37 protein-coding genes and 1 pseudogene are annotated in these 46,832 nt (G+C 63.6%); 9 read left to right on the forward strand and 29 right to left on the reverse strand.

What is annotated here, in order from left to right; translation table 11 throughout:
- The 3 genes from ACTHL0_RS17165 to ACTHL0_RS17175 all read left to right on the forward strand — a co-directional run.
- A partial coding sequence (locus ACTHL0_RS17165) for an efflux RND transporter periplasmic adaptor subunit (RefSeq protein WP_440568015.1) occupies positions 1-413 on the forward strand: 413 nt, incomplete at its 5' end.
- Complete coding sequence (locus tag ACTHL0_RS17170) at positions 410-3,610, forward strand: efflux RND transporter permease subunit (protein ID WP_440568016.1); 3,201 nt, start codon at positions 410-412, stop codon at positions 3,608-3,610. The genes ACTHL0_RS17165 and ACTHL0_RS17170, both read left to right, overlap by 4 nt.
- 2 nt (positions 3,611-3,612) lie before the next feature.
- Positions 3,613-5,088 (forward strand): efflux transporter outer membrane subunit, encoded by a 1,476-nt coding sequence (locus tag ACTHL0_RS17175; protein WP_440568017.1) that lies wholly within the window; start codon positions 3,613-3,615, stop codon positions 5,086-5,088.
- 183 nt (positions 5,089-5,271) lie between these two features.
- Here ACTHL0_RS17175 and ACTHL0_RS17180 read toward each other — a convergent pair whose 3' ends face one another.
- From ACTHL0_RS17180 to ACTHL0_RS17195, 4 genes are all read right to left on the reverse strand, one after another.
- Complete coding sequence (locus ACTHL0_RS17180) at positions 5,272-6,090, reverse strand: ABC transporter permease subunit (protein ID WP_440568051.1); 819 nt, start codon at positions 6,088-6,090, stop codon at positions 5,272-5,274.
- On the reverse strand, positions 6,090-7,016 hold the full coding sequence (locus ACTHL0_RS17185) for an ABC transporter permease subunit (RefSeq protein WP_440568018.1): 927 nt from the start codon (positions 7,014-7,016) through the stop codon (positions 6,090-6,092). The genes ACTHL0_RS17180 and ACTHL0_RS17185 overlap by 1 nt, the downstream gene beginning before the upstream one ends.
- Positions 7,013-8,176 carry an ABC transporter ATP-binding protein gene (locus tag ACTHL0_RS17190; RefSeq protein WP_440568019.1) on the reverse strand — a complete coding sequence of 388 codons (1,164 nt, stop codon included), beginning with the start codon at positions 8,174-8,176 and terminating at the stop codon, positions 7,013-7,015. The genes ACTHL0_RS17185 and ACTHL0_RS17190 overlap by 4 nt, the downstream gene beginning before the upstream one ends.
- A 104-nt stretch (positions 8,177-8,280) precedes the next feature.
- Positions 8,281-9,378, reverse strand: coding sequence for a polyamine ABC transporter substrate-binding protein (locus ACTHL0_RS17195; protein ID WP_440568020.1), 1,098 nt, complete (start codon positions 9,376-9,378; stop codon positions 8,281-8,283).
- A gap of 420 nt (positions 9,379-9,798) precedes the next feature.
- Here ACTHL0_RS17195 and ACTHL0_RS17200 point away from each other — a divergent pair, with 420 nt between their 5' ends.
- Positions 9,799-10,002 carry a DUF1289 domain-containing protein gene (locus tag ACTHL0_RS17200; protein WP_440568021.1) on the forward strand — a complete coding sequence of 68 codons (204 nt, stop codon included), beginning with the start codon at positions 9,799-9,801 and terminating at the stop codon, positions 10,000-10,002.
- Between the two features lie 67 nt (positions 10,003-10,069).
- On the opposite strand, the gene ACTHL0_RS17205 is transcribed toward ACTHL0_RS17200, so the two are convergent.
- From ACTHL0_RS17205 to ACTHL0_RS17215, 3 genes are all read right to left on the reverse strand, one after another.
- Positions 10,070-11,506, reverse strand: coding sequence for an aldehyde dehydrogenase family protein (locus tag ACTHL0_RS17205; RefSeq protein WP_440568022.1), 1,437 nt, complete (start codon positions 11,504-11,506; stop codon positions 10,070-10,072).
- 157 nt (positions 11,507-11,663) lie between these two features.
- A complete protein-coding gene (locus ACTHL0_RS17210; RefSeq protein WP_440568023.1) occupies positions 11,664-13,256 on the reverse strand; it encodes an ABC-F family ATPase in 1,593 nt (530 codons plus the stop codon).
- Positions 13,257-13,403: 147 nt separating this feature from the next.
- Entirely contained in the window at positions 13,404-15,731 is a 2,328-nt protein-coding gene (locus ACTHL0_RS17215; protein WP_440568024.1) for an AsmA family protein, read from the reverse strand.
- A 244-nt stretch (positions 15,732-15,975) separates the two neighbouring features.
- On the opposite strand from ACTHL0_RS17215, the gene ACTHL0_RS17220 reads away from it, so the two are divergent.
- Complete coding sequence (locus tag ACTHL0_RS17220) at positions 15,976-16,668, forward strand: ABC transporter ATP-binding protein (RefSeq protein WP_440568025.1); 693 nt, start codon at positions 15,976-15,978, stop codon at positions 16,666-16,668.
- Positions 16,665-17,474: an ABC transporter permease gene (locus ACTHL0_RS17225; RefSeq protein ID WP_440568026.1), complete on the forward strand. Its 810-nt coding sequence runs from the start codon at positions 16,665-16,667 to the stop codon at positions 17,472-17,474. The genes ACTHL0_RS17220 and ACTHL0_RS17225 overlap by 4 nt, the downstream gene beginning before the upstream one ends.
- A gap of 65 nt (positions 17,475-17,539) precedes the next feature.
- Here the strand turns inward: ACTHL0_RS17225 and ACTHL0_RS17230 are convergent, their stop codons facing one another.
- Complete coding sequence (locus tag ACTHL0_RS17230) at positions 17,540-18,100, reverse strand: DUF6013 family protein (protein ID WP_440568027.1); 561 nt, start codon at positions 18,098-18,100, stop codon at positions 17,540-17,542.
- A 346-nt stretch (positions 18,101-18,446) separates the two neighbouring features.
- Between ACTHL0_RS17230 and serB the strand changes: the two genes are divergently transcribed.
- Positions 18,447-19,286 carry a phosphoserine phosphatase SerB gene (gene serB, locus ACTHL0_RS17235; protein WP_440568028.1) on the forward strand — a complete coding sequence of 280 codons (840 nt, stop codon included), beginning with the start codon at positions 18,447-18,449 and terminating at the stop codon, positions 19,284-19,286.
- 4 nt (positions 19,287-19,290) lie between these two features.
- Here serB and ACTHL0_RS17240 read toward each other — a convergent pair whose 3' ends face one another.
- The 9 genes and pseudogenes from ACTHL0_RS17240 to ACTHL0_RS17280 all read right to left on the reverse strand — a co-directional run bounded on the left by ACTHL0_RS17240 (position 19,291) and on the right by ACTHL0_RS17280 (position 29,921).
- On the reverse strand, positions 19,291-20,478 hold the full coding sequence (locus tag ACTHL0_RS17240; RefSeq protein ID WP_440568029.1) for a cystathionine beta-lyase: 1,188 nt from the start codon (positions 20,476-20,478) through the stop codon (positions 19,291-19,293).
- Between the two features lie 5 nt (positions 20,479-20,483).
- A pseudogene (locus ACTHL0_RS17245) lies at positions 20,484-20,828 on the reverse strand (hypothetical protein); the annotation flags it as partial.
- Between the two features lie 283 nt (positions 20,829-21,111).
- Complete coding sequence (gene rimO, locus ACTHL0_RS17250; protein WP_440568030.1) at positions 21,112-22,518, reverse strand: 30S ribosomal protein S12 methylthiotransferase RimO; 1,407 nt, start codon at positions 22,516-22,518, stop codon at positions 21,112-21,114.
- 170 nt (positions 22,519-22,688) lie between these two features.
- Entirely contained in the window at positions 22,689-23,258 is a 570-nt protein-coding gene (phaR, locus tag ACTHL0_RS17255; protein WP_440568031.1) for a polyhydroxyalkanoate synthesis repressor PhaR, read from the reverse strand.
- A gap of 148 nt (positions 23,259-23,406) precedes the next feature.
- Positions 23,407-24,147, reverse strand: a complete 741-nt coding sequence (locus tag ACTHL0_RS17260) for a 3-ketoacyl-ACP reductase (RefSeq protein ID WP_440568032.1) — start codon at positions 24,145-24,147, stop codon at positions 23,407-23,409.
- A gap of 92 nt (positions 24,148-24,239) precedes the next feature.
- Complete coding sequence (locus ACTHL0_RS17265) at positions 24,240-25,421, reverse strand: acetyl-CoA C-acetyltransferase (protein WP_440568034.1); 1,182 nt, start codon at positions 25,419-25,421, stop codon at positions 24,240-24,242.
- Between the two features lie 135 nt (positions 25,422-25,556).
- Positions 25,557-27,488: a class I poly(R)-hydroxyalkanoic acid synthase gene (gene phaC / locus ACTHL0_RS17270; protein ID WP_440568035.1), complete on the reverse strand. Its 1,932-nt coding sequence runs from the start codon at positions 27,486-27,488 to the stop codon at positions 25,557-25,559.
- Between the two features lie 361 nt (positions 27,489-27,849).
- On the reverse strand, positions 27,850-28,692 hold the full coding sequence (pgeF, locus tag ACTHL0_RS17275; protein ID WP_440568036.1) for a peptidoglycan editing factor PgeF: 843 nt from the start codon (positions 28,690-28,692) through the stop codon (positions 27,850-27,852).
- Between the two features lie 20 nt (positions 28,693-28,712).
- On the reverse strand, positions 28,713-29,921 hold the full coding sequence (locus ACTHL0_RS17280; protein WP_440568037.1) for an RluA family pseudouridine synthase: 1,209 nt from the start codon (positions 29,919-29,921) through the stop codon (positions 28,713-28,715).
- 71 nt (positions 29,922-29,992) lie between these two features.
- Here ACTHL0_RS17280 and ACTHL0_RS17285 point away from each other — a divergent pair, with 71 nt between their 5' ends.
- A complete protein-coding gene (locus tag ACTHL0_RS17285; RefSeq protein WP_440568052.1) occupies positions 29,993-30,838 on the forward strand; it encodes an outer membrane protein assembly factor BamD in 846 nt (281 codons plus the stop codon).
- A 138-nt stretch (positions 30,839-30,976) separates the two neighbouring features.
- Here ACTHL0_RS17285 and ACTHL0_RS17290 read toward each other — a convergent pair whose 3' ends face one another.
- The 3 genes from ACTHL0_RS17290 to ACTHL0_RS17300 all read right to left on the reverse strand — a co-directional run bounded on the left by ACTHL0_RS17290 (position 30,977) and on the right by ACTHL0_RS17300 (position 34,572).
- On the reverse strand, positions 30,977-33,379 hold the full coding sequence (locus ACTHL0_RS17290) for an ATP-dependent DNA helicase (protein WP_440568038.1): 2,403 nt from the start codon (positions 33,377-33,379) through the stop codon (positions 30,977-30,979).
- 60 nt (positions 33,380-33,439) lie between these two features.
- Entirely contained in the window at positions 33,440-33,652 is a 213-nt protein-coding gene (locus ACTHL0_RS17295; protein ID WP_440568039.1) for a DUF465 domain-containing protein, read from the reverse strand.
- A gap of 89 nt (positions 33,653-33,741) precedes the next feature.
- A complete protein-coding gene (locus tag ACTHL0_RS17300) occupies positions 33,742-34,572 on the reverse strand; it encodes a colicin transporter (RefSeq protein ID WP_440568040.1) in 831 nt (276 codons plus the stop codon).
- A 140-nt stretch (positions 34,573-34,712) separates the two neighbouring features.
- On the opposite strand from ACTHL0_RS17300, the gene ACTHL0_RS17305 reads away from it, so the two are divergent.
- Complete coding sequence (locus ACTHL0_RS17305; protein ID WP_440568041.1) at positions 34,713-37,031, forward strand: Tex family protein; 2,319 nt, start codon at positions 34,713-34,715, stop codon at positions 37,029-37,031.
- 246 nt (positions 37,032-37,277) lie between these two features.
- Here the strand turns inward: ACTHL0_RS17305 and ACTHL0_RS17310 are convergent, their stop codons facing one another.
- From ACTHL0_RS17310 to hfq, 9 genes are all read right to left on the reverse strand, one after another.
- Positions 37,278-39,170: a potassium transporter Kup gene (locus ACTHL0_RS17310; protein WP_440568042.1), complete on the reverse strand. Its 1,893-nt coding sequence runs from the start codon at positions 39,168-39,170 to the stop codon at positions 37,278-37,280.
- Positions 39,171-39,319: 149 nt separating this feature from the next.
- The gene (locus ACTHL0_RS17315) at positions 39,320-39,907 is read right to left on the reverse strand and encodes a phosphoribosyltransferase (RefSeq protein ID WP_440568043.1); all 588 of its coding nucleotides are present in this window, start codon (positions 39,905-39,907) and stop codon (positions 39,320-39,322) included.
- Between the two features lie 3 nt (positions 39,908-39,910).
- Positions 39,911-41,257, reverse strand: coding sequence for an adenylosuccinate synthase (locus tag ACTHL0_RS17320; RefSeq protein WP_440568044.1), 1,347 nt, complete (start codon positions 41,255-41,257; stop codon positions 39,911-39,913).
- A gap of 125 nt (positions 41,258-41,382) precedes the next feature.
- Positions 41,383-42,549, reverse strand: coding sequence for an ATP phosphoribosyltransferase regulatory subunit (locus tag ACTHL0_RS17325; RefSeq protein WP_440568045.1), 1,167 nt, complete (start codon positions 42,547-42,549; stop codon positions 41,383-41,385).
- Positions 42,550-42,657: 108 nt separating this feature from the next.
- A complete protein-coding gene (locus ACTHL0_RS17330) occupies positions 42,658-42,849 on the reverse strand; it encodes a DUF2065 domain-containing protein (RefSeq protein ID WP_440568046.1) in 192 nt (63 codons plus the stop codon).
- A 40-nt stretch (positions 42,850-42,889) separates the two neighbouring features.
- On the reverse strand, positions 42,890-43,798 hold the full coding sequence (hflC, locus tag ACTHL0_RS17335; RefSeq protein WP_440568048.1) for a protease modulator HflC: 909 nt from the start codon (positions 43,796-43,798) through the stop codon (positions 42,890-42,892).
- Positions 43,799-43,810: 12 nt separating this feature from the next.
- The gene (gene hflK, locus ACTHL0_RS17340; RefSeq protein WP_440568049.1) at positions 43,811-45,175 is read right to left on the reverse strand and encodes an FtsH protease activity modulator HflK; all 1,365 of its coding nucleotides are present in this window, start codon (positions 45,173-45,175) and stop codon (positions 43,811-43,813) included.
- 32 nt (positions 45,176-45,207) lie between these two features.
- Positions 45,208-46,407, reverse strand: a complete 1,200-nt coding sequence (hflX, locus tag ACTHL0_RS17345) for a GTPase HflX (protein ID WP_440568050.1) — start codon at positions 46,405-46,407, stop codon at positions 45,208-45,210.
- Positions 46,408-46,483: 76 nt separating this feature from the next.
- Positions 46,484-46,720 carry an RNA chaperone Hfq gene (gene hfq, locus ACTHL0_RS17350; RefSeq protein ID WP_102608263.1) on the reverse strand — a complete coding sequence of 79 codons (237 nt, stop codon included), beginning with the start codon at positions 46,718-46,720 and terminating at the stop codon, positions 46,484-46,486.
- Positions 46,721-46,832 lie beyond the last annotated feature (112 nt).

Raw genomic sequence — 46,832 nt, forward strand, 5'->3', positions numbered from 1 at the left:
AGTCATTCATCGCGCGCGTACGCGAGATCTCGCCGGCCGCCGATCCGCAGAGCCGCACCTACCGCGTCAAGCTGACGTTGGTCGCGCCGGACCCTCAGGTACGGCTCGGCATGACGGCGCAAATCACCTTCGACTCGACGCAGGCTAACGCGGCAGGCCCGCACCCGTTCACCCTGCCCGTGACGTCGCTGTTTCACGACGGCAATACGCCGGCCGTATGGGTCGTACGCACGGGGACCGACACACTCGAATTGCGGCGCGTCACCGTCGGGCGCTATGACGAGCGCACGTTTTCCGTGACGCAAGGCCTGCAGGACGGCGACCGGGTTGTCTACCAGGGCGTGCACACCGTCAGCGCCGGCGAGCACGTGCGCGTCGTGCGTCCTTTGCATCCCGAGGACTTCGCATCATGAGCGGCAACGATCGCCGCGACGCGGCCGCCCTGCCCGGCGCCGCTCATTCATCGCCCATCGCAGCGGACACACTCGCCACAGCCAGCGTGCACGAAGAGGGACGCTTTAATTTGTCGGCGTGGTCGCTGCGGCACCAGGCACTCGTCGTTTTCCTGATCGTGCTGGCGACGTTCGCCGGCATTTTTGCGTATGCGCACCTCGCGCAATCGGAAGATCCGCCCTTCACGTTCCGCGTCATGGTGGTCCGCACGCTGTGGCCCGGCGCGTCCGCTCGCCAAGTGCAAGAGCAAGTGACCGATCGAATCGAGCGCAAGCTGCAGGAGATGCCCTATATCGATTTCCAACGCAGCTATTCGCGGCCCGGAGAATCGATGATCTTCTTTTCGATGAAGGATTCGGCGCCGGTCAAGGAGGTGCCGCAAACGTGGTATCAAGTGCGCAAGAAAGTGGGCGATATCGCGCAGACGCTCCCGGCGGGCACCGTCGGCCCGTTCTTCAACGACGAGTTCGGCGACGTCTATACCAACATCTACACGCTCGAGGGAGACGGTTTTTCGCCGGCTCAACTGCATGACTATGCGGACGAACTGCGCACCGTGCTGCTGCGTGTGCCCGGCGTGGCCAAAGTCGACTATTTCGGCGATCCCGATCAGCACGTTTTCGTCGAGATCTCGAATGCACAGCTCACCCGGCTGAACATCTCGCCGCAGCAGTTGGCGCAAGCGATCGCCTCGCAAAACGCGGTTGCTTCGCCCGGCACGGTCACGACCTCCGACGATCGCGTATTCGTCCGCCCGAGCGGCCAGTTCACCGACCTTCGCGCCTTGGCCGATACGTTGATTCCGATCGGCCATCGTAGCGTGCGGCTCGGCGATATCGCCACGATCAAACGTGGCTACGACGATCCGCTTGTCACCGAAATGCGCAACCACGGCCATGCCGTGCTTGGAATTGGCGTGACGATGCAGCCGGGCGGCGACGTGATTCGCCTCGGCAAGGCGCTCGATGCCACGGCGGGGCAATTGCGTGCGCATCTACCCGCTGGCCTCGCGCTCGAGCAAGTATCGAGCATGCCGGGTGCGGTCTCGCATTCCGTCGACGATTTCCTCGAGGCCGTCGGCGAAGCCGTCGCGATCGTGCTCGTCGTGAGTCTGGTGTCGCTCGGTTTGCGTACCGGGATGGTCGTCGTGATCTCGATCCCGATCGTGCTTGCGGTCACCGCACTGGTCATGTATCTGTTCGACATCGGGTTGCACAAGGTGTCGCTCGGCACGCTCGTGCTCGCATTGGGGTTGCTCGTCGACGATGCCATCATCGCCGTCGAAATGATGGCCGTGAAGCTCGAACAAGGATGGAAGCGGACGCGCGCGGCCGCCTTCGCCTATACAAGTACCGCCTTTCCGATGCTCACCGGCACGCTCGTTACCGTCTCGGGCTTCCTGCCGATCGCACTCGCCAAATCGAGCACGGGCGAGTACACGCGCTCGATCTTCGAAGTGTCGGCCATTGCCTTGATCGCATCGTGGTTCGCCGCCGTCGTGCTGATCCCGCTGCTCGGCTACCATCTGCTGCCCGAGCGCAAACGCGCGCACGGCGAAGCGCACGATTACGAGCATGACATCTACGACACGCGCTTTTATCGCCGGCTCTCGGGCTGGATCACCTGGTGCGTCGAGCGCCGCTTCGTCGTGCTCGGCATCACGGTCGTCCTGTTTATCGCCGCCCTCGCCGCATTCTCGCTCGTGCCGCAGCAATTCTTCCCGAGCTCAGATCGCCCCGAGTTGCTGGTCGACATGCGGCTGCCCGAAGGCGCCTCGTTCGATGCCACGCTCAGGCAAGCCAAGCGGCTCGAGGAAACGCTCAACGGCCGTCCGGAAATCGATCATTTCGTCGACTACGTCGGCACCGGTGCGCCGCGCTTTTACCTGCCGCTCGATCAGCAGCTCCAACAGCCGAATTTCGCACAGTTCGTCGTGACGGCGAAATCGGTCGAGGAACGCGACAAGCTCGCGCGCTGGCTCGACACGCGCCTCGAAAACGACTTTTCGGGCGTTCGCACACGGCTGTCGCGGCTCGAGAACGGCCCGCCCGTCGGCTTTCCCGTGCAGTTTCGCGTGAGCGGAGACGACATCGGCACCGTGCGCGCGATCTCCGAAAAAGTCGCTGCAACGATGCGGGCCGACGGTAGGACGCGCGGCGTGCAGTTCGACTGGGACGAGCCGGCCGAACGCTCGATGACGTTCGAGGTCGACCAAAACAAAGCTCGCCGACTGGGCGTGACATCGGAAGACGTATCGAATTTTCTGGCGATGACGCTCTCGGGCTACACCGTCACGCAGTACCGCGAGCGCGATAAGCTCATCAGCGTCGATCTGCGCGCGCCCAAGCACGAGCGGGTCGATCCGGCGCGCTTGCTCGGCCTGGCGATGCCGACGGCGAACGGTCCCGTGCCGCTCGCCTCGCTCGGACATATGCGCAACACGCTCGAATACGGCGTGATCTGGGAACGCGATCGCCAGCCGACGATCACGGTGCAAGCCGACGTGCGCGGCAATGCGCAAGGGATCGATGTCACGCACGATCTCGATGGTGCATTGGCGCCCGTGCGGGCGTCGTTGCCGCTTGGCTATCGCATCGAAGTGGGCGGCTCGGTGGAAGAAAGCGCGAAGGGTCAAGCGTCGATCAATGCCCAGATGCCGCTGATGATCATCGCCGTCCTCACGCTGCTGATGATCCAACTGCAAAGCTTCGCGCGCGTGCTGCTCGTGGTGTTGACCGCGCCGCTCGGGCTGATTGGCGTCGTCGTGACGCTGCTCGCCTTCGGCAAGCCGTTCGGCTTCGTGGCCATGCTCGGGGTGATCGCCATGTTCGGCATCATCATGCGCAACTCGGTGATCCTCGTCGACCAGATCGAACAGGACATCGCGGCCGGGCATCGCCGGTTCGACGCGATCGTCGGCGCGACCGTACGCCGCTTCCGGCCCATTACGTTGACGGCCGCGGCGGCCGTCCTCGCGCTGATTCCGCTGCTGCGCTCGAACTTCTTCGGGCCGATGGCCACCGCGCTGATGGGCGGGATCACGAGCGCGACCGTGCTCACGCTCTTCTATTTGCCCGCGCTCTATGCCACCTCGTTCAGAGTGCGGCTCGATGAACGCGATCCGCCGCCGGACGCCAACGCGCACACGGGGAACTGATCTTGAACGTCTCGCACATCGCCCATGCACGCCGTGGGCTGGCTCTCCCGCGATCGCTCCCGCTTTCGCTTGCCGCGGCGCTCACGCTGGCCGCCTGCTCGCTGGGGCCGAACGGCGAACCACCCGCCATGCCGTCGCCAGCTCATTACGGACAAACGGCGCTTCCCGAGCAGACGGCCAGGGCCGCCGGCGTCGCTCAGCACTTCGACGTAGGCGCACAGCCAGTGCCCGACTGGTGGCGGCTGTATCGCTCCGCGCAGCTCGATGCGCTCGTCGAGGAAGGGCTCAAGAACAGCCCCACACTCGCAGCAACCGAGAAAACACTCGCCGGCGCACGCGAGCAACTGCGGGCGCAGATCGGCTCGTCATTGCTGCCGACCGTCGATGCTGGCGGCCAGGCCACGCGCAACCGGGCGCTCGGCATCCCCGAGGCCGGACCGCAGACGGTGCTCTACAACGTTTTCGTCGGGCAACTCGAAGCGCACTACACGTTCGACTTGTTCGGTGCCGTGCGCTATGCGAACGCCGCGCTCCATGCACGTGTCGATGTGCAAGCATTCGAGCTCGATGCCGCACGGCGAACGTTGGCCGCCAATATCGTGACGACGGCGATCAACGCGGCGGCACTGAGCGATGAAGTCGATGCCACCGAGCGGCTTGTCAGCTTGGCGCGACAAACTGCACAGCAGGATGCCCGCCGCTACGCGCTCGGCGCCGTGCCCCATTCGCAAGCGCTGGCGTCGCAGCAGAACGCGGCCGATCTCGAAGCGAGCTTGCCGACGCTGCTGGCGCAACGCCAAGCGGCCCGTCATGCGCTGGCGGTACTCATGGGGCGAACGCCCGACGCGGTCCCGGACATCCCGACACTCGCCAGCCTTACGTTGCCCGAGCACGTACCGGTAGTCGTTCCGTCCATGCTGCTGAAGACACGCCCCGATATCGCCGCGGCCGATGCGGCGCTCAAAGCGGCGGCCGCCGAGGTTGGCGTAGCGACGGCGCAACTCTTCCCGAGCGTGTCGTTGACGGCATCGATGGGCCAGGCCGGCTTCAGTTGGCCGACGGCCCTGTCGGGCGCGGGCGCGATATGGAGTCTCGGCGGATCGCTGACGCAGCCGCTGTTCCACGGCGGCGCCTTGCTCGCACAGCGGCGCGCTGCGATCGACTTTTACCAAGCAGCCACCGACCAATACAAGGCAGCGGTCCTATCGGCGTTCCAGAACGTAGCCGATACGCTCGCCGCGCTCGAGTACGACGCTCAAGCGGCGCGCGCAGCGGATACTTCTGCCTCGGCCGCTCGTCAGGCATTCGACGAAACGGCCGCACGCGGCAAGCTCGGCGCAGTGGCGGACTTGGCCGTGCGCGCCAGCGAGCAGCAGTACTGGAACGCGCAGTTGAATGCCATCCGGGCGGCTGGACGGCGGCTCGGCGATACGGCGCTGCTCTATCAGGCGATGGGGACGCCGCCGCGAACCGAGTGACGGACTGACGACGGGATAACTGCCTGGCGGAGGCTTTTCGCTCCGCCAGGCTCGCCAGCGCGCAACGATGACTTGCCTTCGCAGTTCGCATCCGACGCTCGCCAGCCGATGGCGAGATCGAGCGACGCGGCCGCGGCCGCGCCCTCGCCGCCGCGGTCGCCGTCGCCGTCGTGTCCGGATACGTTAAACGACGCCCGCCAACCTGCGCTTTTCCGCTCGCAGCATGAAGTAGTTAATGCCGATCACGCCAACCGTGACGACGGCGATGAATAGCGTCGCAAGCGCGTTCATCTCCGGGTTCAGCCCGAGCCTCACCCGCGAAAACACGACCAGCGGCAGCGTGGTCGAACCGGGCCCCGACAAGAACGCCGACAGCACGAGATCGTCGATCGACAGTGTGAACGAGAGCAGCCAGCCGGCCATGAGCGCTTGCGAGATCAAAGGCAGCGTAATCGCGAAGAACACCTTGAACGGTGTCGCCCCGAGATCGAGCGCAGCCTCCTCCAGCGAAGGGTTGAGCTCGCGCACGCGCGATTGAACGATGATGGCGACATACGACATGCAAAGCATCACATGGCCGATCCAGATCGTCGCAAAGCCACGCTGCTGCGGCCATCCGATCCACTTGCCCATCTCGATGAACAGCAACAGCAGCGAGATCCCTTGGATCACTTCGGGAATCACGAGCGGCGCGTTGATCATCCCGCTAAATAGCGTGGCGCCGCGAAACCGCCCCATTCGTGCGAGGACGAAGCCCGCCCACGTACCAATGAAGACGGAGGCGAACGCCGTCAACAAGGCGATGCGCAGCGAGAGCCAGAACGCGGTGATGAGCTCGTCGTCCTGAGCCACCGCCGCATACCAGCGCGTGGAAAAATGCGTCCACACAGTGACGAGCTGCGACTCGTTGAACGAATAGACGATGAGGCTCAGGATCGGAATATAGAGAAACGCGAAACCGACGCCGAGCGCCGTGATCTGCAATGTCCGGTTCGGTTTGATCATCGCCGCGCTTCCAGTTGTTTTGCCTGAAAGTGCTGGAACATCGCCATCGGCACGAGCAACAGCAGGACCATCGCACAAGTGACCGCGGACGCCATCGGCCAGTCGGCGTTGTTGAAGAACTCGTTCCACATGACGCGCCCGATCATCAGCGTGTTCGCGCCGCCGAGCAATTCGGGGATCACGTACTCGCCCACGGCCGGGATGAACACGAGCAGGCAACCTGCGATGATCCCGTTCTTCGAGAGCGGCAAGGTGATCTGCACGAATGCCTTCCACGGCTTGGCGCCGAGATCGTAAGCGGCCTCGAGCAGCGTCAGATCCATCTTCACCAGGTGCGCGTACAGCGGCATGACGAGAAACGGCAGATACGAATACACCATGCCGATGTAGACGGCCGCATTGGTGCGATAAAGCTCGATCGGCGTGTGGATCAGCCCGATCGTCATCAGGAAGTTATTGAGCAGCCCGTTGTTCTTGAGGATGCCGATCCATGCGTAGACGCGAATCAGAAACGACGTCCAGAACGGCAACATCACGGCCATCATCAAGATGTTGCGCGAGTTCGGATTCGAGCGCGCGATGTAGTACGCCATCGGATAGCCGAGCAGCAGGCACAGCAGCGTCGTGACGGCTGCCACCAGCACCGAGTTGACGTAGGTGGCGAAATACAGGCTGTCCGTGAACAAAAACACGTAGTGCGCAACGTTCAACGAAATCTGGACCACCCCCTCCTTGACGGCGACGAGCTCCGTGTACGGGGGAATGCCAAGCTGCAGTTCCGCAAAGCTGATCTTGACGACCAGCAGGAACGGAACGAAGAAGAACATCAGCAGCCAGATGAAAGGCCCGGCGACGACGGCAGTGCCGCCCGTCAGCCGCAGGCGTCTGGCTGGCCACGTGGCGAGGGAGAGCAGCGCGTTCATGCGGTCAGCACCACCCCGGCCGATGCGCTCCAGCGCACGTAGATTTCGTCGCCCCATGTGGGCGATTCGATTTCCGTCAGCGCGAGGCTCGAGACATTCGCCACCACCGTCTTTCCCGAATCGAGTTTCACGTGGTAAAGCGAGTAGCCGCCCATGTAGGCGATATTGGCGACGGTGCCGCGCCCCCAGTTATAGGCGCCTTCGGGCGGTTTGCGCGTGAGTGCGATGCGCTCGGGACGAACCGAAATCGTCACGGGCATACCGAGCGGCCCTGTAATGCCGTGATTGACGTAAAGGCGGCACGGCAACTCGCTGGTCTCGACGAAGACGTGGTCGGGCTCATCTTCCACGACGTGCCCATCGAACAGATTCGTCGAGCCGATGAACTCGGCGGAAAAGCGCGTGTTCGGATATTCGTACACTTCATGCGGTGTGCCGAGCTGGACGATTTCGCCCTCGCTCATGACGGCGAGGCGATCGGCCATCGTCATCGCCTCCTCTTGATCGTGCGTCACCATGATGCACGTGACGCCGACGCGATCGAGAATGTTGACGAGTTCGATCTGCGTGCGCTGCCGGATCTGCTTATCGAGGGCCGACATGGGCTCGTCCAGCAGCAGCAGTTTGGGCCGCTTCACCAGCGAGCGCGCCAGCGCGACGCGTTGCTGCTGCCCGCCCGAAAGCTGATGCGGCTTGCGTTTCGCGAACCGCCCCATCTGCACGAGATCGAGGGCGGCTTGCACGCGCTCCTTGAGCTCGGCCTTTTGCACACCTTCCTGCTTGAGCCCGAACGCGACGTTCGCTTCCACACTCATGTGCGGAAACAGCGCGTACGACTGAAACATCATGTTGACCGGGCGCCGGTAAGGCGGCATCAGGGCGAGGTCTTCCCCATCGATCAGAATCTTGCCCGCGCTGACCGATTCGAGCCCGGCCAACATTCTGAGCAAGGTCGACTTGCCGCAGCCGGAACTGCCGAGCAGCGCGAACAACTCGCCTTTCGCCACCGACAAACTGACGTTCTTGACCGCGACCGTTTCCCCGAACTTCTTGACGACGTCGACGATCTGCACAAAGTTGTCGGCCGATGCATTGCCGGCCGACGTGGAACCTGCGGGGCGCGCGCCGGCGGACGGCTGCGAGCTCGACTGATCGCTCATGATTTGCTGCTTGACTCCAATCGTTTGACGTACAAAGCCCCCGGCGATGGCTCCGGGGGCTCGTGACTGCTTGTTGCTTGTGGCGGCAGAATGATCGGCCCGTATTATCGGCCCGTTTTGAACTCGGTCCACAGACGCGTTTGCAGGCGCTGAATCTCAGGCGGGAGCGGCTTGAGCAGGAACAGCGTCTTGACGACATCGGCCGGCGGGTAGACGGCCGGATCGTTGGCGATTTGCGGGTTCACGTACTTCTTCGCCTCGGCGTTGGCCGTGGGATAGTAGACGGCATCGGTGATTGCGGCGTTGACTTGCGGCGTCTCGATGTAGTTGATCCATTGCAGCGCCGCGTCCTTATGCGAGGCATCCTTCGGTATCGCCATCACGTCGAACCACACGGGCGCACCGCCCTTCGGAATGTAGTACTCGACCTTGTACGGCTTCTTCGCTTCGAGCGTGCGATGCTTGGCGATCACGACATCGCCCGACCAGCCGTACGCGAAACAGATATCGCCGCCCACCATATCGTTGATGTAGCCCGACGAGTTGAACTGGGTGATGTACGGGCGGATCTTCTTCATCATCGCGAGCGCGGCCTGATAATCGGCCGGATTCGTACTCATCGGATCCTTGCCGATGTAGTGCAAAGCGGCTGCGAAGAACTGATCGGGCGCATCGAGCACCGATACGCCGCATGCCTTCAGCTTCGAGATGTTCTCCGGTTTGAACAGAATGTCCCAGTTATCGAGGGGGACATTCTTGCCGAGGATCTGCTGGGCCTTCGTGACGTTATCGCCGAGGCCCGTCGTGCCCCCCGCCCAGGGCACCACGAACTTGTTGCCCGGATCGGCACCGGCGACGAGCGCCATCAATTGCGGGTCGAGATACTTCAGGTTCGGGATCTTCGATTTATCGAGCGGCGCGAAGATGCCGGCGGCGATTTGCTTGCCCGCGTAGTTGCTCGTGGGCACGACGATGTCGTAGCCCGAATTGCCTGTCAGCAGCTTGGCCTGGAGCGTGTCGTCGCTATCGTAGTTGTCGTAGCGGACGTGGATGCTCGTCTGCTTTTCGAAGTTCGGAATGGTGTCCTTGGCGATGTAGTCGGACCAGTTGTAGACATTCAGTTGCGTATCCTTGGCCGACGCCGCCCACGGCGCCGCGCACAAAACCAGTGCAGCCAGACCGCCTATCACCTTTTTCTTCATTCCGTTCTCCGATGCGGGCCGGTTTGCCCGGCCTCGACCCCGCCCATGCCGCGACATCCCGCACGCGGCGCCTCTGAAAAACCCGAAAGCTACCATCAAATATTGGCGCGCGGCACAAAAATGCGAACCGCTCGGACCGGTTGTCGCGCAAACAGCACAATCGTGCGTGCGGCCTTCCATCTCGAACTCGCCGGCCGCTGCGCCCCATGCCGAATCGGGCGCAATTTTATCGGGTTATAGGCCCTTGTCCACTCGAAAAAAAGCGCGTTAGCCTTTCGGATAGCCTTCAGCATCAAGGCGCAGGCCGAGTTGGCCGGCCCCGCTCGGCATAAGGAGTTTGGCCAACCCAAGCCGGCGTCGGCTACCATACGGGCACTCCGCGCATTCATTCATGCATTTCTGCATTCGAGACCGTTTTCGATGGCTTCCAACCTCCACGCGCTGCCCGACAGCCCCTGTATCGGCGTCTGCTCGACGCTTTTCGACGAAATCTGCAAAGGCTGCGGCCGTACGGCCACTGAAGTCTCGAATTGGGTCTTCATGAGCGACACCGAAAAACGCGTCGTCTGGGAGCGCATCGAGCGCGAAGGCACGGCCATGCGGTTTCAGAACGACAAGCTTTGAGACGCAGCCGATCATGAAAAACGCCGGTCAGCGCCGGCGTTAGAGCAAGTATCGGCCTGCAAGGGTATCAATCCGGCTTAGCCGCCTTCAACTGCATCGATTTGTACTCGAGATATTCCTCGAGGCCGTACACACCGTTTTCGCGCCCATAGCCCGACTGCTTGAAGCCGCCGAACGGCGCATGCATGTTCCAAGCCCCGCCGTTGATGTCGACTTGCCCGGTACGGAGCCGTCGCGCGACCGCAATGGCACGCTCGTCGCTACCCGCCCATACCGCACCGCCCAATCCATACAGCGAATCGTTCGCGATCCGGATCGCTTCTTCCTCATCCTCGTACGTGATGATCGACAGCACCGGCCCGAAGATCTCCTCTTGAGCGATCGTTGCTTTCGGGTGCACGCGGCCGAACACGGTCGGCCGCACGAAGAAGCCTTCGGACAATCCTTCCGGCAGTTGCGCGCCACCTGTCACGAGTTCGGCACCCTCGGCGATGCCGCGCTCGATGTATTCGCGTACCCGGCTGAGCTGGACCGCTGAGGCGAGCGGCCCGAGGCGCGCGTCCTCGCTGCGAGGATCGCCCACCGTGAACGCTTCGGCGGCAGCTTTTGCGAGCGCCCGCACTTCTTCATAGCGTGCCTTGGGTACGAGCAGACGGGTGTGCGCCGAGCAGGTTTGGCCCGAGTTCAAGTAGCACGCGGCAACGGAACTCTTCACGGCCGTCGGGAAATCCGCATCGTCGAGCACGACCGAAGCGGATTTGCCGCCGAGTTCGAGCGCCACGCGCTTGACGCTGGCCGCCGCCAGTTCGGCCACCCGCTTGCCGGCACGCGTCGAGCCCGTGAACGACACCATGTCGACGAACGGATGGCTGGCGATGATCTCGCCCACGACAGGCCCGTAACCACTGACAAGATTGAATACGCCAGCAGGCAAGCCCGCTTCGTGGATTGCCTCGGCCAACATGAAGGCATTGAGCGGTGCGACTTCCGAAGGCTTGAGCACGACGGTGCAGCCCGCCGCAAGCGCAGGCGCCACCTTCAGCGTGATTTGATTGAGCGGATAGTTCCAGGGCGTGATCGCCGCCACGACCCCGACGGGTTCTCGCACCACGAGCGAATTGCCGACGCGCGTTTCGAATTCGAACTCGCGCGCGAGCTTGGCGTAGGCATTCCAGTTGTAGACGGGACTTCCGACTTGAATGGCGCGCGAGAGCTTGAGCGGCATGCCGACTTCACCGCTGATGGCGGCGGCGAGTTCCTCGGTGCGCGCCTTGAGGTTCGCGGCAATCTTTTGAAGATAGCCGGCGCGGGTGGCGGCAGGCGTGGCGGCCCAGCTATCGAAGGCGAGTTTCGCGGCCTCGACGGCGGCTTCGGCGTCGGCGGCCTGCCCCTCGGGGATCCTGCCCATGACCGCTTCCGTACCGGAATCGATGACGTCGATGGTGCCCGTGCCCGAAGGCTTAAGCCATTTTCCGCCGATGTAAAGATGTTCGTAGATCTTCATGTCCGAGTGTTCACCTTGTGGGATTCGACTCGGACATTCTACTCAGCAGCCCCGCATTCGGGGCGAGTGCGGAGATATTCGGACCCGCGCGGCCGACGCAATGATGGTCGGCCGGCGCTTGGAACGGCAAACGCCAAACGCTCAGACGTGGCGAATGTTACTGCACGCCTTGGCTGGCCAGGAATTCCTCGTAATTGCCGCCGAAGTCATACAGCGTGCCATCCGTGCGCACTTCGATAATACGATTGGCCAGGCCGCTGACGAACTCGCGGTCGTGCGACACGAAAATAAGCGTGCCCTCGTATTTATCGAGCGCGATCTGCAGCGATTCGATCGACTCCATGTCCATATGGTTCGTCGGTTCGTCCATCAGCAGGACGTTGTGACGACCCAGCATCAACTTGCCCCAGATCATCCGGCCCTTTTCGCCGCCCGAGAGCACCTTGACGGACTTCTTGATGTCGTCCGCGTTGAACAGCAGCCGGCCCAGCGTGCCACGCACCATTTGATCGTCGTCACCTTCCTTGCGGTAATCGTCGATCCAGTCTGTCAGCGTCACGTCGTTCGGAAACTCTTCGTACGTATCCTGCGGCATATAACCGACGTTCGCGTTCTCGGCCCACTTAATGGAGCCGCCGTCGAGCGCCAGGTTTCCATGCAGCGCACGCAGGAGCGTGGTCTTACCGGCGCCGTTCTCGCCGATGATGGCAATGCGCTCGCCCGGCTGCACGCTCAGATCGAAGTTCTGGAAAATCGTGCGCTCATAGCGCTTCGTGATGCGCTCGGCCACCACGGCGATGTTGTGCAGCTTCTTTTCGAACTCGAAGCGGATAAACGGATTCTGCCGCGACGACGGCTTGAATTCCTCGATCTTGATCTTGTCGATCTGCTTGAGACGGCTCGTGGCCTGACGGGCCTTCGATTTGTTCGCCGAGAAGCGGCGCACGAAGTCCTGCAGATCGGAGATGCGCTCCTTCGCCTTCGCATTGGCCGCGGCCTGGCGCTCGCGCGCCTGCGTCGACGCGAGCATGTAGTCGTCGTAGTTGCCCGGGTAGACCTTCAGCGTGCCGTAATCCATGTCCGCCATGTGCGTGCAGACCTGGTTCAGAAAGTGCCGATCGTGGGAGATGATGATCATCGTCGAGTTGTACTCGTTGAGGATATTCTCCAGCCAGCGGATCGAGTTGATGTCGAGGTTGTTCGTCGGCTCGTCGAGCAGCAGCACGTCGGGATTCGAGAACAGCGCCTGTGCCAGCAGCACGCGCAGCTTCCAGCCCGGCGCGACGTTGCTCATCGGCCCGTTGTGGTCCTCGATGGCGATGCCGATACCGAGCAGCAGCTCGCCCGCACGTGCCTCGGCCGTATAGCCGCCGTATTCCGCGAACTTCGCCTCGAGCTCGGCGGCGTGCATGTAGTCGTCGTCGGTGGCCTCGGCGTTCGCGTAGATCGCATCGCGCTCGGTCATCGCGCCCCACATCTCGGTGTGGCCCATCATGACGACGTCGAGCACGCGCATGTCTTCATACGCGAACTGATCCTGGCGCAGCTTACCGAGGCGGACGTTCGGCTCGAGCATGACGGTGCCCGAACTCTGTTCGAGATCGCCGCCGAGAATCTTCATGAACGTCGACTTGCCGCAGCCGTTCGCGCCGATGAGACCGTAGCGGTTGCCCTCGCCGAACTTGACCGAGATATTCTCGAACAAGGGCTTCGGCCCGAATTGCATGGTGATATTGGCGGTAGACAGCACGGCGCGTCCCTTCGAATGGTGATCAGCGAAAAACCCGTCATTTTAGCAAGCTTTCGCGAATCCCACCCGCGCGCGGCCGTTGGTCCGCTCGGAGGACGCCATCCGGCGCGTGGACGCGGACATCCAAGGCTGTCACATCCAAGGCTGTCAATGCGCCGCGTGCGCCCCCGGCGGCGGCGCTTGCGGCGCCGTGCGCATCTGAGCAATCAGCGTGCTGCAAGGGGTCACCTTCTCGTGGCTCGGCGCAATCAGCGGAATCAGGGCGGCAAACGGATTGAGCAGCCCGAGGCCGATGGCTGCCCCGGCGCGCAACGCGATCGCCGTCTTGCTGACGCCGACATCCGGTTGCTTGAACGTACCCTTCACGTACAACGGGGAGCGCAGCGTGAATACGCGGAATCCCTTCGTATGCGGATGAATTTTCAAGTCCATCGACTCGTCACGCAGGTTGATTTTCCCGTCCATGCCGATGAGCGCATCCGTCGTATCGAGCGCGAACGTCCGAGTATCGAGCACGCCGTCTGTCGCGGCGAAATCGGCCGCCATGCAATTGATGTCGATATCGCGCGTGCCGAACAGTTTTTCGTAGACCAGGTTCGCGACGTTCAGTCCGGCCGCTTCCATCAGGAACAAACTCACCTTGCCTTGCGTGATGAGCACCTTCGCTTCGCCGTTCAGCGTGCCCGCCAGCGCAGCCGGGGAATTGCCCACCGCCGACAACTGCGCATCGCCGTTCATCTCGCCCAATGCCGATTGCATAATCTTTTTCGTCGGGAACAATTGCTTGAGCCTCAGATGGCGCGCCTCGAGCTTCATGCGAGCTTGCAGCGGAGCTTTTGCACCGTCGAGATAGAAGTCGGACGACAAGGTCCCGCCCGCGACGCCGAAATTCAACGGCTTGAACGTCAGGACACCGTCCTTCAGGATGACGTGCGTGTCGAGATCCGTGATCGGCAGCGCCGGATCCTTGATGATGCGCCGGCCTTTGAACGTCACGTCGGCATCCATGCTCTTCCAGCGGTCGGTGTGAAACGGTTCGACAGGCAAGGCGCGCGCGGTCGGTTGCTTGACCGCCTCGCCGCGTTTGGCCTTCTTCGCGTTCGAATCGGCACCGACGACCGGCGCAAGATCCGAAAACCGCAGCACATTCGATACCACGTGGCCCGTAAGCGATGGCCGCGGCTGCCGCGATCGGTACGTGAGCGTCCCTTCCAGGTCGCTGCCGCCGACACGGCCCGTAAAGCCGCTGTAGGTGAACACGCTCGCCCCGGTTTGCAGATGTCCCACGAGGTGCCCATCGGTCGCATACGGTGGTGTTTGCGGCAAATTCACGCCAAGGATCGAGTACAGGTGCGACAGATCCTGCCCTTGCAGCCAAAGCCGTAAATCGAGCGCAGAGAGATGCATCGGATCGGTCAGCGTACCGACGAGCGCGAGGCGCGTATCGCCTACTTTCACGTCCGCTTGCATCGGGAATGGGCGATCGGCGTCGCGCAATGCAAGCACACTGCCGAGCTTGCCCGTACCCGACACGGCCGTCTTGCGATAATGGCCCTTCGCTTGCCAGGCGAGCGAGTAGACGAGCGCAGCATGTGCGTTCGCGTTCGCGTTCGTGTTGGTGTTTGCGCTGGATGCGCCGGAGGCGGATGAGGCCGGCGCTGCAGCCGATGCGCCCGCGGGCGCCTGAGCCTGCGACGCCGCTACGCCGGAGGAAGCGGAGGACGATGACGACGCCGGGGGGCTCGATGCCGCGATCTGCGCAGAAGCCTCCTGTGGCCCCGAAGCCGTCTGCTTCTGCACGGTGAGCTGCCGCGCGCCGTGCTCACCGATCACATGTGCCGCCGCTCCACGCGAGGCGGTTTCCTGCTGCTTCATGACCTCGCCAATGGGCAACGGTTGGCCTAGCGTATCCACATCGACATGCAAATCGACTTGCTCGAGTTCGTCCGAGGCATCGATATGCGCTTGTTTGAAGCCCAGATCGGTCAGACGCAGCGTCCAGCGCGACGCGCCCGTTTTCGGCAAATTGAAAATCCAGTTCGCACGGCCATCTTTGAGCCGTTCAAGATCGATCGACGGATTGACGAGATCGATTGACGGGACGGAGATGATGCGATCCAACAAGGGCAGCACTTCCACATCGAAGCTGATGGCGTCCAGCTTGGCGAACGTGGCCGACGTGGCCCAGGACGGGTTGCCGACTGTCACGTTGTAGGCGGAGAACCGTGGCCATGGCACCCACGCGCGCCAGCCGTGCTCACCCTTAGGATGCTGCCAGCCGACACGCAAATCGCCATTGATCGCGAACGGCCGCCCGATCGCTTGGGACACCTTGTCATCCACCCAGGGGCGGGCCCGGTTCCAATTGAAGGTCGCAACGAAGATGGCGAGCACGGCACAAAGCACGAGCACGACGACGAGGATCCAGGCAAGAACTTTGCCGGTGGTACGAGCAACGTTGGCGGGATGCGGCATACGAGTTCGTCTCGTTCGTTCATTGGGCAACACGGTGCGGCACCACGGCGGGCGGCGAGTGTCGTCCTCCTGAATCGATCGTCAGCAATCGCCGTGCCATACGCTTCGCGGTGATCGCCTATCATGTCGAATCCCGCAAAGCTCAGACGGACCCGGGCTTTGCCGTGTGAGTGGCCCTGCCGTGCGCCATTGCCGTGCCGCTTCCCTTCTTGCTTGCGTTCTTCATGGACGATCGATCAGCCCGATGACCGCCCCTTTTCTGCTCGAAGCCCAGGCGCTGGTGAGGCGCGACGGACGCACGGCGGCAACGCTGCTCGCCGCGACCGATTTTTCACTTGCGACGGGTGAGCGAGTCGTGATTACCGGCCCCTCCGGCTCCGGCAAGAGCGTGTTGTTGCGTGCGCTCGCGCTGCTCGATCCGGCCGACGGCGGCCACCTGCTGTGGCATGGCCGCGCCGTCGATCGCCGCGCCATTCCGCTTTATCGGCGCAGCGTCGCCTACGTACGGCAGCGTCCCGCGCTCGTCGAAGGCAGCGTCGAAGACAACCTGCGCTACCCCTATTCGCTGCACGTCTACCGCGATACACGCTTCGACCGCGAACGTGCCGCGCGGCTCGTTCGGGCGGCCGGTAAAAGCGAAGACTTCCTGGCTAAGCGGGCAAGCGACCTATCGGGCGGCGAAGCGCAAGTTGCCGCGTTGATTCGCGTGCTGCAACTGACGCCCGAAGTGCTGCTGCTCGACGAGCCGACCGCTTCGCTCGACCCTGAATCCGTGCGCGCGATCGAAGCGCTTGTCGCCGAGTGGTTCGAATCCGATTGCTCGTCGCGAGCATCGATCTGGGTCTCGCACGATCCCGCGCAGGCCGAGCGCGTCGGCAGCCGCCGGCTCACCATGCGCGCCGGCACACTTGCCGCTCAACAGGAGATGATCGAGTGAATCCGGTCCTACATGATCTGAGCCTCGTCGATGTCGCCATCGCGGCGCTGCTTATCGTCGTCAACGGGGTGCTTTCGCTCGCCCTGTCGCTCGGCCTCGGGCGGCAGCTCGCAATAGCGGCCGTGCGTACCATCGTCCAGCTGCTGCTGGTCGGGTATGTGCTCGGTTGGGTATTTTCCGTCGACCGCTGGTACGTCGTCCTCGCGCTGATGGCCCTGATGACGATCATCGCGGGGTTCGCCGGTGCCGCACGCGGCGCGCATACCTATGCGGGCCAGCGTGTGGACAGTCTCGCGTCGATTTGGATCAGCGCATGGCTTATCGCGGCCGTCGGCCTGTTCGCCGTCATGCGCATCCACCCGTGGTACGAGCCGCAGTATGCCATTCCGATACTCGGCATGATTCTCGGGAACACACTGACGGGCGTCTCGCTGGCGATCGAGCGGATGACCGAAGAGCTGACCGCGCGGCGCGACCGTGTCGAGATGGCGCTCGCGCTTGGCGCGACGCGCTGGGAAGCCGCGCGCGGGCCGGCACGCCAGGCCGCCCGCGCGGGCATGATTCCGACGCTCAATCAGATGGCCGTCGTGGGTGTGGTGAGCCTGCCGGGGATGATGACCGGGCAGGTTCTCGCGGGCCAATCGCCGCTGCAAGCCGTGCGCTACCAGATCGTCATCATGTTTCTGATCGCCGCGGCATCGGCGCTTGGGACAGTCGGCGCTGTCCTGCTCACCTATCGGCGCCTGTTCAGCGCCGATCACACGTTCCTTTCCGCCCGCCTCGTCGAACGCGTAGGGCGGCACTGACCGGGCGGTACGCCCGGGCCCGGGGGGGCCGATGCGCGCCTCCGCGAAGGCGGGCGCGCACGCCATTAGCGCAGTGCCGACACGGTCACCTGCGTACCGTCGCTGAGATTGACTGTCTTCGTACTGCCGTTCGTCGGCATCGTGAAGCGCACAACCTGGCTCAGCGTGGCGACACTCGGGCACTGAAGGGTCTTGCCGTGCACTTTCACGTTTGCCATGCCGCGCGGTGCGGAGGCTTGCACGCTGAGCTGCACGTTGGCGGTTCCATCCTCGGCAACGGTCGGCGCGAGCCGGATTCGCATTTGCCGCTGCAGGGCCCCGTTCGCATCGAGCGACAGCGATGTGTCATTCGGGCATCGATCCGATACCTTTACCGCGCTGCCGGGCGGAGTGGTCTTCCATGTATAGTCATCCGTCTGTCCCGAGCGGATCGTACGCGTGTCTTGCGCGTTGCCGTACGTTTTTGAAGCGACCTTGACCGTGTACTTGATCGGCCCGTCGGCTGGCGTCTTCGATGTGACGGTAATGGGCGGCGCCGCGTGCGCCGGTATGGTCAAACCACCGGCCGGCAATGCGGCGATAGAAACCAAAACGGCTACAGGTCTCAGACGAACCCTCATGTTCACCTCCTGGCTAACCGGGCGCCACGCCTTGGGGCGCGCAGCGGAATGGTCGACGACGCGCTGCCAGTCTAATCCGAAGTGGCGCGAAAGACGTCATCCGCCGGTCGGGGGTTGCCCCGCTTGCGCGCCGCGCCGTTATGGGCTTGCTTGTCGACGTGCCGGGCGTCGCACGAGCGCGAACCGGCGCTCGTCATGCGGCAAGCTTCGTGCCGCGCAAGCGAACCGAGCGGGCTAACCGAGCTCAGTGCGCACGGGCGCACCGCGGCGACCGTCCTTCAACCGGCTACAATAGCCGGATTTTCCGCCCGCTAATGTCAGCGGTCAGCGGCACTCCTTGGCGCATCGATTCATGAATCTCGTCGTACAAAGCCCCGAGCCGTTAGCGGCCGCCCATCTGAAGCCCCTCGTCGCGCTTGCACGCGGCACGCAGGCGCATTCGATCGATCCCTGCGGGCTGCGCATCGCCGATGCCGATCCGGCACAGCGCCCGGACATCGAAGTCTACTGCTCGACCCATGCGCTCGATTACGCCTACGTTCCGGCGGGCCGCACGCTGCGCGAGTTCGGGCTGGTCGCGATGGACATGGATTCGACGTTGATCACGATCGAGTGCATCGACGAGATCGCCGATTTTTGCGGGCTGAAAGCCGAGGTGTCGGCGATTACCGAAGCGTCGATGCGAGGTGAGATCAAAGACTTCAACGAGAGCCTGATCGCGCGCGTCGCCCTGCTAAAGGGATTGGAGGCAGGCGTGCTCGAGCAAGTATTCGATGAACGGCTGCGGCTTTCGCCCGGTGCGGAGACGATGCTGGCCGGCGCCAAAGCGGCCGGCTTGCGCACGCTACTCGTGTCCGGGGGCTTCACGTTCTTTACGGAACGCCTGAAGGCGCGACTCGGGCTCGATTTCGCGTACGCCAACACGCTCGAAATCGTCGATGGGAAACTGACGGGCCAAGTGACAGGGGAAATCGTCAATGCGAACGTGAAGGCGCGCACCGTGCGCGAGATCTGCGCGAAGCTCGGCATCGAGACATCGCAAGCGATCGTCATGGGCGACGGCTCCAACGATCTTGAAATGATGGCCGAAGCCGGCCTCTCGGTTGCGTTTCGTGCCAAGCCGGTGGTTCGCGCAGCGGCCAACGTCGCGTTCAATCACGTTGGCCTCGACGGTCTGCTGTGCTTGTTTTAAGGCATCAACCGAGCGCGATCCCCATCGCGCGTTCGATATCGGCGCGCAGGTCAGCCTCTTCCTCGAGCCCGACGTAAAAGCGCACCAGCGTGCCACGGTGCGGCCAGTTCGATGTCGTGCGCATCGACGCCACATCGTAGGGCATCGCCAGACTATGCGCGCCGCCCCAGCTCCAACCAATGGCAAACAGTTCGAGCGCCTCGACGAAGGCATCGACTTGCTCGGCGCTGTAGCGTTCGTCGACGATGACGGAAAACAGCCCGCCCGCCCCCGAAAAATCCCGCATAAATTCGGCATGCCCCGGGCAATCGGGCAATGCGGGGTGCAGCACGGCGGAGATTTCCGGGCGAGCCTTGAGCCAGTGCGCAAGCAGGAGCGCGCTGCGATCGTGCGCCTCGAATCGTGCCTTCATGCTCGGCAAGCTGCGCAGCACGAGGGAGCAGTCGTCGACCGATACGCCGATCCCCATCCGCATGCGCGCAAGCTTCAGCGCGTGATGAAGATCGTCATCCGCCGTGATCGTTGCACCCATGAGTATGTCGCTGCCGCCCGATTGGTACTTCGTCAGCGCCTGCACCGAGATGTCGACCCCGTGCTCGAGCGGATGAAACGCGAGCCCCGCCGAATACGTATTGTCGATGGCCGTGACGACCTTGCGCGCCCGCGCGGCCGCGGCAATCGCCGGAACGTCGGGCACTTCCATCGTCACCGAGCCCGGTGCTTCGATCCAAATGAGCCGCGTATTCGGCCGAATCAGATCGGCGATACCGGCACCGATCATCGGGTCGTAGTAGCGGACCGACACGCCGAAATCATGTGCCAGCCAATTGCCGTGTTCCCGGTTCGGCGAATAAACATTATCGGGAATCAACACATCGTCGCCCGCTTTCACGAGACCGAAATACACGTTCGAAATCGCCGCCAGCCCGGACGGCTGCAATAGCGCGTGCTTGCCGCCTTCGATTTGCGCGAGCCGCTGCATGAGTGCCGCCGAGGTTGGCGTGGCATGCAGGCCGTAGCGCCACTGCGCATCGCTGCGCCAATCGGCGCCGCGCACGGCGGCCAGATCGGGAAACACCACCGTGGACGCACGCATCACGGGCGTCGCAAACGATTCGAAGCCGGGGGCAAGCTCGACGTCGGGATGGACGATGCGCGTCTGGCATGCGCGGGAGGATGCGAAATCGGTCATGGTCAAGGTGTCGGTAAGGGGCCCGCGAGCGGGTGGAGAACGAATGGCAGCGGGCTGGAATCATCGGGATTCATGCGTTCCCCGGCAAGCGAACCGTCGGCGGCGAAGCGTCCAACCCAATTGCCGGAGATCGTACTGCCGTCGTCCGAATCTTCGATCTCCAGTACGTCGCCTTCGCGATCGCCGGCCACGAGCACGACCTCGCCCGTATCGACGAACTGGTACTCGCCGTGGACGCCCGTCGGATCATCGGCTTCGGTTTTGTTGCCGAGACGCAGAACGATCCGGCGCGACCCCAGGGTGCCGGCATAGCGCGGGAAATTGGCGTACTCGGGATTGGGCGTGAGCGGCGCCGGCGCGCGTGGTACCGTCCGGGCAGCGGCGTCGGCCGATTGTTGTGCGATCGAGCCGGCCGCATCGGAGGCCTGTTGCGCGACCGAGCCTGCGGCATCGGACGCGCCCTGCCCGACCGCATCAGCGGCATCCGAGCGTTGTTGGGCTACCCGGCCGGCCGCGTCTCTGGCTTGCCGGGCGAGCGCTGCCGCTGGCAGCGTCGCTGGTTGAGCCCATGCACACTGAAACGACAGGACAGCCAGGACGGCCGTTAGCGCATATCGCCGCACGCGCACCGTCTCAGACCTCGCCCCACAGATCGTGCCCGTCGGCACCCGTGATCCTGACGGAGACGAAATCGCCGGCTTTATAGCGCTTCGATGCCTTGGCCGCGGGGGCGACATAGACGACACCGTCGATCTCCGGCGCATCGGAGGCTGTCCGGCCGATGCCGCCGTCGGCGTTGACTTCGTCGATCAGCACCTTGAGCGTCTTGCCCACCTTGCGCTTCAATCGACGCGAGGAGACCTCCTCCGCGACTTCCATGAAGCGCGCGCGGCGTTCTTCGCGTACCTCGTCGGGCAAGGCGCCCTCGAGTTCGTTTGCGCTCGCGCCTTCGACGGGCGAGTAGGCGAAACAGCCGACCCGATCGAGTTCCGCCGCACGGATGAATTCAAGCAGCGTTTCGAACTGCGCTTCCGTTTCGCCGGGGAAGCCCGCGATGAACGTACTGCGGATCGTGAGTTCGGGGCACATGCGGCGCCACGCGGCGACACGCTCGAGCGTGCGCTCGGCATTGGCCGGGCGCTTCATGCGCTTGAGCACTTCCGGATCGGCATGCTGGAACGGAATGTCCAGATAGGGCAGCACATGGCCCTTGAGCGGGCCCTCAGCCATCATCGGGATGATTTCGTCGACGTGCGGATACGGATAGACGTAGTGCAGGCGCACCCACGCACCGTACTGCGCGGCCAGTTCGCCGAGTGCGCCCACGAGTTCGGTCATGCGCGTCTTCAGCGGGCGCCCGTTCCAGAACCCCGTACGGAATTTGACGTCGACACCGTAAGCGCTCGTATCTTGCGAGATGACGAGCAGTTCCTTGACGCCGGATTTGAACAGATTTTCCGCTTCGAGCATGACCTCGGCGACGGGCCGCGAAACGAGATCGCCGCGCATCGACGGAATGATGCAAAAGGCACACCGATGGTTGCAGCCTTCGGAAATTTTCAGATAGGCGTAATGGCGTGGGGTCAGCTTGATGCCGGCGGGCGGTACCAGATCGACAAACGGATCGTGCGGCTTCGGCAGATGGTTGTGCACGGCCTGCATGACTTCGCCGACGGCGTGCGGCCCCGTGACGGCCAGCACCTTCGGGTGCACTTCTTCAATGAGGCCTTCGCCGCTTGCGCTCTTTTTCGCGCCGAGGCAGCCGGTGACGATCACCTTCCCGTTTTCGGTCAGCGCCTCGCCGATGGCATCGAGGCTTTCCTGCACGGCTTCGTCGATGAAACCGCAGGTATTGACGACGACCAGATCGGCGCCGTCATACGTCCCCGATATCTCGTAGCCCTCGGCACGCAGTTGCGTGATGATTTGCTCGGAATCGACGAGCGCCTTGGGGCAGCCGAGCGAGACGAAACCGACCTTGGGCGCAGCCGGCGTGGCAGCAGCAGAGGTGGGCGCGGACGAAGAGGGAGTGTGCGACATGAAGTGATCCGGCGAATGGCAGGTGACGGCAGGTGACTCCGGGCGACCCAATCGTGCGCGGCGAACGCGCCCCTTCCCGGACTAACCGCGCATTGTACCGCGACACAGCACCCAAGCGGGGACACGGAGCCCTCGCCCCCGCTCCCGCCCGGCCGGTACGACTGATCCCGTTACTTCTTTTCCGGCTCGGAACCACCGCCGGGCTTATTGAACGTGAACGAGTTGAACATCGACTTGGCCTGGTTCTGCATCTGCTCTTGCATCTGCACGAACATGTTCTTCGATTGCTCGATGTAGCTCGTCATCATCCCTTGCATCATCGGTGCTTGCATGTTCATGAACTGCGACCACACCTCGGGATTCAGCGCATTGCCCTCGTAGAGGTTCTTCGATTGTTCGGCGAGCTTGTTCTGGATATCGATGAACGCCTGGATGTTCTTCTCCAGGTAGATGCCCATCATGCCCTGCATCGCATGTCCATAGAAACGGATGATCTGCGAGAGCATCGACGAAGAAAACATCGGCACCCCGCCGCTTTCCTCTTCCAGAATGATTTGCAGCAAGATGCTGCGCGTCAGATCTTCGTTGGTCTTCGCGTCAATGACCTTGAAGTCCTCCTGGTCGAGCACGAGCTGCTTCACGTCGCTCAGCGTGATGTAGGTGCTCGTCTCCGTGTCGTAGAGCCGGCGGTTCGGGTACTTTTTGATAAACCGCTCGGCTGTTTTCTTTGTAGTCGACATGTAATGCCTTTTATAAACGCGACGCAGCGCAATGATGGCGCCCTCGAACCCGCCGCGTCTCCCGCAGCAGGCCGGACCCCCGAAACCCAATCACTTTAACGCGTTTTGCGCCGGCGGCAATCTCGAACCGCAGCCGGCGCAATACGCATCAGCCCATGTGCAAGCCGCCGTTCAACGAGAAGTCGGCGCCCGTGGAGAAGCCCGATTCGTCGGAAGCCAGCCACGCGACGATCGACGCGATCTCGTCGGGCGAACCCAGGCGGCGCACGGGAATCGTCGCGATGATCTTCTCGAGCACGTCGGAGCGGATCGACTTGACCATGTCCGTCCCGATGTAACCCGGGGACACCGTGTTCACAGTCACGCCTTTGGTCGCCACTTCCTGCGCGAGCGCCATCGTGAAACCGTGGATGCCGGCTTTGGCCGTCGAGTAGTTCGTTTGACCGAACTGCCCTTTCTGCCCGTTCACGGACGAAATATTGATGACGCGCCCGAAGCCGCGCTCCACCATCCCGTCGATCACTTGCTTCGTGACGTTGAACAGGCTCGTCAGGTTCGTGTCGATGACGGCCGTCCAATCTTCATGCGTCATCTTGCGGAACACGACGTCGCGCGTAATGCCCGCATTGTTGACGAGCACATCGACCTCGCCGACTTCGGACTTCACCTTGTCGAACGCGTTCTTGGTGGATTCCCAATCACCGACGTTGCCCTCGGACGCGATGAAATCGAAGCCGAGCGCCTTTTGCTGCTCGAGCCACGTCACACGCCGCGGCGAGTTCGGGCCGCAGCCGGCCACCACCTTGAAGCCTTGCCGATGCAGGCGTTGGCAGATCGCGGTACCGATACCGCCCATCCCGCCCGTTACATACGCAACACGCTGAGTCATGAATCACGCTCCGTTTCTGTTTTCCGGGGGCGCCTTTCCGCGCCCCTCGTCTTTGCCGCCGCGTACTGCTTCTCGACGACGACTCTTGCGCGTTAAACGCGCTCGACCGCCAATGCGACGCCCATCCCGCCGCCGATGCACAGCGAGGCCAGGCCGCGCTTGGCATCGCGTTTTTGCATCTCATGCAGCAGCGTCACGAGAATACGGCAGCCCGACGCGCCGATCGGATGGCCGATCGCGATCGCGCCGCCGTTCACGTTGATCTTCGACGTATCCCAGCCCATTTGCTTGTGGACGGCCAGCGCCTGCGCTGCGAACGCTTCGTTGATTTCCATCAGATCGAGATCGCCCACCGACCAGCCCGCGCGCTCGAGACAACGCCGCGATGCCGGCACGGGTCCCATCCCCATCACCTTCGGATCGACCCCCGCGTTCGCGTAGGCTTTGATCCGTGCAAGCGGCGTCAAGCCAAGCGCTTCGGCCTTCTTCGCCGACATGACAAGCACCGCCGCCGCGCCATCGTTCAGACCGGAGGCGTTCGCCGCCGTGACCGTGCCTTCCTTCGAGAAAGCCGGCTTCAAGCCCGCCAGCGATTCGGCTGTGACGCCATGGCGCACGAATTCATCGGTCGCGAAGCGGACGGGCTCGCCCTTGCGCTGGGGGATCTCGATAGGCACGATTTCGTCGTCGAAACGCCCTGCTTTTTGCGCAGCTTCGGCCTTGTTTTGCGAAAGCGCCGCGAATTTGTCCTGCTCGTCGCGCGTGATGCCGTACTCTTTCGCCACGTTTTCAGCCGTGACGCCCATGTGGTACTGGTTGTAGACGTCCCACAGGCCATCGACGATCATCGTGTCGACGAGCTTCGCATCGCCCATGCGGAAGCCGTCGCGCGAGCCCGGCAGCACGTGCGGGGCGGCGCTCATGTTCTCTTGCCCGCCGGCCACGACGATATCGGCATCGCCCGCAATCACCGCATTCGCGGCCAGCATGACGGCCTTCAGGCCCGAACCGCATACCTTGTTGATGGTCATGCCCGGGACAGCCGCGGGCAGGCCCGCTTTGATCAACGCCTGGCGCGCCGGGTTTTGGCCCGAGCCTGCCGCCAGCACCTGGCCAAGGATAACTTCGCTCACCTGCTCCGGTTTGATGCCCGCACGCTCCAGCACCGCGCGAACGACGGTCGCGCCCAATTCCGGCGCGGCAATCTTCGCGAGCGAGCCGCCGAACTTGCCGACAGCGGTGCGAGCCGCCGATACGATCACTACGTCAGTCATTTTGTGACTCCTTGCGGGTGAGGCGGCCTTCTCTCGCGGCCGCACATCGTAGTTAAAAATCTTCGAGCGTCCGGGTCGTTCCCAACCCGGTCGTTCGCGACCGGGCCTTTCGTGGCCCGGCCTTTCGTGGCGCGATCAATCGCGCTGTTGCACGTACCGCCCTGGCGCAGGCTCGATGACGGGGTACTCGGCCGACCCGAGCTGCGCGCGCACCTTGACCTTCTTGCCGCCGTACTGATCCAGCCAGGCCATCCATTCCGGCCACCAGCTGCCGGGCTTCTCCACGGCATCGTCAAACCAGGCGTCCGGGCTTTCCGGCAGCGCCTTCTCGTTGCCCTCGTGCGACCAGTAACTGCGCTTGCCCTTCGCCGGCGGATTGATGACGCCGGCGATATGCCCCGACGCACCCAGCACGAACTTCTGCGGCCCGGTCAGCAACGGCGCCGATGCGTAAGCCGTGTGCCACGGCACGATGTGGTCGTCACGCGAACCGTAGATGAACGTCGGCACGTCGATGCGGGAAAGATCCAGGGCTTCGCCGCAGACGGTCAGCGCGCCCGGCTCGCGCAACTTGTTTTCCAGGTACGTGTTGCGCAGGTACCAGACGTACATCGGCCCGGGCAGATTCGTCGAATCGCCGTTCCAATACAGCAGGTCGAACGGCGCGGGCGTGCGGCCTTTGAGGTAGTTATCGACCACATAGTTCCACACGAGATCGTTGGGCCGCAGGAACGAGAACGCATTGGCGAACTCGATGCCGCGCATCAATCCCGGCGGCGCACCGTTGCAGCCTCCGATCGCTTGCTCGCGCATGCGCACGTGGGCTTCATCGACGAAGACGTCGAGCACGCCCGTATCGGAGAAATCGAGCATGGCGGTGAGCAGCGTCATCGAGGCCGCCGGATGCTGGCCGCGCGCAGCGAGCACGGCAAGCGCCGTCGCGATCATCGTGCCGCCGATGCAAAAGCCGAACGTGTTGATCTGCTCACGTCCACTCACGGCCTTGACAACGTCGATCGCGGCAAGCACGCCGTCATTGATGTAGTCGTCCCATGTTTTGTCGGCCAGCGAAGCGTCGACGTTGCGCCAAGAGATCATGAAGACCTGATGTCCGCTCTCCAGCGCGTGCGCGACGAGCGAGCTCTCTGGCTGCAAATCGAGGATATAGAACTTGTTGATGCAAGGCGGCACCATGAGCAGCGGACGCTCGAAAACGCTTGGCGTTCGCGGCTGATACTGGATCAGCTGAATCAAGTCGTTTTCGAATACGACCGCACCCTCGGTCGCGCCGATGTTCTTGCCGACGACGAAACGCGATTCATCGCTCTGGGAAATCTTCCCGCGACGCATGTCGGCGAGCAGGTTCATCACGCCCTGACGCAGGCTCTCGCCGTGCGTGTCGAGCAATGTTTTTTGCGCCTCGGGGTTCAGTGCGAGGAAGTTGCTCGGCGATGCGGCAGCCGTCCATTGCTGGACGGCGAAGCGAATCCGCTCGCGCGTTTTCCCATCGGCATCGACGGCGTCGGCCAATGCCTGCAGGTAGCGGGCGTTGAGCAGATACCACGCTGCCGTGTACGCGAACGCAGGCGCCGCCTTCCAAGCTTCCGAGCTGAACCGCCTGTCGGACAGCTCGGGCGAGACCTTATCGGCCGTGCTCGCCTGCTGCAGCAACGCGAGACAATCGCGCGAGTAATCGGCCTGCAGTGCCTGCAACCGCTCGGGCGGAATCGATGCCACGGGCATCTTCAAGCCAGCGAACGCCTGCTGGGCATCGGCCATCGAGGGCAAGCCCATCGCGGGCATGCTCGGCATGGCCGGCATACCCGGCATCTTGAGCGGAAACGGAAATGGCATCCCGCCCGCTGGGCCGTTCATCGCCTGCCCGGCCATCTCGCCGGCCTGCGCGGCCGCGGACGGCCACTTGCTCGGATCGGCCAGGGAGCGCCATGCGCCCGTCCAGGCCTCGAACATCCGCTGCATGTCCGCGTTGCCTGCTTCGGCTTGCTGCTCGCGGTTCGAAGAAGTTTCGGTGTGCGAAGAAGTCGATCGACGTTTTGATGCAGTCATACCCGCTTTGGCCGTGAGTCTAGGAAGACTATTGAAAGGCGGGCGTCGAGCAGACGTGGGATACGTGGGCGAACCCTCGCGACCCTCGCTGCGCTCACCCTTGCGAGCGGTCATTCTTGCTCCCCGCCATAAGGCGTGTCAATGCTTCGAACGGATTTTGACGCAGCGCGACAGGTTTTTTATTATCGTTTTCCCGATGTCGCTCCCGCACGCGCCAGCCCGGCAGCATCGGCATAAGGGCTCGATCGCCTGTCCAGCCGCGCCGCGCGGTCAACTGCCGCCGGGGCATCCGCGGTAGCCGTTCTTGTGCAGCGCAGGGACGCGCCATGCAAGAACGGCCAGCCGGTCGGTTAATGCGTCCTTAGTGGGCCAGCCAGACGAGCGCGGCCATTCGGCCCGTGACGCGGTCTCGACGATATGAATAAAAGCGCTCGCGCTGCGTCACCGTGCAGGCATCGCCGCCGGTAACCTGCGTCACGCCCAGGCGGGCGAGGCGCAGGCGCGCGAGTCCGTACAAATCGGCCAGATGCTTGCCGGTTGCCCCCTCGCGCGCGACAAAGGCATGCGCCGTCGCGGCGCGTTCGGCTGGCTCCGCGGCCGCCAGGAACGCATCGCGTACGTCATCGCCCACTTCGAACATGCCCGAACCGATCGCCGGCCCGAGGTAGGCATGGAGCGTATCAGGGGCACATTGCGCCAGTTCGGCCACGCGCCCTGCCGTCTTTTCGACGATGCCCGCCGCCAAGCCGCGCCAGCCGGCATGGGCGGCCCCTACCGCCCGGCCGGCCGCATCGCACAGCAACACAGGCAGACAATCGGCCACCATCACGAGGCAAGCGACGCCGGGTACCGCCGTGACACTCGCGTCCGCGCGCACGGGAACATCGGGCGGCACCTCGTCGGCGCGCACGACGACATCGCCGTGAATCTGCTCGAGCCACGCGGCACGCACGCCCGCGAACGACAGCAGGCGCGCACGGTTGCATTCGACGTGCGCCGGATCGTCGCCGGTATGCAGCCCGAGATTCAAGCCGCCGGCCGTCTCGCGGTGGCCAGCCCAGCGGCCATAAGGCGGCAGGCTCACGCCGCCGGAACGCGTCGTCACAAGCGCGCGCACGCGCGGCGACACATTCCAGGCCGGACGCAGGCAATCGGCTTGCGTCAACCCGCGCTCGCTCGTCTTCGTTTCGTGGGAATTCGTCATGGTCGGTCCGCTCGGAGGAATCAATCGATGTCGGTGTCGTCGTCCTCGTAGCCGCCTTCGGCACCTTCGAATTCGTCATACGCATCGTCGTCGAATTCGTCCGCCTCATACTCCGACGCATCGTGCCCGAAGCCCAGCGCCTGCACGAGATCGGCCATGTCCGCCGGCAAATCGGCGCGCCAGCGCATCGGCCGCCTCGTGCCCGGATGGACGAGCCCGAGTTGCCAGGCATGCAGCGCCTGCCGCGCAAAGCCGCCGGGCAGCGGCCCATTCGCGCGGCGCCCGCGCGCGCTGCCGTAGACAGGATCGCCGAGCAGCGGATGGCCCACATGCGCGCAGTGCACGCGGATCTGATGCGTCCGCCCCGTCTCGAGATCGCAATGGATCGCGCTGATCGTTTGTTGCTTCCAGAGCGTTTGATCGACCAGGCGAAAGCGGGTGCGCGCATGCTTGCCCGAAGCGCCCGCGACAACGGCCATCCGGGTGCGCTCGCGCGAATCGCGTCCGATCGGCGCGTCGATGATGCCCTCCTGTGGCATCGCACCCCATACGAGCGCGACATAGCGGCGCTTCACCGTGCGCGCCTGCAGCTGGCGCACGAGATCGGTTTGCGCTTCGAGCGTGCGCGCGATCACCATCAGTCCGGACGTTTCCTTGTCGAGCCGATGCACGATGCCCGCGCGCGGCAGCCCTGCCGCGTCCGGATAGCGATGCAGCAGTCCGTTGAGAATCGTGCCGCTCCAGTTGCCGGCGGCAGGATGAACGACGAGGCCGGCCGGTTTATCGATGACGACAAGCGTATCGTCTTCGTACACGATTTCGAGCGGGACCGGCTCCGGGGTAAACGCAAGCTGCTCCGGCAGAAAATCGGGGGTAAGCTCGATCCGCGCGCCGAGCGGCACGCTCTGGCGCACCTTCGCAGGCGCACCGTTCAGCAGCACCCGGCCCGATTCGGTCCAGCTCTGCAAGCGGCTGCGCGAAAATTCCGGAAACACTTTCGCGAGGACTTTGTCCAGGCGATCGCCGGCCAGCGCGTCGGGCACGAGTGCGACGCGCGGCGGCTCGCTTGAGGGCTCGCTTGAGGGCTGCGTGGCGGCGGATGCGGGTGCGGCGGCGCGTGCCGCGACGGCCGCATCCGTTTGAGCGTCGGCGGGGCGGCTGCTTCGGCTATAATCGGCGCTTTCATCGACAGGGCCGAGCATATTGCCGGAAGGACGTGTGCGGGTCATTGAAACTGGGTCACTGAGTGAGACTGATTGCTAGGATGCATGGAGAAATGCGGCGAGCCTTCAACACCATGATGCGCACGGCCTCGTGCGCGGCAAGCCGCGCGGCGAAGCGTGCGGTTCAATCCGCTTCGGCCGGCCTGGCTCTTGCCGCGGCCGCGCTGCTCGTGGCCGGTTGCCACGGCCTGCCGCAAAAGACCGACGAGACGGCCGCATGGCCAAATCAGAAATTATACTCGGAGGCCCAGGATGCATTGTCCGGCGGCGACTGGGGCAAGTGCGCGAAATATTTCGAAGCGCTCCAGGGCCGTGACCCGTTCGGCCATTTCGCTCAGCAAGCGGAAATCAACGACGCCTATTGCAACTGGAAAGACGGCGAAACGGCCGCTGCCGACGAGGCGATCGACCGCTTCATCCGGCTGCACCCGGATCATCCGGACATCGCCTATGCGTACTACCTGAAAGGGATGATCCACTTCAACGACGATCTCGGTCTGTTCGGCCGCTTCTCCGGGCAGGACATGAGCGAACGCGATCCGAAGTCGTTGCGCGAGTCGTACGACGCATTCAAGATCGTCGTGGACAAATACCCCGATAGCAAATATGCGCCCGATGCCGCGGCACGCATGCGCTATATCGTGAACGCACTCGCATCGTACGAAGTGCACGCCGCCGATTACTACTATCGTCGCGGCGCCTACGTGGCGGCGATCAACCGTGCGCAGCTCGCGGTCAAGGAGTACAAGAACGCGCCTGCGATCGAAGACGCGCTTCACATCATGATGCTGTCGTACACCAAGCTGAACGAGACGAAGCTGGCCGACGACACGCGCCGCGTGCTGGCCGGCACCTTCCCGGACAGCCCGTACATCACGGGCCATGCCCGCCCCGGCAGCAAAAAGTCGTGGTGGCAGTTCTGATGCTGGTTTAAGGCGGCCTACGCGCCCGCTCGGGCGCGCAGCGCACGCTACCCGCTATCCGCTATCGCTTGACAATGAAACCCGGCCCTCGCGGCCGGGTTTTCTGTTATGCCACGCAGTTGTTCGCGGCCCGGCGGCCTAAACCTCAGCCGCCCTCAGCCGGCCCTCAGCCGCCTTTTGCGCCGCGCTTTCAGCGAAAAACTCGCGCACCACCTCGATTTCGCGCGTGCGCTTGAACGGCGGAAGGCTCTGCCAGATGCGGCGCCCGTACGGTTTATCGACGAGACGCGTATCGCAAATCATCAGCACCCCGCGGTCGGTCTCGGCGCGAATCAAGCGGCCGGCGCCCTGCTTCAGCGTAATGACGGCCTGCGGTAGCTGATGCACGGCAAACGGGCTCAGCCCCTTCTTCGTCAATGCATCGAGGCGCGCGGAAAGAACCGGGTCATCAGGTGGGGCAAACGGAAGCTTGTCGATGACAACGAGCGATAGCGCATCGCCGCGCACATCCACGCCTTCCCAGAAGCTTTGACTGCCCACCAGAATGGCATTGCCATAGGCACGGAAGCGATCGAGCAATTCGGTGCGGCTCGCGTCGCCCTGAACCAAAAGCGGCGTTGACCACCCTCGCGCTTCGATGACATCGCGCAGCTTGCCCGCAATGCGATCGACGGCCCGCAACGTCGTGCACAGCACGAATACGCCGCCACCGGCCGCTTCGATGGCGGGAAGCGCCGCATCGAACACGGCGTCGGTGAACGCCGGCGACGAAGGCTGCGGTAAATTCCGCGGGACGTAAAGCAGCCCCTGCGTATCGTAATCGAACGGGCTCGGCAGGGTCATCGAGCGACGCGCATCGAGCCCCATCTGCGCGGCATAGTGCGTGAAGTCGCCTCGCACCGACAACGTGGCCGACGTGAAGATCCAGGCGCGAGGTACGCCTGCGCGCTGCTTCGCGAAGATCGGGGCCACCGACAGCGGCGTTTCATGCAGTTGCACGGAATGCGCGAACACTTCGATCCATCGGATGCGTTCGTTGAAGTCGGCGTGAGCCGACGGGTTCGTCGCGGACGCTGCGGGCGCTTTGGGATTGGCATTGGCTTTGGCATTGGCATTGGCTTTGGCATTGGCTTTGGCATTGGCATTGGCATTGGCCTCATCCTCCGCCGGCGCGGCGTCATCCGGCAGCGAAGTCCACCGTGACAGCTGGTCTTGCAGCTCACGCGCGCGCCGCAAGCAGGCGCCGAGCGATTCGGCACGCTCGGCCTGCCCGCCCAGCGCGGTGGCGACGGCGTCCAACGCGGCCTCGAGCGCATCGAGCGCGCCGTAAAGCGGATGATCTTCGCCGAGCTGCGCGGCCGACACGCGCACCGTATCGTCCTTGAACGCGAGACGCACATCGCGCGCCGCGCGCTCGAGCGCAGCGCCGAGCTTGACCCCTTCAACGGCGTCACGCGCATGGGCGAGCCCTTCCGCGACGACATCGCGCGCAAGCTCGAGCAGTTGCGCGGTCGAAAGGGTCTCGCCGAAAAAGAGCGTGGCTGTCTCGGGCAACTGGTGCGCTTCGTCGAAGACGATCGTATTGGCCGTGGGCAGCAGCTCCGCCATCCCGGTGTCGCGCAACATGATGTCAGCGAAAAACAGGTGATGGTTGACGACGACAATGTCCGCCTGCTGCGCTTCGCGCCTGGCCTGCATGACGAAGCATTCTTTGTAGTGCGGGCATTCCTGGCCGAGACAGTTCTCGCGCGTCGACGTCACCATCGACCACACGGCCGCCGTCTCGGGCACGCTGGCCAGTTCCGCCTTGTCGCCCGTGCGCGTGATCTTGGCGAAGCGCACGATGTCCTGCAAATAGGCGGTGTCCTGCCGCGACGGCAAGCGCCCATTGTCTGCCGTGCGCTGGAGGTAGTAGTGACACAGGTAGTTCGCGCGCCCTTTGAGCATGGCGACCGATACCGGCACGGCCAGCGCGTCGCGAACCGTTGGCACGTCGCGCTGAAACAGCTGATCTTGCAGGTGCTTGGTGCCCGTGGAAACGATGACCTTGCCCCCCCAGAGCATGGCCGGGACAAGGTACGCGAACGTCTTGCCCGTGCCCGTGCCGGCTTCCACGATCAGCGTGTTTTCGCCGGCAGCTCCCTCGTCCGCACCGTCCTGCGCCGCGTTTGCGCCCGCATCCGCGCGCGTTTCGCCTTCGCTACGCAGGCGGCGCGCCGGACGGCGCTGCGCCTCGAACATCGCGGGCTCGGGCATGGCGCGCCCCGATGCCTCCATCGCCGCGGCCACGGCACAAGCCATTTCGATTTGCGACGCGCGCGGCCGGTAGCCGTCGATGGTACGTGCGAGCAGGCCGTCGTTCGCGAAAATCGCATCGAGTTCCGAGCGCCGGCGGGGGGCGAGCGCCGCCGCCAGTGCATGCGGCGAGCGCACCTCCGGTGAACGTGGCGCCAGCTGCGCGGCGCCATCGGACTGCCCCTCGGGCAACGTCGGCGCCGCGGAGAGCGGCGCGCGGGTAGCGGGATCGAGCGGTGAATTCAAGGCAAGCGTTTCCCTGCAATGGGCACCGCGCGCGGCGCGAAACGCCTGCCCGTTCGCCGCCTACGCGTGCCTGTCCGGTTCGAGCTGCAATTGCAGCAATAAAATGTCGTCTTTGACCTTGAGCTTGCGCTTTTTCAAACGCCGCAGCTCGAGATCGGTAATATCCGAGGAGACCAGTTTGTCGATCATGCGATCGAGTTCGCTATGCTCCGACTGCAATTGCAAGATACGATCGCGGAGCGTGTCCGGTTGGATCGCCTGATGACCGCGCATGGTCGACTCCTCGCTTCGATAGGCGAGACAGCCGCGCCTTGCGGCCGCCGCACCTGAGGTTACCGTCCACCAGCAAAACCGCCCTTGCTTCAGTCGCTATCCTGCTCCTGCTGCAAGCGCTTTTGCTGTTCCTGCTGCTGCAACTGGTCCTGCTGCTTTTCCTGTGCCTTTTGTTCAGCCTGCTTCTGGCGCGCTTCGACATCCGCCTTGTGCTGCGCGGCATCGGTCTGCTTTTGGTCGAAGTGCTGCGCCCGCACCGCACGGTCTTGCGCATCGCGCGCCGCGTTTTGGCGGGCCTCGTCCAGCTTGCGTTGGAAGTCGGCTTGCTTGCGATCGTAGGCCGCTTGATTCGCCGCACGCTGCGGCGCCTCGGCCCCGCGCCGAGCCTGATCCAGCTCATGCTGACGCTGCTTTTCGTCATACGCCTGCGCGTTGCTCGCCGCCGTGGCGGCGCGCTGCGGCGCCTCCTGCGCGTCGCGGGCGCGGCGCAGCGCGTCCTGTTCGTCACGCTGCTGCGCGTGTGCGGCCCGGCGTTCGTCGTCGATCGCGAGCTGCTCGGCGTGGATCCGCGCACGCTCGGCGCGCGCCTTGTCTCGAGCGCGATTCAAGCAGGCGTTGACGAAAAACTTGGCATAGCAGTTATGCACGGCCACGCCGTACACATACTCGTTTTCCGCGGTGCGAGCGTCGAGCGTTTTCTGCCGCGCCTCGAAATCGGGCGCGGGCGCGGACGCGGACGGCGCCGCCGCACCGCTGGCGGCGGGGGCGGAAGCAGCGGCCGGCATGCTGACGGGCATGTCCTGTGCAAAGGCAGCGGGCATCGAGAGCAAACACGCGAACGCCATCGCGGCCAGACCGGCAGCGTGAACGGAAACGAAGAAACGGGAGATCGGCAACGTCGTAGGCGGGGATCGGAACATGGTCGAAATTCTAACACCCGCGCTTGAGCGCCCGGGCATTTGTGGCAAAATGCGCCGCTTCAGCAACCCGGCCGCCGGCCGGCGTTTCCCCGCGTGACGGCGGGTGGTGCGCCGCGGTGGCCCCGCAGCCAAACGTATCTATGACGGACACCGTAGCACTCAAGATCGTACAGCGCATCGCCGCCGAACTGAACGTGCAGCCGCGCCAAGTCGCCGCAGCCGTGCAACTGCTAGACGAAGGCGCCACCGTTCCGTTCATCGCGCGCTACCGTAAGGAAGTCACCGACAACCTCGACGATACGCAGCTGCGTCAGCTCGAAGAGCGCCTGCTCTATTTGCGGGAAATGGAGGACCGGCGCGCCACGATCCTTTCCAGCATCGAAGAGCAAGGCAAGCTGACCGACGAGTTGCGAGCAGCCATCGACACCGCCGACAGCAAGCAAGCGCTCGAAGATCTGTATCTCCCCTACAAGCCGAAGCGCCGCACGCGTGCGCAAATCGCCCGCGAAGCGGGGCTCGAACCGCTCGCGCAGGCCTTGCTGGCCGATCCGCGGCTCGATCCGCAAACCGAAGCGGCCGCGTATGTCGACGCCGACAAGGGCGTGGCCGACGTCAAAGCGGCGCTCGATGGCGCCCGCGACATCCTGTCCGAACAATTCGGCGAAACGGCCGAGCTGCTCGGCAAGCTGCGCGAATATCTGGCGGAGCGCGGTGTCGTCTCCTCGTCGGTGATCGAGGGCAAAGAACACGAGGAAGGCGAGAAGTTCAGGGACTACTACGACTACGCAGAGACCTGGAAAACGGTGCCGTCGCACCGCGCCCTCGCCTTGTTCCGCGGGCGCAATGCTGGCGTGCTGATGATCAAGCTGGGGCTTGGCGAAGAGCTCGACGCGCAGGTGCCGCACCCCTGCGAAGCGCTGATCGCCCGCCACGTCGGTATCGCGAACCAGGGCCGCACGGCCGATAAGTGGCTCTCCGACGTTTGCCGCTGGTGCTGGCGCGTCAAGGTGCAGCCGCATCTCGAAAACGAAATGCTGACGCAACTGCGGGAAGCGGCCGAACACGAAGCGATCCGCGTCTTCGCCCGCAACCTGAAAGACTTGCTGCTGGCCGCCCCTGCCGGCCCGAAGGCCGTCATCGGCCTCGATCCCGGCTTGCGCACGGGCGTCAAGGTGGCTGTGGTCGATCGCACGGGCAAAGTGCTGGCCACCGATACGATCTACCCGCACGAGCCGCGCCGCGATTGGGACGGCTCGTTGGCCAAGCTCGCCCGCCTGGCGGCACAAACGCAGGCCGAGCTGATCAGCATCGGCAACGGTACCGCCTCGCGTGAAACGGACAAACTCGCGAGCGAACTGATCACGCGCCACCCCGAACTGAAGCTGCAAAAGATCGTCGTTTCCGAGGCCGGCGCCTCCGTGTATTCGGCATCGGAACTGGCGGCCAAGGAATTTCCGGATCTCGATGTGTCGCTGCGCGGCGCCGTGTCGATCGCACGCCGGCTCCAGGATCCGCTCGCCGAGCTCGTCAAGATCGAGCCGAAGGCGATCGGCGTCGGCCAATACCAGCACGACGTCAACCAGCGCGAACTGGCCCGCTCGCTCGATGCCGTGGTGGAAGACTGCGTGAACGCGGTCGGTGTGGATGCGAACACGGCCTCGGTTGCCCTGCTCGCTCGCGTCTCGGGCCTGAACAGCACGCTCGCACGCAACATCGTCGAATACCGGGATGCGAACGGCCCGTTCCCCTCCCGCGAGCATCTGCGTAAGGTGCCGCGCCTCGGCGACAAAACGTTCGAGCAAGCCGCAGGATTCTTGCGTATCAACGGCGGGGAAAATCCGCTCGATCGTTCGTCGGTCCACCCGGAAGCGTATCCGGTCGTCGAACGCATGCTCGCGAAAATCCGCAAGCAGATCGGCGACGTCCTCGGCAATCGCGAAGCGCTCGGCGGCCTCTCGCCTGCCGAGTTCGTCGACGAGCGCTTCGGCCTGCCCACCGTGCGGGATATTCTCTCCGAACTCGAAAAGCCGGGCCGCGATCCACGCCCCGAGTTCAAGACGGCCACGTTCCGCGAAGGCGTCGAAAAGATTTCCGATCTCTCGCCCGGCATGGTGCTGGAAGGTGTCGTGACGAACGTGGCGGCCTTCGGTGCGTTCGTCGATATCGGCGTCCACCAGGATGGCCTGGTTCACGTCTCGGCGATGTCGACCAAGTTCATCAAGGATCCGCACGAAGTCGTGAAAGCGGGCCAGGTCGTCAAGGTCAAGGTGCTCGACGTCGACGTTAAGCGTCAGCGTATTGCGCTGACAATGCGGCTTGCCGATGATGCGGCGCCCGCCCCTCGCGACGAGCGCGGGGCGAGCCGCCCCAGTGGCAATGCGCGTGCGCCGCAGCGGACGCGTGAGGCCGAGCCGGCCGGCGCGATGGCTGCCGCGTTTGCGAAGTTGAAGCAACGCTGAGCCTGAAGCAACGCTGAGCCGTCGAGTCGCTGCCCCTGCGCGGCCGTGCGCCCGGGCAGCTCAGCCGGGCCCATCGGCCGATAAAAAAGCCGCATGGGTAATGAAAAACACCCCAAAGGTTGGATCGGTGTCCGACACTTGGGGTGCAGTTCAATACGGAATGCGGCTTTTCTACGTCCAGCCCCGATAGCCTCTTGTCGAACAAATGGCGGCGCGCACCACCGCCATTTCCGACTCAACTCATCCTCAAATTTCGATCTTCGTCCCGAGTTCGACGACGCGATTGGCCGGGATCCGGAAGAAGTCCGTCGGCTTTGCGGCGTTCTGATGCATCCAGGCAAAGATCCGCTCACGCAGGATCGACATGCCGGGCAGTTGGGTCGGCACGACCGTTTCGCGCGCCAGGAAGAACGAGGTGTCCATCAGCTCGAATTGCATTCCGCACATCCGCTCGAGTTCGAACAGGACGGCCTTGACGTCAGGCGTTTCGTTGAAGCCATAGACAGCTCTCACGAGATACAACCCGCCGCCAACCTCCTTCATCGTAATGCGCTCGTCGTCCTTCACGTAGGGAATGTCGCGCGTCACGAAGGTCAGGAAAATCGTGCGCTCATGCAGGACCTTGTTGTGCTTGAGGTTGTGCAGCAAGCTTACCGGTACGAGCGAATCGCTACCCGTCAGGTAGATGGCCGTGCCCGACACGCGGTGCGGCGGGTGCGCCAACAGCCCTTGCACGAACGGGGCGAGCGGAATACCGTCGGCCGCGGTGCGCTCCTTCACGAGCAGGCGCCCCTTGTACCAGGTCATCAGCAGGAAGAACAGCAATGCGCCGATGCCAAGCGGCAACCAACCGCCTTCGGCCACCTTGAGCAGGTTCGCACCGAAGAAGGCGACGTCGACGGTCATAAACGCCGCGATGATGATGGCCACGAGCACCTTGTTCCAATTCCACACCTTGACCATCACGACGCAGGCCAATACGGTCGTGATCACCATCGTCGTGGTGACGGCAATGCCGTACGCGGCGGCGAGATTATCCGAGCTCTTGAAGCCAAGCACGACGCACAGAATGATGAACAACAGCATCCAGTTGACGACGGGCACATAGATCTGCCCGATGGCGAGCTCCGACGTATGCAGCACCTTCATCCTCGGCACGTAGCCGAGTTGAATCGCCTGGCTCGTGAGCGAGTAAGCGCCCGAAATCACGGCTTGCGAGGCGATGACCGTCGCCACCGTCGAAAGGACCACCAACGGCAGCAGCGCCCATTGCGGCGCCATCAGGAAAAACGGATTTTCGATCGCCTTCGGGTTTTGCATGAGCAGCGCGCCTTGCCCGAAGTAGTTGAGCACGAGCGACGGCATGACGAGCACGTACCATGCGAGGCGGATCGGCCGTGCGCCAAAGTGTCCCATGTCCGCATACAGCGCTTCCGCGCCGGTCAACACCAGGAACACCGAACCGAGCACGACATACGCCTGCAACATGTGCGCATGCATGAAAGAGAACGCGTAATACGGATTCAGCGCGGCGATGATTTGCGGCGCGCGCATGATGTGGCCCACGCCCATCACGGCCAGCGTCGCGAACCAAACGAGCATGATGGGCCCGAACAGCTTGCCGACGAGCGATGTGCCGTGGCGCTGGATCCAAAACAGCGCCCCCAGGATCACCATGGTGATCGGCAGAACGAGATGCGACAGTTCCGGCGTCGCGATCTCGAGCCCTTCCACCGCGGAAATGACGGAAATCGCGGGCGTGATGACAGCGTCCCCGTAGAACATGCAGGCGCCGAAAATACCCAGCATCATCAAGACGCCGGCAACACGGGACCCCACCGCAAATGGCCGCAACGAGAGCGCCATCAACGCCAGCACGCCGCCCTCGCCGTTGTTGTCCGCGCGCATCACGAACAACACGTACTTGATCGACACCACGAAGATAATGGCCCAGAACAGCAGCGAGATGACGCCGAGGATCGAATGATCGGTCAGCGCAATCCCGTGGGCGGGGCTGAATGCTTCCCTGAGCGAATACAGCGGACTCGTGCCGATATCGCCGAATACGACGCCAATCGCCGCCAGCGCAAGTGAGGGCAACGAATGCCGACGAAGATTGTCGTGGTTGTTGTCTGTCATAAACGCAACCGGTTCGTACCGGATAAGCCGAGAGCGAGCGCTATTCTAGCGGCGCATCGGTGTCGAAGACACATAAAAAGAGCGGAGTCAGGCGACTCCGCTCAAATTATCAATGTCAACGCGAATGTTGAGATCCCATCGCCCGCAACTTACGTGCCTGCCGACGAATCCTGAGCGACGCCGCGCTTGATCCAGGCGCCCAGGTTGTGGGGCCGAACAGTGTCCCACTCTTCGAACGGCTGATGAATCCAGGGGTTCGTGGGCAAATGCTGAACGAAATAGTCGGGCTTGACCGTCGAGCAGCCCTTGTACCAGAGCACGGCCGAGCGCACCGCCGTTACGGCGGGATACCGCTCCTTCAAGTGTTGCTGGACGCGAGCCAGCGTCACGCCTGAATCGACGAGGTCATCCACCAGCAACACGTTTCCGGACAGGTCGCCCCGCGTCATCGTGATGTATTGCGCGATGTCGAGTTCCCCTTGCTGCGTACCTGCCGCTTCGCGATAAGAGCTTGTCGCGAGAATCGCGAGCGGCAAGTCGTAGATCCGCGATAGTTGATCGCCGACGCGCAGCCCGCCGCGCGCCAGACACAGGATCTTGTCGAACTTCCACCCCGAATCGTGCACGGCCAGCGCCAACAACTCGATGAGCCGGTGATACTCGTCCCAGCTCACCCAGAGGTGCTTCTCGTCGTTGCGCGGATCCGTCATGGCGATCATCGACATGTTCTGCGTCATCGTTTAAACCTTGAACGGATGGCGCAGCAGGATCGTTTCGTCGCGATCCGGCCCTGTCGAAACCATGTCGATCGGGACACCGGCCACTTCCTGCACACGCGTCAGATACGCTTGCGCATTGGCCGGCAGTTCGTTCCACTGCGTGATGCCGATCGTGCTTTCCTTCCAGCCGCCGAACGTTTCGTACACCGGCTCGCAGCGCGCCACTTCGGCTGCCCCGCGCGGCAGGAGATCGACGCTCTTGCCGTCAATCGTGTAACCGACGCAGAGCTTCACTTCGTCGAGACCATCGAGCACGTCGAGCTTGGTCATGCACAGGCCCGATACGCCGTTGATTTGAATCGAGCGGCGCAGCGCAGCGGCATCGAGCCATCCAGTGCGGCGCGGACGCCCCGTGACCGAGCCGAACTCCTTGCCGACGTTCGCCAGCGTGACGCCCACGGCTTCCTGGCGCTGGGGGTTATCCGCGTCGTAGAGTTCGCTCGGGAACGGCCCCGAACCCACGCGCGTGCAATACGCCTTCGTGATACCGAGAATGTAGTGCAGCTTTTGCGGGCCCACGCCCGCGCCCGCCGAAGCGGCACCCGCTACGCAGTTGCTCGATGTCACGAACGGATACGTGCCGTGATCGATGTCGAGCAGCGTGCCCTGCGCGCCTTCGAACAGCAGATTTCGGCCAGCCGCGTTTTCGTCGTACAAACGGCGCGAGACGTCGGCGACCATCGGCGCCAGACGCTCGGCATAGCCGAGCATCGTGTCGAGCGTTTGCTGGAAATCGACGGCGGCTGCGCCCAGGTATTGGGTGAGCACGAAATTATGGAAATCGAGGTTCGCGCGCAGGCGATCGGCGAATGTTTGCGGCGAGAACAAGTCCTGCACACGCAGCGCGCGGCGGCCGACTTTATCTTCGTACGCCGGGCCGATGCCACGCCCCGTCGTACCGATCTTGCCCGCTCCGCTGCGCGCTTCGCGCGCCGGGTCGATTGCAATGTGGTACGGCAGGATCAGCGTCGTCGCCTCGGAGATGAACAGGCGGTTGCGCACGTCGAGCCCCGCGGCTTCGAGCTCTCCGATTTCCTTGAATAGCGCCTCGGGGGACAGCACGACGCCATTGCCGATGTAGCAAGCGACGCCGGCGCGCATGATGCCCGACGGGATCAAGCGCAAGATCGTCTTCTTGCCGCCGATGATGAGCGTATGACCGGCATTGTGGCCGCCCTGGAAACGTACGACGCCTTGCGCGTGGTCCGTCAGCCAGTCGACGATCTTGCCCTTGCCTTCATCACCCCATTGAGTCCCGACCACGACGACGTTGCGCCCCGGGGCTGCATTCACTGCGCTGGCAGACATGTTGTTTCGTTAGCTGGTTAAAAACGTATTCTACCCATGTTCGCTGAAGCTTCCGAATTTTTCCGTTTCGCTTCAACGGCATGGACCATTCGAGTGCTCGATGGCGGTGCCCGCGGGTACCCCCGTCAAGCCCCCGCGTTCGGTTGGCGCGCCTCCACAAGCCACGCCCCATCGCGCTCCACGAGCACGCGATCGAACGCGAACTCGTCGAGCACATGATCGTGCCCCGGCAACGCCTGGATCACGACTTCGCCCGCATCGCGCAGCGCGGCGACGCGTTCGCGCAACAGATCGTCGTGTTTCCAGGGGGCGAGGATCGCGCTGCTGCGCGCTTCGATCGGCGAAATCCGTGCGATTTCGCGCAAATCGAGCGAAAAGCCCGTTGCCGGGCGTGCACGCCCGTAGGCTTGACCCACGTGATCGTACCGCCCGCCGCGCGCCAACGCGTTCGGCACGCCATCGACGTACGCGGAGAACATGACGCCGCTGTGATACGCATAGCCGCGCAGATCCGCCAGGTCGATCGTAGCGTGCGCGCCTTCGACGCGCGCCGCCAGAAATGCCAAATCGTCGAGCGCCTGCGCGATCGCCGGCCATTGCGGCAGCCGCTGCCGCGCAACTTCGATGATCGACGCATCGCCGTAAAGCGAAGGCAACGCGCGCAGCGCATCGCGCACGGACGGCTCGATATCGTGCGTCAACTCGGCGATACGCGGCACATCCTTGCCGGCCAGTGCTTCATACAGCGTCTCGCCGCGCGAGGCAGCCGTGGCATCCCGCTCGAACAATGCAAGCAGCACACCCGCGTGACACAAATCGAGCCGCACGTTCTCAATGCCCGCCAGACCCAATACGTCGAGCATCAGTTGCTGGATTTCCAGATCGGCTTCGAGGCCGCCGTGTCCGTAGATTTCCGCGCCGATCTGGATCTGCTCGCGCGTGGCATGCAGGCCGCGCGGACGCGTGTGCAGCACGCTGCCCGCATAGCAAAGGCGCGTGACGCCCTGGCGGTTCAGCAAATGCGCGTCGATCCGTGCCACTTGCGGCGTTGTATCGGCCCGCAGCCCAAGCGTGCGCCCCGATAGTTGATCGACGAGCTTGAACGTGCGCAGGTTCAGATCGCTGCCGCCGCCCGTGAGCAGCGATTCGAGGTACTCGAGCAGCGGCGGCATCACCATCTCGTACCCGTACGTGCGGAAGCGGTCAAGCAACGCACGCCGCAGTTCTTCGATCTTGCGCGCCTCGGAAGGCAGCACGTCGGCGATATTTTCGGGAAGCAGCCAGGTCGACATCGATTGGATCCTACGACGTTAATGAAGGCGCGCAGTGCGCAGCCGAAAGCGAGTCAAGCGAACCGGAACGGTGCATGAGCGCCGTTCCCGCGAACCATCGCGACGTTCTCAGGTGGCTGCGACAAGCAGCAGCAAACCGAGCGCCATGACGATCAGGCCGCCGATGCGGATATGATGCGCCGGGCGTTCGGCTATTCTACGAAAGGTCTCGCGCCACGCCGTCGGGAAGACGAACGGAAACATGCCCTCGATGATGAGCATCAGAGCGATCGCAAGCAAAAACGAACCGGCCATATCCATGAAATGCCGGCGCCGCCTGTCGATTGGCGGCGCCCCTGAATCAATGTTTGCGTGAAGCCGAGGCGGCCGGGGACGCTGGGACGCTACTCCCATCGGGACTGCGCATGAAGCGGAAAAATTCGCTGTCGGGATCGACGACAATCACGTCGCCTGGCTTGAACACATGTCGATACGCTTGCAAGCTCTCGTAGAACTGATAGAAGGCCGGGTCGCGCCCGAACGCATCGGCCGCGATCGCCGCTGCTTTGGCATCACCCTCGCCCTTGATGGCCTGGGCCGTCGCATCGGCATCGGCCAGCACCGCTTCGCGCTGACGTTGCGCATCCGCCTTGATCTGAGCCACCTCGGTGGCGCTTTGCGCACGCTCGTCGGCCGCCACCTGTTCTTCCGCAGCTGCCATCCGCTTATAGACGGCATCGGCATTCGCCTGCGGCAAATCCACGCGTGCGAGACGCAGATCGACGATCTCGACGCCCAGCGCTTTGGCCGAACCGCTCATGGCCGTCTGCGCCTCCTGCGCCATGTCGCGCTCATGGGACAGGACATCGGCGAGCGTGCGTTTGGCGAACGCTTCGCCAAGGGCCGCGTCCATCTGCCCGGAGAGTTTATCGAGGGCGCTTTGCTGGTCGCCATCGGTTTGGGCGAACAATGCCAGAGGATCCGTGACCCTGAATTTCAGCACGGGCGTCACGAGCAGATCCGATTTGTCGGACGTGGCGAAACGATCCGCGTCAGACGGCATCAGCGTACGCACTCGCGTGTCGACGAGCATGGCCCCTTGCAACGGCGCGGGCAGTTTAACGTGGAGACCGGGCCCCGCAAGCGTCGGATGCTCGCCGCCGCGCGAATAGACCACGGCCACATGCCGTTGGTCGACAACCAGCAATGTCGACGCCCCGGCAAACAGGACGGCCACCACCACCACGACAAGCGCAACGATTCGATTCATGTCGAGCGCTCCTTATTGCTGCAGGTCGTCTTCGCGCGCGCGACTGCGGAACGAATCGCGCGAACGTAGGGCGTCGCTCGCCGCAGCCGCTTGGCTGGCGGGATTCGGCTCGGCCGGTGACTGAGCGGCCGGCGCGCCTGATGCGCCCGACGCCGCGCTTGCGGCCGCCGGTGCAGATGCCGAAGCCGCCGCATTCGCTTCAGGCGACGCGCGGCGGTTGGCTTCGAGCAGCTTGTCGACGGACAGATTCACGACGCTGCTGCCGGGCTTGCCGCTCATGAAGACCTTGGTCGAATTGGCGTAAATGTCGCGCATGGTGTCCAGATACATCCGTTCGCGCACGACCGCCGGCGCTTTCGCGTATTGAGCGTAGACCTGCTTGAAGCGCTCGGCGTCGCCTTGCGCATCGGAGACGACACGTGCGGCGTACGCCTTCGCGTCGTCGATGGCCCGCTGAGCTTGTGTCTTCGCACCCGGCAGGATTTGGCCGGCGTATGCGTCGGCATCGGCTTTCGCGCTCGCGCGCTCCTGCTTCGCGCGGGCGGCTTCGGCGTATGCGTTACGCACGGCCGCCGGCGGCTCGATCGACATGATCGTCACGCCCGTCACGGCAAGCCCCGAGCGATACCGGTCGAGCGCACCTTGAATCGATTGCATGAGCGGCTCGCGGATGGCATCGCGGTTACCGCCGAGCAAGCTCGCGGTACTGTGCGCGCCTACGATCTCGCGCACCGCCGCCTGCGCCGCTTGCGTCACGCTCAAATCAGGATCGGCAGTACGGAACAGGTAATCGGTGGCCGATTTCACCTGGTATTGAACGGCAAGACGCACGTCGACGATGTCACCGTCTTGCGTCATCACCGAAGCGTCTTTCGTGCTGGCATCGCTCATCGCATTGCCGCGGCCGATTTCCACGGAGCGAATTTGCGACACGTTGACGATTTCATGCGTCTCGAACGGATAAGGCAGGCGCAAATGCACGCCGGGTTCGACGGTGCCTTGATACTTGCCGAACTGCAGGACGACGCCCGTTTGGCCGTCCTGCACCACGAAGACGCCGCTGCCGATATAGATGGCGACGAGCACGCCGATGACGATACCGACACCGATGCGCGCGGCGCGGCCGTTATCCGGCCGGCGATCGCCGGGGCCCGAGCCGGGCCCCTTGCCGCCGAAAAAGCGCGACAAGCGGCGATTGAACTCGCGCCACATTTCATCGAGATCGGGCGGGCCTTCGCCCTCGCCGCCGGGGCCGCGCTTCGGCTCATTGGGCCGCTGCCGGTTGCCATTGCCGTCGCCACGCCCCCAGCGAGGATCGCTGATCGACAGAATGGCGCGCGCACGCAGCCAGAAACTCCGCTCGTTGTATTCGTTCACCTGTGTTCGTTCGCTCGAGTTGGGAGAGCCGATCAATGCAAATCGGAGCGCCATGTCCGCGCATCGGACGACGCCGATGCGTCTGAATCTTCGTGCCCCTGCGCCGGCGGCGCCGCTTCCGGCGGCATGCGCCCGCTATCGGAGAGATGTTCTGAGGTGGCGATTTCGGCGATGGCAGCGCGCAGCGTATCCAAACCCTGCCCCGTGCGCGCGCTCAAAAAGACGCGCGAAATATTACCATACTCATCCCGCTCGACCGCGTCGCCGCGCGCCGCCAGTTCGGGCACGGCATCGATCTTGTTGAAGACGAGAATCTGTCGCACCGTATTCGCGCCAATCTCGCCCAATACTTCGTTCACCTGATCGATCTGATCGAGCCGCACGGCACTCGATGCATCCACGACGTGCAGCAGCAGATCCGCATGAATCGTTTCCTCCAGCGTCGCCCGAAACGCGGCGACCAACTGGTGAGGCAATTCGCGAATGAAGCCAACCGTATCGGAGATGATCACCTGCCCCGCGTCGTCGCCCAGGTAAAGCCGGCGGGACGTGGTATCGAGCGTGGCGAACAGCTGATCGGCCGCATAGGCCTGCGCCTTCGTGAGCGCATTGAACATGGTCGATTTGCCGGCGTTGGTGTACCCGACGATCGACACCGACATTGCACGGTTGCGCGCCCGCTGACGCCGCTGCGTACCATGCTGACGACGCAGCTTTTCGAGCCGCCCCTTGAGCATCTGGATGCGCTCGCCGATCAAGCGGCGATCGGTTTCACGCTGCGTCTCACCGGGGCCGCGCAGGCCGATACCGCCTTTTTGACGCTCGAGGTGGGTCCACGCGCGCACGAGGCGCGTAGCCAGGTACTGCAACTGCGCCAGTTCCACCTGCAGCTTGCCTTCGTGGCTGCGTGCACGCTGCGCGAAGATATCGAGAATGAGACTCGTGCGATCGACGACGCGGCGGTTAAGCGTCCGCTCCAGATTGCGCTGCTGCGCCGGTGCCAAAGCGTGGTTGAAGATAACGATTTCGATGTCGTTGGCTTCGCACGCGAGGCGCAGTTCTTCCGCCTTGCCGCTGCCGACGAACAGCGCGGCATCGGGGCTGGAACGGCGCCCGGTCAAAGTCACGGCGGGATGGGCGCCCGCGCTTTGCGCGAGCAGGCTGAGTTCTTCGAGACTGGCTTCGAAGTCGATCTTTCCGAAATCGATGCCGACGAGCGCTGCGTTGATCAAATTGATGGGCGTCTAAATGGGAAGCGGCCGGCACGCGCGCCGATCAGTCGGCACCGTGCCGGCCGCTAGGATGGAATCAGGCCGTTTCCGAATCGGGATGGAAGTTGACCGGACGGGCCGGCACAACCGTCGAAATGGCGTGTTTGTAGACCATCTGGGTTACGGTGTTCCGGAGCAACACAACGTACTGGTCGAACGATTCGATGTTCCCTTGAAGCTTGATGCCGTTGACCAAGTAGATGGAAACCGGCACGTGCTCTTTGCGCAGTGCGTTCAGAAACGGGTCTTGTAACAGTTGCCCTTTGTTGCTCATAGCAAACTCCGTCGTTTTTTTGCAGGTTGGATCCAGATTGGGACGAAGAAAAAGAAATCCGCCGCCAATCGCTACACTATAGCCGATTTTCGTTGTGGCACGGGGCGCCCAG

This window comes from Trinickia sp. (assembly GCF_051961175.1).
Lineage (GTDB): Bacteria > Pseudomonadota > Gammaproteobacteria > Burkholderiales > Burkholderiaceae > Trinickia.

Coding starts and splice junctions, on each gene's coding strand:
- ACTHL0_RS17170 (WP_440568016.1), top strand. CDS start 410: ATGAGCGGCAACGATCGCCGCGACGCGGCCGCCCTGCCCGGCGCCGCT.
- ACTHL0_RS17185 (WP_440568018.1), bottom strand. CDS start 7,016: ATGAACGCGCTGCTCTCCCTCGCCACGTGGCCAGCCAGACGCCTGCGG.
- ACTHL0_RS17190 (WP_440568019.1), bottom strand. CDS start 8,176: ATGAGCGATCAGTCGAGCTCGCAGCCGTCCGCCGGCGCGCGCCCCGCA.
- ACTHL0_RS17195 (WP_440568020.1), bottom strand. CDS start 9,378: ATGAAGAAAAAGGTGATAGGCGGTCTGGCTGCACTGGTTTTGTGCGCG.
- ACTHL0_RS17200 (WP_440568021.1), top strand. CDS start 9,799: ATGGCTTCCAACCTCCACGCGCTGCCCGACAGCCCCTGTATCGGCGTC.
- ACTHL0_RS17205 (WP_440568022.1), bottom strand. CDS start 11,506: ATGAAGATCTACGAACATCTTTACATCGGCGGAAAATGGCTTAAGCCT.
- ACTHL0_RS17215 (WP_440568024.1), bottom strand. CDS start 15,731: ATGCCGCATCCCGCCAACGTTGCTCGTACCACCGGCAAAGTTCTTGCC.
- ACTHL0_RS17220 (WP_440568025.1), top strand. CDS start 15,976: ATGACCGCCCCTTTTCTGCTCGAAGCCCAGGCGCTGGTGAGGCGCGAC.
- serB (WP_440568028.1), top strand. CDS start 18,447: ATGAATCTCGTCGTACAAAGCCCCGAGCCGTTAGCGGCCGCCCATCTG.
- ACTHL0_RS17240 (WP_440568029.1), bottom strand. CDS start 20,478: ATGACCGATTTCGCATCCTCCCGCGCATGCCAGACGCGCATCGTCCAT.
- rimO (WP_440568030.1), bottom strand. CDS start 22,518: ATGTCGCACACTCCCTCTTCGTCCGCGCCCACCTCTGCTGCTGCCACG.
- phaR (WP_440568031.1), bottom strand. CDS start 23,258: ATGTCGACTACAAAGAAAACAGCCGAGCGGTTTATCAAAAAGTACCCG.
- ACTHL0_RS17260 (WP_440568032.1), bottom strand. CDS start 24,147: ATGACTCAGCGTGTTGCGTATGTAACGGGCGGGATGGGCGGTATCGGT.
- ACTHL0_RS17265 (WP_440568034.1), bottom strand. CDS start 25,421: ATGACTGACGTAGTGATCGTATCGGCGGCTCGCACCGCTGTCGGCAAG.
- phaC (WP_440568035.1), bottom strand. CDS start 27,488: ATGACTGCATCAAAACGTCGATCGACTTCTTCGCACACCGAAACTTCT.
- pgeF (WP_440568036.1), bottom strand. CDS start 28,692: ATGACGAATTCCCACGAAACGAAGACGAGCGAGCGCGGGTTGACGCAA.
- ACTHL0_RS17280 (WP_440568037.1), bottom strand. CDS start 29,921: ATGACCCGCACACGTCCTTCCGGCAATATGCTCGGCCCTGTCGATGAA.
- ACTHL0_RS17285 (WP_440568052.1), top strand. CDS start 29,993: ATGCGCACGGCCTCGTGCGCGGCAAGCCGCGCGGCGAAGCGTGCGGTT.
- ACTHL0_RS17295 (WP_440568039.1), bottom strand. CDS start 33,652: ATGCGCGGTCATCAGGCGATCCAACCGGACACGCTCCGCGATCGTATC.
- ACTHL0_RS17300 (WP_440568040.1), bottom strand. CDS start 34,572: ATGTTCCGATCCCCGCCTACGACGTTGCCGATCTCCCGTTTCTTCGTT.
- ACTHL0_RS17305 (WP_440568041.1), top strand. CDS start 34,713: ATGACGGACACCGTAGCACTCAAGATCGTACAGCGCATCGCCGCCGAA.
- ACTHL0_RS17310 (WP_440568042.1), bottom strand. CDS start 39,170: ATGACAGACAACAACCACGACAATCTTCGTCGGCATTCGTTGCCCTCA.
- ACTHL0_RS17315 (WP_440568043.1), bottom strand. CDS start 39,907: ATGACGCAGAACATGTCGATGATCGCCATGACGGATCCGCGCAACGAC.
- ACTHL0_RS17320 (WP_440568044.1), bottom strand. CDS start 41,257: ATGTCTGCCAGCGCAGTGAATGCAGCCCCGGGGCGCAACGTCGTCGTG.
- ACTHL0_RS17325 (WP_440568045.1), bottom strand. CDS start 42,549: ATGTCGACCTGGCTGCTTCCCGAAAATATCGCCGACGTGCTGCCTTCC.
- ACTHL0_RS17330 (WP_440568046.1), bottom strand. CDS start 42,849: ATGGATATGGCCGGTTCGTTTTTGCTTGCGATCGCTCTGATGCTCATC.
- hflC (WP_440568048.1), bottom strand. CDS start 43,798: ATGAATCGAATCGTTGCGCTTGTCGTGGTGGTGGTGGCCGTCCTGTTT.
- hfq (WP_102608263.1), bottom strand. CDS start 46,720: ATGAGCAACAAAGGGCAACTGTTACAAGACCCGTTTCTGAACGCACTG.